General features: G+C 36.3%; 53 protein-coding genes and 1 tRNA gene (1 of these 54 running past the window's edge). 21 read left to right on the top strand and 33 right to left on the bottom strand.

The window, feature by feature from the left end:
- Positions 1-169 precede the first annotated feature (169 nt).
- Both mazG and EG344_RS07685 read left to right on the top strand, forming a co-directional pair.
- Positions 170-937: a nucleoside triphosphate pyrophosphohydrolase gene (mazG, locus tag EG344_RS07690; RefSeq protein ID WP_123908963.1), complete on the top strand. Its 768-nt coding sequence runs from the start codon at positions 170-172 to the stop codon at positions 935-937.
- Positions 938-996: 59 nt separating this feature from the next.
- Positions 997-1,875: a hypothetical protein gene (locus EG344_RS07685; RefSeq protein ID WP_123908962.1), complete on the top strand. Its 879-nt coding sequence runs from the start codon at positions 997-999 to the stop codon at positions 1,873-1,875.
- A 117-nt stretch (positions 1,876-1,992) separates the two neighbouring features.
- Here EG344_RS07685 and EG344_RS07680 read toward each other — a convergent pair whose 3' ends face one another.
- A complete protein-coding gene (locus EG344_RS07680) occupies positions 1,993-2,454 on the bottom strand; it encodes a hypothetical protein (RefSeq protein ID WP_123908961.1) in 462 nt (153 codons plus the stop codon).
- A 145-nt stretch (positions 2,455-2,599) separates the two neighbouring features.
- The gene (locus EG344_RS07675) at positions 2,600-6,316 is read right to left on the bottom strand and encodes a metallophosphoesterase (protein WP_123908960.1); all 3,717 of its coding nucleotides are present in this window, start codon (positions 6,314-6,316) and stop codon (positions 2,600-2,602) included.
- Positions 6,317-6,342: 26 nt separating this feature from the next.
- Here EG344_RS07675 and EG344_RS07670 point away from each other — a divergent pair, with 26 nt between their 5' ends.
- Entirely contained in the window at positions 6,343-7,527 is a 1,185-nt protein-coding gene (locus EG344_RS07670) for a Pycsar system effector family protein (protein ID WP_123908959.1), read from the top strand.
- 66 nt (positions 7,528-7,593) lie between these two features.
- Here the strand turns inward: EG344_RS07670 and EG344_RS07665 are convergent, their stop codons facing one another.
- The 18 genes from EG344_RS07665 to EG344_RS07585 all read right to left on the bottom strand — a co-directional run bounded on the left by EG344_RS07665 (position 7,594) and on the right by EG344_RS07585 (position 26,091).
- Positions 7,594-9,912: a GAF domain-containing protein gene (locus EG344_RS07665; protein ID WP_123908958.1), complete on the bottom strand. Its 2,319-nt coding sequence runs from the start codon at positions 9,910-9,912 to the stop codon at positions 7,594-7,596.
- A gap of 235 nt (positions 9,913-10,147) precedes the next feature.
- A complete protein-coding gene (locus tag EG344_RS07660; protein ID WP_123908957.1) occupies positions 10,148-11,527 on the bottom strand; it encodes an NADH-quinone oxidoreductase subunit N in 1,380 nt (459 codons plus the stop codon).
- Between the two features lie 151 nt (positions 11,528-11,678).
- Entirely contained in the window at positions 11,679-13,172 is a 1,494-nt protein-coding gene (locus EG344_RS07655) for a NuoM family protein (protein WP_123908956.1), read from the bottom strand.
- Positions 13,173-13,174: 2 nt separating this feature from the next.
- Entirely contained in the window at positions 13,175-15,088 is a 1,914-nt protein-coding gene (nuoL, locus tag EG344_RS07650) for an NADH-quinone oxidoreductase subunit L (RefSeq protein WP_123908955.1), read from the bottom strand.
- Between the two features lie 2 nt (positions 15,089-15,090).
- Complete coding sequence (gene nuoK / locus EG344_RS07645) at positions 15,091-15,420, bottom strand: NADH-quinone oxidoreductase subunit NuoK (RefSeq protein WP_065396642.1); 330 nt, start codon at positions 15,418-15,420, stop codon at positions 15,091-15,093.
- Between the two features lie 4 nt (positions 15,421-15,424).
- The gene (locus EG344_RS07640) at positions 15,425-15,922 is read right to left on the bottom strand and encodes an NADH-quinone oxidoreductase subunit J (RefSeq protein WP_068939958.1); all 498 of its coding nucleotides are present in this window, start codon (positions 15,920-15,922) and stop codon (positions 15,425-15,427) included.
- Entirely contained in the window at positions 15,922-16,479 is a 558-nt protein-coding gene (locus EG344_RS07635; RefSeq protein ID WP_040996950.1) for a NuoI/complex I 23 kDa subunit family protein, read from the bottom strand. Before EG344_RS07635 ends, EG344_RS07640 begins: the two co-directional genes overlap by 1 nt.
- A gap of 152 nt (positions 16,480-16,631) precedes the next feature.
- On the bottom strand, positions 16,632-17,696 hold the full coding sequence (gene nuoH / locus EG344_RS07630; RefSeq protein WP_123859051.1) for an NADH-quinone oxidoreductase subunit NuoH: 1,065 nt from the start codon (positions 17,694-17,696) through the stop codon (positions 16,632-16,634).
- Positions 17,697-17,792: 96 nt separating this feature from the next.
- A complete protein-coding gene (locus tag EG344_RS07625; RefSeq protein WP_123908954.1) occupies positions 17,793-18,791 on the bottom strand; it encodes a 2Fe-2S iron-sulfur cluster-binding protein in 999 nt (332 codons plus the stop codon).
- 41 nt (positions 18,792-18,832) lie between these two features.
- Complete coding sequence (locus EG344_RS07620; protein ID WP_123908953.1) at positions 18,833-19,705, bottom strand: hypothetical protein; 873 nt, start codon at positions 19,703-19,705, stop codon at positions 18,833-18,835.
- 5 nt (positions 19,706-19,710) lie between these two features.
- Positions 19,711-21,069, bottom strand: coding sequence for an NADH-quinone oxidoreductase subunit NuoF (nuoF, locus tag EG344_RS07615; protein ID WP_123908952.1), 1,359 nt, complete (start codon positions 21,067-21,069; stop codon positions 19,711-19,713).
- Between the two features lie 96 nt (positions 21,070-21,165).
- Positions 21,166-21,675 (bottom strand): complex I 24 kDa subunit family protein, encoded by a 510-nt coding sequence (nuoE, locus tag EG344_RS07610; RefSeq protein ID WP_048508762.1) that lies wholly within the window; start codon positions 21,673-21,675, stop codon positions 21,166-21,168.
- Positions 21,676-21,777: 102 nt separating this feature from the next.
- Entirely contained in the window at positions 21,778-23,001 is a 1,224-nt protein-coding gene (gene nuoD, locus EG344_RS07605; RefSeq protein ID WP_047423999.1) for an NADH dehydrogenase (quinone) subunit D, read from the bottom strand.
- A 61-nt stretch (positions 23,002-23,062) separates the two neighbouring features.
- Positions 23,063-23,557 (bottom strand): NADH-quinone oxidoreductase subunit C, encoded by a 495-nt coding sequence (locus EG344_RS07600; RefSeq protein WP_123908951.1) that lies wholly within the window; start codon positions 23,555-23,557, stop codon positions 23,063-23,065.
- Positions 23,558-23,563: 6 nt separating this feature from the next.
- The gene (locus EG344_RS07595) at positions 23,564-24,124 is read right to left on the bottom strand and encodes an NADH-quinone oxidoreductase subunit B (RefSeq protein ID WP_002983540.1); all 561 of its coding nucleotides are present in this window, start codon (positions 24,122-24,124) and stop codon (positions 23,564-23,566) included.
- 101 nt (positions 24,125-24,225) lie between these two features.
- The gene (locus EG344_RS07590; RefSeq protein ID WP_123908950.1) at positions 24,226-24,597 is read right to left on the bottom strand and encodes an NADH-quinone oxidoreductase subunit A; all 372 of its coding nucleotides are present in this window, start codon (positions 24,595-24,597) and stop codon (positions 24,226-24,228) included.
- A gap of 122 nt (positions 24,598-24,719) precedes the next feature.
- Entirely contained in the window at positions 24,720-24,896 is a 177-nt protein-coding gene (locus tag EG344_RS23840) for a hypothetical protein (RefSeq protein ID WP_164464402.1), read from the bottom strand.
- A 55-nt stretch (positions 24,897-24,951) separates the two neighbouring features.
- Entirely contained in the window at positions 24,952-26,091 is a 1,140-nt protein-coding gene (locus EG344_RS07585) for a GNAT family N-acetyltransferase (RefSeq protein WP_123908949.1), read from the bottom strand.
- A 105-nt stretch (positions 26,092-26,196) separates the two neighbouring features.
- Here EG344_RS07585 and EG344_RS07580 point away from each other — a divergent pair, with 105 nt between their 5' ends.
- Entirely contained in the window at positions 26,197-26,907 is a 711-nt protein-coding gene (locus EG344_RS07580) for a zinc metallopeptidase (RefSeq protein ID WP_123859058.1), read from the top strand.
- On the opposite strand, the gene EG344_RS07575 is transcribed toward EG344_RS07580, so the two are convergent.
- The 10 genes from EG344_RS07575 to rbfA form a co-directional block, all read right to left on the bottom strand.
- Positions 26,904-27,509 (bottom strand): IMPACT family protein, encoded by a 606-nt coding sequence (locus EG344_RS07575; protein ID WP_123908948.1) that lies wholly within the window; start codon positions 27,507-27,509, stop codon positions 26,904-26,906. The two genes, EG344_RS07580 and EG344_RS07575, sit on opposite strands and share 4 nt — an antisense overlap.
- Before the next feature lie 102 nt (positions 27,510-27,611).
- Positions 27,612-29,645 (bottom strand): YCF48-related protein, encoded by a 2,034-nt coding sequence (locus EG344_RS07570; protein ID WP_123908947.1) that lies wholly within the window; start codon positions 29,643-29,645, stop codon positions 27,612-27,614.
- Positions 29,646-29,744: 99 nt separating this feature from the next.
- A complete protein-coding gene (locus tag EG344_RS07565) occupies positions 29,745-29,930 on the bottom strand; it encodes a bacteriocin-like protein (protein WP_123908946.1) in 186 nt (61 codons plus the stop codon).
- A gap of 42 nt (positions 29,931-29,972) precedes the next feature.
- The gene (locus EG344_RS24510) at positions 29,973-30,137 is read right to left on the bottom strand and encodes a bacteriocin-like protein (protein ID WP_410493999.1); all 165 of its coding nucleotides are present in this window, start codon (positions 30,135-30,137) and stop codon (positions 29,973-29,975) included.
- A gap of 65 nt (positions 30,138-30,202) precedes the next feature.
- On the bottom strand, positions 30,203-31,228 hold the full coding sequence (gene ribD, locus EG344_RS07560) for a bifunctional diaminohydroxyphosphoribosylaminopyrimidine deaminase/5-amino-6-(5-phosphoribosylamino)uracil reductase RibD (protein ID WP_123908945.1): 1,026 nt from the start codon (positions 31,226-31,228) through the stop codon (positions 30,203-30,205).
- A 63-nt stretch (positions 31,229-31,291) separates the two neighbouring features.
- Entirely contained in the window at positions 31,292-33,094 is a 1,803-nt protein-coding gene (locus EG344_RS07555; protein ID WP_123908944.1) for a DUF349 domain-containing protein, read from the bottom strand.
- Positions 33,095-33,177: 83 nt separating this feature from the next.
- Complete coding sequence (locus tag EG344_RS07550) at positions 33,178-33,906, bottom strand: shikimate dehydrogenase family protein (RefSeq protein ID WP_123908943.1); 729 nt, start codon at positions 33,904-33,906, stop codon at positions 33,178-33,180.
- A 63-nt stretch (positions 33,907-33,969) separates the two neighbouring features.
- The gene (locus EG344_RS07545) at positions 33,970-35,757 is read right to left on the bottom strand and encodes an endonuclease (RefSeq protein WP_123908942.1); all 1,788 of its coding nucleotides are present in this window, start codon (positions 35,755-35,757) and stop codon (positions 33,970-33,972) included.
- A gap of 80 nt (positions 35,758-35,837) precedes the next feature.
- A complete protein-coding gene (locus tag EG344_RS07540) occupies positions 35,838-37,043 on the bottom strand; it encodes an ABC transporter permease (protein WP_123908941.1) in 1,206 nt (401 codons plus the stop codon).
- Positions 37,044-37,046: 3 nt separating this feature from the next.
- Positions 37,047-37,406, bottom strand: coding sequence for a 30S ribosome-binding factor RbfA (rbfA, locus tag EG344_RS07535; protein ID WP_045492923.1), 360 nt, complete (start codon positions 37,404-37,406; stop codon positions 37,047-37,049).
- A gap of 93 nt (positions 37,407-37,499) precedes the next feature.
- On the opposite strand from rbfA, the gene mce reads away from it, so the two are divergent.
- From mce to EG344_RS07495, 8 genes are all read left to right on the top strand, one after another.
- Positions 37,500-37,898: a methylmalonyl-CoA epimerase gene (mce, locus tag EG344_RS07530; protein ID WP_123908940.1), complete on the top strand. Its 399-nt coding sequence runs from the start codon at positions 37,500-37,502 to the stop codon at positions 37,896-37,898.
- Between the two features lie 62 nt (positions 37,899-37,960).
- A tRNA-Ile gene (locus EG344_RS07525) sits at positions 37,961-38,034 on the top strand.
- A gap of 237 nt (positions 38,035-38,271) precedes the next feature.
- A complete protein-coding gene (locus tag EG344_RS07520; RefSeq protein ID WP_123908939.1) occupies positions 38,272-40,026 on the top strand; it encodes an alkaline phosphatase D family protein in 1,755 nt (584 codons plus the stop codon).
- Between the two features lie 351 nt (positions 40,027-40,377).
- Entirely contained in the window at positions 40,378-40,809 is a 432-nt protein-coding gene (locus EG344_RS24250) for a hypothetical protein (protein ID WP_228412882.1), read from the top strand.
- Between the two features lie 97 nt (positions 40,810-40,906).
- Positions 40,907-41,773 carry a helix-turn-helix domain-containing protein gene (locus EG344_RS07510; protein ID WP_123908938.1) on the top strand — a complete coding sequence of 289 codons (867 nt, stop codon included), beginning with the start codon at positions 40,907-40,909 and terminating at the stop codon, positions 41,771-41,773.
- 707 nt (positions 41,774-42,480) lie between these two features.
- Complete coding sequence (locus tag EG344_RS07505) at positions 42,481-43,404, top strand: alpha/beta hydrolase (RefSeq protein WP_123908937.1); 924 nt, start codon at positions 42,481-42,483, stop codon at positions 43,402-43,404.
- A 199-nt stretch (positions 43,405-43,603) separates the two neighbouring features.
- Positions 43,604-45,184, top strand: coding sequence for a Na+/H+ antiporter (locus EG344_RS07500; RefSeq protein WP_123908936.1), 1,581 nt, complete (start codon positions 43,604-43,606; stop codon positions 45,182-45,184).
- Between the two features lie 11 nt (positions 45,185-45,195).
- Positions 45,196-46,242, top strand: coding sequence for an MBL fold metallo-hydrolase (locus EG344_RS07495; protein WP_123908935.1), 1,047 nt, complete (start codon positions 45,196-45,198; stop codon positions 46,240-46,242).
- 139 nt (positions 46,243-46,381) lie between these two features.
- Here the strand turns inward: EG344_RS07495 and EG344_RS24245 are convergent, their stop codons facing one another.
- Both EG344_RS24245 and EG344_RS23835 read right to left on the bottom strand, forming a co-directional pair.
- Positions 46,382-47,242, bottom strand: a complete 861-nt coding sequence (locus EG344_RS24245) for a DUF4822 domain-containing protein (protein WP_228412881.1) — start codon at positions 47,240-47,242, stop codon at positions 46,382-46,384.
- Positions 47,243-47,355: 113 nt separating this feature from the next.
- A complete protein-coding gene (locus EG344_RS23835; protein ID WP_164464401.1) occupies positions 47,356-47,511 on the bottom strand; it encodes a hypothetical protein in 156 nt (51 codons plus the stop codon).
- A gap of 370 nt (positions 47,512-47,881) precedes the next feature.
- On the opposite strand from EG344_RS23835, the gene EG344_RS07485 reads away from it, so the two are divergent.
- The 3 genes from EG344_RS07485 to EG344_RS07475 all read left to right on the top strand — a co-directional run bounded on the left by EG344_RS07485 (position 47,882) and on the right by EG344_RS07475 (position 50,253).
- On the top strand, positions 47,882-48,601 hold the full coding sequence (locus EG344_RS07485; protein WP_123908934.1) for a DUF434 domain-containing protein: 720 nt from the start codon (positions 47,882-47,884) through the stop codon (positions 48,599-48,601).
- Entirely contained in the window at positions 48,591-49,244 is a 654-nt protein-coding gene (locus EG344_RS07480) for a hypothetical protein (RefSeq protein ID WP_228412880.1), read from the top strand. Before EG344_RS07485 ends, EG344_RS07480 begins: the two co-directional genes overlap by 11 nt.
- A 223-nt stretch (positions 49,245-49,467) precedes the next feature.
- The gene (locus EG344_RS07475) at positions 49,468-50,253 is read left to right on the top strand and encodes a TatD family hydrolase (RefSeq protein ID WP_123908933.1); all 786 of its coding nucleotides are present in this window, start codon (positions 49,468-49,470) and stop codon (positions 50,251-50,253) included.
- 83 nt (positions 50,254-50,336) lie between these two features.
- Here EG344_RS07475 and deoD read toward each other — a convergent pair whose 3' ends face one another.
- Positions 50,337-51,047: a purine-nucleoside phosphorylase gene (deoD, locus tag EG344_RS07470; protein WP_123908932.1), complete on the bottom strand. Its 711-nt coding sequence runs from the start codon at positions 51,045-51,047 to the stop codon at positions 50,337-50,339.
- Between the two features lie 303 nt (positions 51,048-51,350).
- Here deoD and EG344_RS07465 point away from each other — a divergent pair, with 303 nt between their 5' ends.
- From EG344_RS07465 to EG344_RS07440, 6 genes are all read left to right on the top strand, one after another.
- Positions 51,351-51,740, top strand: coding sequence for a VOC family protein (locus EG344_RS07465; RefSeq protein ID WP_123908931.1), 390 nt, complete (start codon positions 51,351-51,353; stop codon positions 51,738-51,740).
- 392 nt (positions 51,741-52,132) lie between these two features.
- A complete protein-coding gene (locus tag EG344_RS07460) occupies positions 52,133-52,783 on the top strand; it encodes a hypothetical protein (RefSeq protein ID WP_228412879.1) in 651 nt (216 codons plus the stop codon).
- Positions 52,780-53,913, top strand: a complete 1,134-nt coding sequence (locus EG344_RS07455) for an AAA family ATPase (RefSeq protein ID WP_123908930.1) — start codon at positions 52,780-52,782, stop codon at positions 53,911-53,913. Before EG344_RS07460 ends, EG344_RS07455 begins: the two co-directional genes overlap by 4 nt.
- A complete protein-coding gene (locus tag EG344_RS07450) occupies positions 53,886-54,629 on the top strand; it encodes a hypothetical protein (protein WP_123908929.1) in 744 nt (247 codons plus the stop codon). Before EG344_RS07455 ends, EG344_RS07450 begins: the two co-directional genes overlap by 28 nt.
- Positions 54,620-56,998, top strand: a complete 2,379-nt coding sequence (locus EG344_RS07445; RefSeq protein WP_123908928.1) for a hypothetical protein — start codon at positions 54,620-54,622, stop codon at positions 56,996-56,998. Before EG344_RS07450 ends, EG344_RS07445 begins: the two co-directional genes overlap by 10 nt.
- On the top strand, positions 56,988-57,671 hold the start of the coding sequence (locus EG344_RS07440) for an APC family permease (RefSeq protein WP_123908927.1). It continues 1,017 nt past the right edge of the window; 684 of the gene's 1,701 nt are visible here — the first part of the coding sequence; the start codon lies at positions 56,988-56,990; its stop codon lies off the right edge, out of view. The genes EG344_RS07445 and EG344_RS07440 overlap by 11 nt, the downstream gene beginning before the upstream one ends.

The following is a 57,671-nucleotide window of genomic DNA, read 5'->3' as shown; positions in this document are numbered from 1 at the left end:
CAGGAATTTTCTTGACAAGGCTTTTTTATTACCCGAAAACCTAACAGGTTTCGGAAACCTATTAGGTTTAAACCATCACGAACCCCGGATCCCGAAACTTTAATTCTTAACGTTTGTAATGGTGTCTGAATAACCCTTACCTTTGTATAAGATTGAATTTCCAATTACTATGAATACAAAACAGGAAAAATTAGAAGCTTTCGGGAGATTACTGGATATAATGGATGATTTACGTGAGAAATGCCCATGGGATCAGAAGCAGACGCTACAGTCTCTTAGACATCTTACCCTTGAAGAAACCTATGAACTTTCCGATGCTATTTTACAGGATGATTTGCAGGAGATTAAAAAAGAATTGGGAGATGTACTGCTTCATCTGGTTTTTTATTCTAAAATAGGATCAGAAAAAGAAAGTTTTGATATTGCCGATGTAATTAATTCCCTTAATGAAAAACTAATTTTCCGTCATCCTCATATCTATGGAGATACTGAAGTGAAGGATGAAGAGGAAGTGAAGCAGAATTGGGAGAAATTAAAACTAAAAGAAGGAAACAAATCTATTTTAGGAGGTGTTCCGAAAAGTCTTCCAAGCTTAGTAAAAGCGTATAGAATTCAGGATAAAGTAAAAGGGATTGGTTTTGAATTTCATGACGCGGAAGATGCCTGGAAAAAGGTAGATGAAGAGATTCAGGAATTCCATGCGGAAACAGATGTAGAGAAAAAAGAGCAGGAGTTGGGAGATGTATTTTTTTCGTTAATTAACTATGCAAGAATTTCAGGAATCAATCCGGATTCTGCACTGGAAAAGACCAATATTAAATTTATTTCAAGATTCCAGAAGATGGAAGGTCTGGCCGAAGAACAGGACTTAAAACTTGCAGATATGTCTTTGGAAGAAATGGATGTTCTTTGGGAAAAGGCCAAACAGTTATCATAAATTCGAGGTTGGAACAATTAATGCTACCTATATTCAGTTAAAAAAAATAAAAAATACATATGCTACGTTTTCTTATACTTCCTGCCATATTTCTATTGAGCTGCAATCCAAAAGCACAGAATTCACCTGCTCAGAGTAGCGATCTGAAACCACAATTTTCTTTACCTAAAAAATTAAAGGAAGTTTCCGGTATTACGCTGTCTAAGGATAAAAAAACAATCTGGGTAATAGAAGACAGAGGAAATAAAAATGCGGTATATGGGCTTAGTGATCGTGGACAAATGATGGCTAAAGTTCCGGTTGAAAATGCTGAAAACACAGACTGGGAAGATATTATATCCGATGCCCAGGGAAATATCTATATCGGTGACTTTGGCAATAATGATAATGACCGAAAGGATCTGGCAATTTTAAAAACAGATCTGAAAGATATTACTCAAACCACTACAAAAGTTGTTCAAACGACTAAGTTTCACTATGAAGGGCAAACAGAATTTCCACCCAAAAAATCCAACCTTCTGTATGACTGTGAAGCTTTTGTAGAGATGGACGGCAATTTCTATCTTTTCACGAAGAACAGAAGCAAAGGTTTTGACGGAACATTTCTTGTATTTAAGGTTCCTAATAAAGAAGGGAACTTTGAGGCCAAACTGATTGGGAAATTAAAGCTACAGGGCGGATATAATGATGCGGCTATTACTTCAGCAACCATCAACAGTACCAAGGATAAAATTGTTCTGCTAACGCACAAAAATGTGCATGTTCTTACAGGATTTAATGCTGATGATTTCAGTGGTGTAAAGATCAATAAGATTCCTTTACATCATAATTCACAGAAGGAAGCGATTGTATTTCTTAATGATCAGACTTTAGTGATTGCAGATGAAAAAGGGAAAGATGAAGGCGGGAATGTATATCAGTTTTCTCTTAAACCATAATCTAAGTACAGCAATATTAATGATGTGAAAGTCTATTGCAGTATTTTCACAGCAAAATAATACATCAACTAAAAACCACAGATCATTCTGTGGTTTTTATATGTAATAGTAAAGCTTTTATTCTTTTTTAGAAGGGCGGATTTTACGGTACAATGCCTCTAATTCTTTGGGAGGGTTGCCCGAATCAAAATTGGCAGAATTATAGGTAGTTCCGTTACTTGTTATCATAATATTAGCTATCATAGCCTGGTCAGAATGTCGTCCTGTAGTAGGAGACTGTAATGTTGATATTTTGGATAAATCAATAGCAGCAGCCTGCTGTGCGATATATTCCCATTCGGAAGGAGATAGAGGAGAGGTATTTTCCTCCCCATTAAAAGAGGTGGTTTTAGACTTAGGAGTGAGGGTGATCGTTGTTTGAAAACCTCTGGTTTGTTCTGTTAATTCTACTTTTTCAATTTTTGCCTGTTGTGTGTTTACAGTTAAATTTTTTTCAATGTTTCCATTTTTGCTTTGGTTCTGACAATGAATACTTGATAAAACTAAAATAATATTAAATGAAATAATGAGTGTCTTCATTGGAGGTGCTTTTTTAATGATTATGTATTTTGTGATTTGCTGATGAGCTAAAATATAAAAACGATATGTAATGCTAAACTATTATGTATGTTAAAAAAATAAAACTCAGGGATTTCCCTGAGTTTTTTATTGATTCATATTTTATTTAAAATTTCATTCCTATCCCGGCAGAAATTCGGCCGCCATCTGAGCCATAGAAATAATTGAGTCTGGCAGACATCATTTCCACAATGCTTAGCCAGACACCAGCGCCTACAGACTGATGCCATTTTCTGGAATATTCACCGTCATTCCATACACGGCCGATATCATACCCAACAAGAATTCCCAGATTGGCAGGAACAATATTGTTTCTGATTCTTCCAAAATCCCAACGGATCTCCGAATTATTGGTAAAATATGATCTTCCAGAGAATCTTTCATTTCTGAACGCTCTCATTCTATTATTACCTCCGATGGCTGCAGCCTGATAGAACTCAAAACTATCATTGTTGATCCACATGGCATTGCTGGCATTGGCAAATACGAAAATTCCCTTTTTATCAATTCTGTGGTCAATAGCGAATCTTCCTTTTACCGTCAGGAAATTTCTGTTGAAATTGGAAAAAGTAGCTTTCCAGTCGGCATTCAGCATCAATTCCATTCCCAGGGTTGGAAAAGCGGGATTGTCTGCATTTTTATAACTGAAAGTATAATTAGCCCCTAAGAATTGTTGGCTGTCAAATACTTCAGGCCTTACATCCGGGGAAGTGTTGATAAAACGCCCGTCTTTTCTCTGTACTTTATTATCTTCAAAAGTAAGCTGGAGTTGATGGTTAAAGTTCATCCAGCCTTTCTTTGAGATGGAAGGAGCAACATTAAACTTAGAAATTCTTGCCCTGTTGTATTCTCTTTCCGTATTTTCTTTATCATAAGGACTGTCGTTGGAAAGCCCAAAGAAGTTCTGGGAAAACCTCGGAGTGGTATATGCTGCATCAATATTAAAATCCCATCCTGAAATTGCCTTCTTGAAAATTCCTTTATAAATAAGGCTGAACCCTGCAGTAGCAGTATAAAAGTTGGCTTTTAAACTATGCTTTTGGGTAAAGGGATCACGGATGAAATTATTCATCGTATAATTAGCTAAAACACCAATAATAACCCCGTCATCAGGGTTATAATCAATATTCGGATATCCTGCGAAAGCATTGTACTTCGGATGCTTGTAATTATAAGTATTTATTTCATAATCATCCGCAATATTTTTAGTAGCATTTCCTGCATTATAAGTGTTTTTTTGAGACTCGAAGTCGTAGATCTTTACTTTCCTTCCGTCTGCCACATTATATACATCATGATTATATCCACCAATTAGCCTGATGTTCATTTTGGGACGCCCTTTTCCTACTACTTCATAAATATCATCATCTTCTAACCCGTAGATCCAAAGTTCTTTTGTTTTTGAATCATGATAAGTCTTTTCAAAAACCAGTTCGTTTTTATCTTTGTGTTTACCTAATTTATATTGTTGTACAAGAACAGAATGACCATTTTTGGTAATCACAAATTTATCAGGTCCTATAGTTCCGGCCAAAGGAACTTTTTCCTGTAGTACATTGTAATACTCGGATGCGTATGTCTGTAATTTTGTTTTTCTTATTTTCAGTTTTCGCTGAATATCAGCGATGGTCTCATCCTGAACTTCTTTAGGAAGATTGTGGAAGGCATCATCAATATCAGCGTCTGTTAAATGTTCCTGGATATATTTAGCCTGGGCTTCCCATTCTTCCTGGGTAGCACCTTTTAAAAAGACAAGATCCATTGGATAAGGTTCCATAGCCAGCCATTTCACACTGCTGATATCTTCCGTGAAGGTTTTCATGTGACGGATGGCCGGAACATTCATAATAATTTTAAAGGCCGCGCCGTCATATTTACTGAAAGCCTGATCTCTATCCTTTGGAATCGGTTTATAGATAATTTTATCTCCTTCTTCATATTGTGCCCATTTCCATTGATCTGAATGTCTGTCCCAGTCACCAATCAGCATATCAAACAACCTTGCTCTGATGTAAGACTCTTTGTCTACAGAATATTTGTAATTCTTGGTTAAGTTTTTCAGGACATCATCAGTAGAAACGATATCTTTTGCATGATTAAGGTAAGCCAGTGTCTTAGGGTCTGAAGAAAAACGTTCCTCAATCATATACATTTCATCCCCGTAGTTTTGATTATACTTTCCTAAAGCCTGTTGCTTGGGAATATAATATAACTTAGGATTGCTATGGAAAATATTCAGTTTTTCTGACATATTTCCTATGGTAAAGGGTGTGAAAGGATGGTTGGTAGTATAAAAGTCTAAAAGAAACTTCTCCGGAAAGCTATTGGTAAGTTCTTCACTCAAAGTACTCCTTGTGAAAGCCATATTATTAAGAAACCTAACCGCGCTTTTTTTCACTCCACGCATTACAAATTCCTGCCCGTCATTTGCTTTTAGTCTTAAGCTGTTGGATTGGTTTCCGCCTCCTTCTCTGAATGGGGTATAACCACCATCCAGCTCTGAAAGATTGGCTGTAGGGGCTTCAATAGACATCCCGTAGTATTTTCTGTAATGATCTCCCCAAAGCCATCGGTAGAACCCTCCTTTCTGCGTAAGCGGTACCGGATAGATGGTTGAAGACACTGTAGCCGGGAATGTATTGGGAAAATTATTCACAAATACATCTGGTTTGGATATGACAGATATTTGTGACAATTTCTGCAGCTTAGCATCCTTTGTGGAAAAAAACTCCACATCGGTACTCTGATCTTTTCTGATATTGAGGACAGCGAAGCCACTTCCCCCGTATGAAAAGTCTGTTTTTTCAGTAATGGTAGATGGATTTGTTTTGGAACCTGCACCACTGATGATCTGTCGTATGTTTCCCTCTTCATGATATTGTAAGTTGTGATCGTGACCGGAAACGAAGATCACATTTTCTTTATCCTGAACTATACTCTTCAGCCTGTTGGCTAGTTCTGCATAATGTTGATTGTTTATATCCGCAGGACTTATCCCCGAAGAGCTTCTGAGTATATTGATGGCGCTGGCAACTCCGGGAACCGGGATTTTACTGTTAAGAGGAAAAAGGTGCGATTTTGCCGAATGAAACCCTGCATGGGTTCCGCTGCTTATGATGGGATGATGTAAAGCTATAATGATTCTTTTACCCTGATTTTTGATGATAAGATCTTTAAATTCGGTATAAAAATCTTCACGGGTTTTGATGGTACAGCCTTTATTAATCCCAGGATAGTTATCCCAGTTTGTAATAGCCCATTCCGTATCAATGGCGATCAGTTTAATATCTTTGGTAATGCTGATATCATCAATAGGACATCCGTTTTTGGGTAAAAATGCTTTTTTATCATCGAAGTATTTTTTCACCAATGATTCCTGAGCATTTAATCCACTTAAACCACTGTACCAATCATGATTTCCAGGGATGACAAGGGTTTTTCCTTTAAAATTTTTAGTAATGGTAAACTGATCCTCTAGTTTTTGTTTTGCTAAAGCATAGCCTTTATCCGATTCTTTAGGCATTCCGTTGGGATAGATATTATCTCCGAGAAAGATAAGCATTGAATTACTGTCTGCAGAATCAAGTTTGTTTTTAAGTAAATTCAGTGTTTTTTGTGCCTGAGGTTCATCTGCGTTTCCGGCATCTCCAATCAGGAAAAGTTTAAAATCATTTTCAGATTTTATTTCAGAATCTTTTACTTCAAATAAGTTTTTGCCTTTTTGTACGTTATATGTTGCGCAGGAATACATGACTCCGGCGGACATTACTGTTCTCAGAACAATAGAAGTATTTTTTAGATGAGTTTTAAAGGATAAATTCATAAATTTACAATAACAAAAATTCAGGAATGAGCATTCTAGACAAAGCTAAAAATTATGTTGAAATCTTATTCAAAGATAAGTTATCTTCAGTATATTTTTATCATAATTTTATTCATACTGCCTATACGGTCAATAAGGCTGAGGAGATTATGAAGCATACCCCTGTTTCTGAAGAAGATCAGGAAAAAGTACTTGTGGCCTTGTGGTTTCATGATACGGGATATATAGAATGTGCCATGAATCATGAAGAAAGGGGAGTGGAGATCATGAAAAACTTTCTTCACCAGGAAAATTATCCGGAAAGCTATATTGCAGATGTGGAGAAATTGATTTTAGCGACTAAAATTACCTATGTACCTCAGAATTTATTGGAAAAAATTGTAAAAGATGCTGATTTCAGTCATTTTGCAGGTCATGACTATAATGATATTTCTGATGCTTTAAGAAAGGAATGGGAACTTACCAATGTAAGATGTTTTTCCAATGAAGAATGGAATGCCGGAAATCTTGATATGCTTAAAAACAAGCATACTTATTATACGGATTATGCCCAGGAAAATTGGGAACCTTTAAAAAAGAAAAATATCAAGAAGATTGAAAAGAAGCTGGAAAAAGAAGATGAAAAGAAAGCCAGCGCGGATAATAAAGATAATAAATCTGACAACAAAAAAGATAAAGAAAAGTCTGACAGAAGTGTAGATACTTTATTTAGAGTAACGCTGAACAATCATACAAGGTTAAGTGATATTGCAGACAGTAAGGCTAATATCCTACTTTCTGTTAATGCGATCATTATTTCAGTATGCCTTTCTGTGTTGGTTCCAAAATTGGATGCGCCTAAAAACTCTCATCTGATCCTTCCGAGTTTTATTTTATTGTTATCTAGTGTACTGACAATTATATTTGCGATCCTTTCTACAAAACCGAATGTAACAAAAACTACATTTACCTCTCAGGATATTGCCAATAGAAAAGTAAATCTGTTATTCTTTGGAAACTTCCAACAGATGCTTTTTGACGATTATCATAACGCGATGAGAGATCTGATCAAAGACAGGGATTATATTTATGATTCTATGGTAAAAGACCTGTATTATTTGGGGAAAGTTCTTGACAGAAAGTATAAGCTTTTATCTATAACTTATAAAATCTTTATGGCTGGGATTATTATTTCTGTGCTATCTTTTGGATTTGCATTCCTTAGTCTGTAAAAAATATAAATAACGATATTCAGCCAATTTTAATATTGGTGATTTTTTTATGAAGTAATAAAGTTATTATTTTTCAGACTCATTCTGACTGATTGAAACCCTGAGTGCCAGCAACCCTGTAATTCCCTGGAGATCCTCTACTTTTAGAAACTCCACATCATGTTCCAGAATACCTTTTTTCTGGAGTTTAGTAACATATTCCAGGTATTCTTTCTGGTTTTCCATACCGAAATAGACAATGGTAATCTTTCCGGGAGCTGTAATTCGTTCTGACGAATCTTTTACATGAGCTTTATCCAGACGTTTTTTAATGATCTCGTAGTAAGAATTATAGGCTCCGTCTACATCGAAACGTTTTTCATCCATTCTGAAACGGATGTCTATTTTTTCATTATACACAAAGATCAAAGATGCTATATCCAGTGGAATAGGAAGGTCTTTTTTAAAGGACTGAAACTCAATCTCCATCTTGCAAATGGTTTTCAATTGCGAGTATCTCAGTTTATGAACTACTTTTGAAGTATAATGAAGATCGGGAGAAATAGATTGCCCAATATAGAGGTTATGCTCTACACCATCAGATTTAAATCTTTCATAGTAATGCGGAAAAATTTCCTGTGCTTTGATCTGGCTTTCATCCAGCATATCTGCAAGTTTTCTGTTGACAAGCGTAATAGAATCATCCAAATTTTTTCTATGGCTGTAAAACAGATCTGTTTGGGCCAGTACCTGAGAAAAATAATCCTGAATTTTAGCCTTCACTGGTCTAGGGGTTCTCACCTCTAATTTTCCTTGTAAAAAAGGATGAATTTCCTCTCTCAATACTCTTTGGAAGCGTTGTTCTGTATCGGCTTTTATTTCATTATTTAATTCATTTTCAAATACATCCAATGCCAATATGAATTTTTCAGAATCAGAATTGGTGAGAGTGAATATATCATTAAGCCATTCAATCTGATGGTTGAGGTCTTTAAGCATCAGGTTAAAACGTTTTTCAGATGACGAACGGATATCTGATACTCCAAACAAGGGAGTCAGATTTTTGAATGATATTTCCTTTAAAGTATGTATTTTTTTCCCAAGAGAAGCGGTAAAATATTTCTCTGCTTCATTTCTGAATTTCCATACCACACTATCGTGAATGGTCGTATATTCTCGCTGTATAATGGCTTCTATCTGATAATTTTTTTCAAAATAGAATCTGCTGAGAGAGAACAGGACCATATCGGTAAAAAACTCAAGTTTTTTGAGTTTTAAACCATTGAAACTGCCGGCGATAGGAGAAGTAAACTCCATAATAGCAAGAAGTTCATTATCTTTCATGATAGGAATGACCATGAAGCTGTTGACATTATTATCCTTTAAAATAGTAAAGGACGGAAGCTGCCTGACATTCTCATCCAGATTATCCACATTGGAAACTACAATGGATTTTGAATTGTGGCTTAAATTGTTAAAAGTCGTTTTACGGGTTTCTTCGTCAAATGTATTGATCCAGAAATCCAGAATATGATTGGTGAGCAGGCTTTCATAAATCGGAAGTTTATCAAGCTTCTGTTCTTTTTTGTTAAAGGTCATCAGCCCGAAACTGAGCTCCGGGACGTCAAAATAGGATTTGAAAATTTCTGTCAGATTCTCATTCGGATTTAAATTTTCAGGATCAATTTCGATCATGCTTGATTTAAGATCAGAAAGGGCTACTTCAGAGGTACAGTCTACCAACGAGATGATGGTAAAACCTTTCAATATCCAGGATTGCGATGGAAAATATTTCTTCCACAATTTAAAATCATCCAGATTTTCCAGCAGCATATCCATGATTTCATCGGATGGTATTTTAGCATCCTCTGTAGGATAAATTTCTGTAAAATCTGAATTCACCGTTATCTTGTAGTGTTTCATGATTCCCAGTTTATTCGGGATATCATAATAGAACGGGATGGTGCTTCTGATATCTTTTTTAAAATAGCTCTGAAGAATCAGGCAGCAACAAAACACATAAAATTCGTTGTCACTGATATTTCTAAGTTCAATTTCAAAATCTTTTCCTGCATCTTTAAGAATATCCTTAAATCTCTCCGTATAGTTGAACGTAATATTGGAAAGAGGGATACTTGCTGCTTTTATTTCATTTCGGGTAAGTCCTGTAGGGAAAAGATCGGTGAGCAGTGATCTGATAAGGTCTTCATTTTTTTCCAGAATACTTATATCCTGAAAGCCTTCTTTAAGTTCTTGAAAATTCCGGGTTTGCTCGATCAGGGATTCTGCATAGTTTGCCCTGTATTCCAGACGGTCATTATACCGGATATGTTCCAGTACATCCAAATATTTTTTGAACGAGATATAAACCTGAAATGGAGAGTCTTTTTTGTAAAGATTAGCCAAGAGCTGAAATTTAAAGTAAAGTTATGAAAAAAAGACTATTTATAAATATGCTTTGTATTAGTGAAAATAATATTTTGTAGCTGTTTTATTCTATTTTTTTGAATGAATTCCTAAAAATAGATCTTCTATTGTTAGATTCTGTATTTCTTTTTGAAAATATGAATGTACCAGCAAAATTTTAATAAAAAAAGCACAACTGAAAAGTTGTGCTTTTTTATATTTTAAAATTCAGATCTTACAGTCCGAACATTTTTGCAAACAGATCCGGGAAAATACCCAGGATAATAATAGCTACAATTACAAATACTGCAACAATATTGTAAGTAAGTGTTACTTTCTCTGATGACTTGAATGTTGATTCTTTAAAGAAGAACATGGCGATGATCAATCTTAAATAGTAAGCGATCGATAGGGCAGACCCTAAAACTGCTACCAATACTAAGAAAGCTGCACCGTTCATTGCCTGAGAGAATAAAGCAAATTTCCCCATGAAACCAGCTGTTAACGGAACCCCTGCCATTGAAAGCATAGAGATCGCTGCAGCTGTTGCCAATAAAGGTTCTGTTTTTGCCAATCCTTTGAAAGCTCCGAAAGAAGTTTCTCTTTTTAATTTCTCTACCCAGATCAGACACATGAAAACTCCTACTGTAGATAAAGCATAAGCGAATAAATAGAATGCTAAGTTATAAGTAGAAAGACTTGTCATTCCAAAGAATACCAATCCGATGTATCCTGCGTGAGAAACTGAAGAGTAGGCTAACATTCTTTTTGCATTCGTCTGAGCAAGACCCATAACGTTTGCTAATAATAAAGTGATGATTAAGAATACTCCCAAAACATTGATCCATTCATGAGTAACTCCGGCAAAACCGATCGTCATCAATCTGAACAGTGCAAAGAATCCGGAGATTTTTACTACACTCGCCATGAATGCTGTAATCAATGAAGGTGATCCTGCATATACATCAGGGCTCCACATATGGAAAGGAGCTAATGCTACTTTAAATGCCAATGCACAAAGGATAAGCAATACTCCTAAGATGAACATTACGTTCCCTGTATTCGCTACTCCAAAGTCGTGAATTTTATATAGATCAAAACTTCCTGCACTTCCGTAGATGAACGCAATTCCGAAAAGTAGGAAACCTGTTGCGAATGCACCCATTAGGAAATACTTGATTGAAGCTTCATTTGATCTTAGATCAGTTTTGTTAGCACCTGCCATTACATATAATGGAATAGAAAGGATTTCAACACCTAAGAACATGGTTACCAGGTTCTGGTATCCGAAAAGTACAATTCCTCCACATAATGCAAATAACATCAATGCATATAATTCTGATTGGTGGCTTCTGTGGTTGCTGAATGCAAAACCTCCCAAGAAGAATAACAATAAGGTTGTTACAATGGATAATTTAGTGAATAATGCAGTATTGGCACTGTATTCATACATATGCTTGTAATGATCGAAGAACGAACACTCAGGCATAAAGCTTACATACAATGCGATGATTAAACCCAAAATCCCAATGTATCTTGCGAATTTTCCTTGTTCGAAAACTCCTGAAAATAACGCAATAACTGCCGTTAGGAAAACAATAATTAAAACACTCATAATATAGATTTGAGATGTGAGATTTAAAGTTTAAAGTTCAAGGTTTAGAGTGTAAAGTTCCAGGTTCAAAATTTCCCGTCTCTTATCTCTTCGTCTTTATCTTTATGCTCTCTAATCTCTTATTTTTTTAATTTTTAAATCTTTTAATTTTTTAGTTAGCCATCGCTGTGTAGATAAACTTCACTGAACTACTCACCATATCGATTACCGGTTGTGGGAAAATACCAAGTAAGATCACAAAAACCGCTAAACTAGCCAATACAGAGAATTCTACAGCAGATAAATCCTTTGCTGTGCTTAGCACTTCTGCATTTCCTTCTCCAAACATTGCTTTTCCATAGAATCTCAATAAGTACACTGCACAAAGAATTATCGTAAGACCAGCAATTACAGCTGCTGTTCCATTGAAATCATATACTGCTTTTAACAGGATAAATTCTCCGATGAATCCATTCGTCAATGGAACTCCCATTGAACCTAATATAATAATCAGGAATAAAACAGCAAACTTAGGTGCTACTTTAGCCAAACCACCCATTTGTCTGATGTCTCTTGATTTAAATCTCTTGTATAAAATATCACAACAGTAGAATAAACCTACTACATTGATACCGTGAGCGAAAGTTTGTACCAATGCTCCTTCAGCACCTTCAACGTTGAAAGTTCCTCTTAAAGTAACTACTGCTGAAGCGAAGATACCAGCTACCATCAATCCTACGTGAGAGAAAGATGAATAAGCGATGATTCTCTTCATATCCGTTTGGATAATAGCGATCAATGCTCCATGTACAATTCCAACGATCGCAAGGATAATTACAATCTGTCCTGAAATTCCGGCAATCGGAAGTGGAGTGATTGGAAGTAAATAACGCATTACACCGTACACTGCCATTTTAAGCATGATACCGGATAATAACATCGATCCTTGAGTAGGAGAGTAGGTATAGGTATCAGGCTGCCATGTATGGAAAGGGAATACTGGTAATTTCACTGCAAAAGCAAAGAAGATAAACCAGAATACCACAGTCTGTTGTGTTTCGTTCAGTTGTGCATTGTATAGATCAGTTAAAGCGAATGATGCAGAGTGGTTGTACACATAGATCAATCCGGCTAACATAAATAAAGATCCCACGAATGTATATACGAAGAATTTCGTAGTGAATTCAAACCTTTTATTCTCTTGTCCCCAAAGTCCGGCAATAAACCAAATTGGAATCAAAGTAACTTCCCAGAAAATGTAGAACAATAATCCGTCTAAAGAAGTAAATACTCCTACAAGACCGAATTGCATCAACAGAATCAATCCATAGAATGTATTTCTGTAGTTTACACTTTCATTGAAAGATGATAAAATGATAATTGGCGCTAAAATGTTAGTCAGCAATAAAAGAAGCATACTCATCCCATCGATACCGAAGTGAAGAGAACTCTTCATAAACTGTGACCAAGGATAATTGATCTCGTGCTGCAATACGCTGTCTACTGTCGGAGTAAAATCAAAATCCGAAAGTATATAAAACGTAAGAAGCATTTGAACCAATGCAATTCCCAGTGCCAAATATTTGCTGGAATTACTCTTCCACGCAAAAACTAATCCCGAACCTACTAGAGGTAATAGTAATAATGTTAATAATAAACAAGACATTATTATTGTAATAAAAAGTTAACAATTAATATAATTCCCACAGCTAAAGACATGATAAGAATATACGTCTCTACATTTCCGTTTTGTACACGCTTCATAGCTTTTCCGCTGTCTTCAGCACCATCACCTACAAAGTTTACAAAACGGTCTAAGATCCCCTTATCAAACATCTTTCCTCCGCGTCCTAATCCTTCAACAGTTTTTACAATCAATGCGTTGTAAAGTTCGTCTACATATAATTTCTTAGCAGAAAGCTTTTCCCATCCGGTATAGCTCTCTTCTGCCACAGCCATTTTTTTCTTTTTCACATAGGTATTTCTTACGATAAACCATACAGAGAAGAACATTAATACTGTTGCTGCTAATAAGATCATTTCAGTGTTGAAAGGTACTCCTGAAAGAGTAGCTTCCATTTGGCTGTAGCTTTGTTCCGTAAGAACAGGCTTTAACCATTCCATCAGTTTAGCATAGTGTCCGTGACCGATGAAGTGTGGCAGGTTGATGAAACCTCCGATTACAGAAAGGATAGCCAATACGATCAATGGTAATGTCATATTAGATGGGCTTTCGTGTAAGTGATGTTTTTGCTCTTCAGTACCTCTGAATTCTCCGTGGAAAGTCAGATAGTATAGTCTGAACATATACGTTGCAGTCATTGCCGCTAAAACAAATAAAATTACCCAATACATTGGATTTTTAGCGAAAGCTGCTACTAGAATTTCGTCTTTAGAGATCATCCCTGATAATAAAGGGAAACCTGAAATGGCTAATGTCCCGATAAGGAAGGTAGCGTGCGTAAGAGGAATATATTTTTTAAGACCTCCCATGAAACGCATATCCTGCTCGTTGCTCATTGCGTGGATTACAGAACCTGCACCTAAGAATAACAAAGCTTTAAAGAAAGCGTGCGTCATTACGTGGAACATGGCTGTTGTATAAGCACCAAGACCTAAAGCGATGAACATGAATCCAAGTTGTGAAACAGTAGAGTATGCCAATACTTTTTTGATGTCGTTCTGACGTAGTGCATAGAATCCTGCTAAAGCTGCAGTTAAGAATCCGATGAATAAAATTCCTCCTTGTACCGTTGGAGCTAAAGTAAATAAGAAGTTAGATCTTACTACTAAATAGATACCCGCCGTTACCATCGTTGCCGCGTGAATTAATGCAGAAACAGGAGTTGGTCCAGCCATCGCGTCTGGTAACCAAGTATATAATGGAACCTGAGCAGATTTACCGGTAGCACCGATGAATAAACTCGCTGTGATAAAGATAATCACTGTTCCGTCTAATTCAAATTTTGAAGCGTTTTCTGCTACAGAAAGATAATCTACAGCATTGGTCTGAGAAGCGATCATGAAGATACCGATCAATAACGCAAGGTCACCAATTCTGTTCATGATGAAAGCTTTTCTTGCCGCTTTACCATATTCTTCGTTAGTGTACCAGAATCCGATCAACAGGTAAGAACAAAGACCTACACCTTCCCATCCAATGAATAAGATAAGGTAGTTGCTTCCCATTACTAAAAGTAACATTGAGAAAATAAAAAGGTTCAGATAAGTAAAGAACTTATAGAATCCTTTGTCATGACTCATATATCCGATAGAGTATAAGTGGATCAGTGAACCGATACCCGTGATGATCATGACCATCATTAAAGATAGCTGATCGATTTGGAATCCAAAATTGATTTGAATACCATTAACTCTAAACCATTCAAAAGCTTTTACGATTACGGGCTGGCTTTCAGAATTAAAATTCATGAAAAGACTTACAGCAATACAGAATGATCCGAAAACCATCGCAGTTGCCAAAGAACCCACCACTATTTTTGGAAGATTTTTTCCGAATAAACCGTTTATAAGAAACCCTAAAAGTGGTAAAAGTACTATTGCATATACTAAATTCTCCATTCTTATCCTCTTAATTTATTAAATATACTCACATCTACAGAACGGGTATTTCTATACAGCATAGCAATAATTGCCAGACCTACCGCTACTTCCGCAGCAGCAACCACCATAATGAAGAACACTAAAAGCTGTCCGTCTCCGTTGCCTTTATATGCTGAAAAAGCAGCCAATAAAAGGTTTACAGAATTAAGCATAAGCTCTACACAGCCTAGAATCACAATAGCATTTTTTCTAAGCAATACGCCCATCACTCCTAAGCAGAACAATACTGAACAAAGGATAATGAAGTAGTCCAAAGGGATGCTTTGTATAAATGTATTTACTTCTCCCATAATTTTATAAATCTTTTTTACCGATTAATACCGCACCTACAATACCTGCTAAAATCAGGATAGAAGCAAGCTCAAACGGTAAAACATATTCATTAAACAAAAGTCTACCCAGATTTTTAGTAAGACCAACACCTCTGTCTACATTCTCTACCACAATATGGTTTTGCTGAACGCCTCTGAATACTCCTAAAACTCCTACTAAAAGAAGACCTGCAGTAAAAACTCCAATAAATTTTAAAGTATTACCCTTCTTACTTTCGTCTGCTTTATTAAGGTTAAGCATCATTAGAATGTAAAGGAAAAGTACCATAATAGCACCTGCGTACACTATAATCTGGATAATTGCTAAGAATTGAGCATTCAAAAGAATGTACATTCCGGCAATTGAAAACATCGTAACAATTAATGACAAAATAGCATATAAAGGATTTTTTGCAAACACGAAGTATACCGCACTTGACACTGCTAAAAACGCCACCAAGAAAAATAAAAACTGATCCATTATTTTACCGCATTTTTTTGTTTCTCGGATTGTCTTGTCGTAATGTCAATCCTTTCATTTATTTTTTCAACTAATTTATCTTTTCCGTAAATGAAAGAACCTCTGTTGGTTTCTACGTCTACCAATCTGTCAGTAAGATAAATCGCAGATTTAGGACAAGCCTCTTCACACATCCCACAGAAAATACATCTTAGCATATTGATTTCATATACTGAAGCATATTTTTCTTCTCTGTAAAGTCCTTTTTCCTCTTTAGTTCTTTCAGCAGCAGTCATCGTAATGGCTTCTGCAGGACAAGCTACCGCACAAAGTCCACAAGCTGTACATCTTTCTCTGCCTTCCTCGTCTCTTTTCAAAACGTGCTGACCTCTCCAGATAGTCGTTCTTGGCTTCTGTACTTCCGGATACGAATATACTGCGGGAGCACCCTTTATCACGGTTCTTACAGCATGCTTAAATGTAATCCCCATCCCTGTAAAGATCGCAGGAAGGTAGATTTTTTCAGCAAGGGTCATTTCTTTATTGGAAACAACTTTTGATCTGTTTGTAAGTTTCATTTAATTATAGATATTAGATGTTAGACACCAGATTTTAGACTAATCTTGTCTGCTATCTTAATTATTTAATATTGATGATTGAATATGATAGGCTAAAGATAAAACTTTGATTTCATTATCAAATTTTCAAATCAGCTCATTTTCAAATTTTCTTAGTTTGCAAATGCTAAAATTACAGCTCCTGTAATTAATAGGTTTACCAATGCCATCGGGATTAATGTTTTCCATCCTAAGTGCATTAACTGGTCATATCTGAATCTTGGAAGCGTCCATCTGATCCACATGAAGATCAAAATTCCGATGACAGTTTTCGTTAAGAATGCTACGATACTTAAGATTCCTGCAACGTTTTCTCCCCAGTTCTGAGTTACCCACTCAATCCCAGGATAGTTATAACCTCCGAAGAAAAGAACCACCATAAAAGCATTAGAAATAAACATATTCACGTATTCCCCGAACATATATAAACCTAACTTCATGGAAGAATATTCTGTAGAGTATCCTGTTACCAATTCAGATTCACACTCGGGTAAATCGAACGGGTGTCTATTTGTTTCTGCTAAAGCTGCTACAAAAAATACAAGGAAAGCAACCGGTTGGTAGAAAATATTCCAGTTCATTCCGGAAACCCAAGGAATAATTCCCCATAGTTTTCCGTGAGTCTGGTTTTCTGTGATTACTTTTAAGTCTAAGCTTCCAGCCATCATAATAATAGAAAGAAGCGCTAATCCCATGGCCAATTCATAAGAAATCATCTGAGAAGAAGCACGGATAGCACCTAGTAATGAGTATTTGTTGTTCGAAGCCCAACCTCCGATCATGATTCCGTAAACCCCAATGGAAGCCATTCCGATGATGAAAAGTACACCAACGTCAATGTTAGCTACCTGAAGATCAAAAGAAGTACCTGCAATATTTAAACTTTTACCCCAAGGAATAACGGCTCCTGTGATTAATGAAATAAACATTACTAAAGCCGGTCCCAATACGAAAAGGAATTTTTCAGCATTGGCAGGCGTAAAATCTTCTTTAAAGAAGAATTTTCCACCGTCAGCAAGAGGTTGCAGTAATCCGAAAGGTCCTGCTCTGTTAGGACCAATTCTATCCTGCATGATAGAGGCTACTTTTCTTTCTGCCCAGGTAGAGTAGGCTGCAATCGTTAACGATAGCAGGAAAAGTGCTAGTACAAGTATAAGTTTAAATGTAAGTAAATCCATTTTTGTTTTAAAGATTTTTAGATGTGAGATGTCAGATACTAGATATGAGATTAAGTCTGATGTCTTGTGTCTGAGATCTAATTGTCTTTATTAAAATTATTTTTCGTCTTTTTCACTGATTTCCTTAGCACCAGGATTATCAATCATTATCAATTCGTCTTTTGGCTTCTGGTAATGATTCAGTGAAATTACAGAGTGTCTGTCGATATGTCTAGGACCTTCGATATTCCAGTCTGATAATGCTTTTCTTTCGAAACGGCATGTATCACAGATGAACTCTTCAACTTCGCCCCACTGGTCTTTTCTTGCAGTTACTCTTACGATTTCATCACCCTTCATCCAAACTACAGTTTTTCCAGAACACTTATCACATTTACAAGAAGCGTTCATTGGTTTTGTAAACCATACTCTGCTGGCAAAACGGGATGTTCTGTCTGTTAATGCTCCTACAGGACAAACGTCAATAACGTTTCCGATGAAGTCATTGTCTAAAGCTTTATTTAAGTAAGTAGAAATTTCAGCATGATCTCCTCTGAAAAGAATACCGTGCTCTCTTTCACCTGTTAATTGGTTAGCAGCTAATACACATCTTGCACAAAGAATACAACGGTTCATGTTCAGTTTGATGTGCGGACCAAGATCATCAGCTTCGTAAGTATTTCTTTCGAATTCTGTTCTTGTCTCAAGGTTTCCATGCTCATATCCAAGATCCTGAAGATGACATTCACCAGCTTGATCACAAACAGGGCAGTCTAGCGGGTGATTGACCAATAAAAATTCGGTAACCGCTTTTCTTCCTTCCTGAGCTTTCTCAGAAGTAAGGTTTTTAACTTCCATACCGTCCATTACATTCGTTCTGCAGCTTGCTACCAATTTCGGCATAGGACGTGGATCTGCTTCAGATCCTTTAGAAACTTCTACAAGACACGTTCTGCATCTTCCTCCACTGGTTTCTAATTTGCTGTAGTAACACATAGCGGGAGGTACAGATTTACCACCGATTTGTCTAGCCGCTTCCAAAATAGAAGTACCAGGCAAAACTTCAGCAGTCTGTCCGTCTATCGTTATTTTGAATTTTTTAACTTCTTCGCTCATATTGTATGCTTTAAGCTTTATGCATTAAGCAATAGGCTTTGTTATTTATATTTCTTTGTATTAAATGTATATCCAATTCCAGCCATCAACTGTCCGAAAACAAAATCCTGCTGTGCTTTGTCTGGCTTGTTATTCAATGTAGTTTTAATATCCCACATATTGATGTAACCTGCTTTTCCTTCTACTCTTACCATCACATGGTTCCAAAGTACTAAATTAAGACTGGCTCTTACATCAGTTCCCATACCTGCAACGTGAAAACGGTCACTTCTTTCATTTCCAAAAAGCTTTACATTACTTTTGGGGAACATAAATCCGATACCGGCTCCATACGACCAAACCAAATCAACATTTTTCTTGTTAATAAGACTTTGGTATTTTTCAAGACCTAAATTTTCATAGTTAAGTCCGTCTGTGTGTTCAAAAGTAAGGAACTTCTCATCTGCAAGGTTTACTTGCCCGTTCTGTACCATGGCTGCATATTCAGGATCTGAAATATGCCCTTTAAAGTTAACGGTTTGATCCTGGTCCATCACATATTTCATGTGGTCAATTCCTAAAACAAGCGCTAAATTATCTTTAATAAAATATCCTATTCTGAAATTATACTGCGTTACAGTAAACCAACTTGGATCAAAATAAACAAGACCAAATTTGGTAGGTCTATCCTGAGCGGTTACATTATTCAGTTGAAAATCATATCCATTTCCTTTAAAACGAATATCAGAATTACTGAATGCTGCTCTGTTCCATCCATAAAAAGCGAACATCTGACCTTTTTTGCTTAAAGGTTCCGGTTTCTTAGAAACAGGAGTTTTAAACAAGTCTGCATTATTTTCTACAAGTAAAGAATCTTTTTTCTGTCCGAAAACAAAACTCGACATCATTAAGCCGACAACCAATAACTTTTTCATTTTACCTACGCATTCTTTTCAACTGCTGGGATAGGATCTGCATAATGTGCCAATCCATAATTTTGGGTCTGAGATAACTCAGGATTTTTCACATGCCACTCAAATTCATCTCTGAAGTGACGGATTGCTGCTGCAACAGGCCAAGCTGCTGCATCTCCCAATGGACAGATTGTATTTCCTTCGATTTTTCTCTGGATATCCCAAAGTAGATCGATATCTTCCATTTTTCCTTCTCCTTTTTCAATTTTCTTTAAGATTTTATGCATCCATCCTGTTCCTTCACGGCAAGGTGTACATTGTCCACAACTTTCATGGTGATAAAATCTTGCTAAAGTCATTGTGTGATCTACGATACACTGATCTTCATCCAACACGATGAAACCTCCTGAACCCATCATTGTTCCGGTAGCAAAACCACCATCAGCTAATGATTCATAGTTCATATATCTTGGCTCTCCGTTTACTGTTCTCAACAATAAGTTAGCAGGAACGATAGGAACAGAGCTTCCTCCAGGAATACAAGCCTTTAATCTTTTTCCGTCTTTAATACCACCGCAATATTCATCAGAGTAGATGAACTCTTCTACGGTAATGGTCATGTCAATTTCGTATACCCCTGGTTTGTTGATGTTTCCACAAGCAGAAATCAATTTCGTACCTGTAGATCTTCCTACACCGATTTTAGCATACTCAGCACCTGTAATATCAATGATTGGAACAATTGCTGCAATAGACTCAACGTTATTTACCACCGTTGGTCTTTCCCAAAGACCTTTTACAGCCGGGAATGGTGGTTTTAATCTTGGGTTACCTCTTTTTCCTTCAAGGGATTCAAGCAATGCAGTTTCTTCACCGCAAATATAAGCTCCACCACCTCTCTGTACATAGATTTCAAGATCGAAACCAGTTCCTAAAATATTTTTACCTAAAAATCCTGCTGCTTTAGCTTCTTCAATAGCTTCTTCAAGGATATCCGGGATCCATGAATACTCTCCACGGATATAGATATAAGAAACATTTGAACCTAAACAGTAAGATGAAATTAGCATTCCTTCGATCAATAGGTGAGGAAGGAACTCCATCAGATATCTGTCCTTGAATGTTCCAGGCTCAGATTCATCCGCATTTACAACAAGGTGTCTTGGAACGCCTTCCGGTTTTGCCAAAAAGCTCCATTTCATCCCTGTTGGGAATCCAGCTCCACCACGTCCTCTTAGTCCTGAAGTTTTTACTTCTTCAAGAATTTCATCAGGAGTCATCTTCAAGGCTTTTTCAGCTGCTGTGTAACCTCCCTGTTTACGGTACGTTTCAAAGTAGCGAATACCTTCTATATGTGCGTCTTTAAGTAAAAGTTTTTTACTCATTGTTTATTATGCTTTTAGCTATTGGCTTTTGGCTTCTAGCTTTTTATAATTATTAAAAAAATTAACTGATTTTAAATTCGGGATTTAAAATCTTTATTAGTCTAAAGCAAGTTGTCCCTGTCTGCAAAGATCAAGGATTTCATCTACTTTTTCTATCGTTAAATTTTCATGAAAGAACTTTCCAAGCTGTAGCATTGGTGCATATCCGCACGCTCCAAGACATTCAGCAGGTTTTAGGGTGAACATACCATCTTCAGTAGTTTCTCCATCTTTAATGTTCAGTTTCGTTCTGATATGGTCAAGGATTTTTTCGCTTCCACAAACCATACACGGTCCTGTTCTACAAACCTCCAAAACATATTTACCTACCGGTTTCATATTGAACATCGTATAGAAAGTTGCTACTTCATATACTTCGATCGGTTTGATACTTAATAGTTCGGCAACATAATCCATCACAGGAACATCTAACCATCCTCCGAATTCTTTCTGTGCCAAGTGAAGTACAGGAAGAAGAGCAGATTTCTGTCTTCCTTCAGGATATCTTGCGATAATTTTGTGTACCTGTGCTAAACTTTCCGGTTTAAAAGCTATTGTTTCGCTCATTTTATTTAATGTATTATTGTACAATGTACAATGTACTAATGACTTATTTATTTTAATCACTGCAAAATCATGAATACATTTTACAATGATACTTTTTACAATTTATGCGTCTAATTCTCCCGCAATAATATTCATACTACACATCGTTACAATAGCATCTGAAATTACAGAACCTGTAATCATTTCTGGATATGCCTGATAGTAGATGAAACATGGTCTTCTGAAGTGAAGTCTGTAAGGGCTTCTTCCTCCATCACTCACAAGATAGAAACCTAATTCTCCGTTTCCACCTTCTACAGCATGGTAAACTTCTCCTTTCGGTACATCAGTTTCTCCCATTACAATTTTGAAGTGGTAGATCAATGCTTCCATTTTCTGATATACATCTGCCTTTTCAGGAAGATAGAAGTCAGGAACATCCGCATGGAATGGCCCTTCTGGAAGGTTTTCGTATGCTTGTTTGATAATTTTAATGGATTCCCAGATTTCCTGTTGACGAACCATGAAACGATCGTAAGTGTCTCCTGAAGTTCCTACAGGAATAATGAAATCGAAATCTTCGTATGATGAATAAGGCTGTGCAACTCTCACGTCGTAATCTACTCCTGCTGCACGTAGGTTTGGACCAGTGAAACCGTAGCTTAATGCTCTTTCGGCAGAAATTGCTCCTGTACCGATGGTTCTGTCCATGAAAATTCTGTTTCTCTCTAATAGCGTACAGAATTCTTTGAATCTTGGTGGGAAAGTCTTTAAGAAGTCTTGTAATAACTCATGAAACTTAGGAGTGAAATCTCTTTCGAATCCTCCGATTCTTCCCATATTCGTAGTCATCCTTGCCCCACAGATTTGCTCATACATATCATAAATACGTTCTCTTTCGATGAACATATAGGTAAGACCTGTAATTGCTCCTGAGTCCATCCCGGTTACCCCATTACAGATCAGGTGGTCACCGATTCTTGCCAGTTCCATTAGGATAACACGCATATAATCTACACGCTTTGGAACTTTTACACCAATCAGCTTCTCTACTGTCATATGCCAACCCAAATTGTTGATTGGAGCAGAACAGTAATTCATACGGTCGGTAAGGGTAGTGATCTGAGAATAGTTTCTTCTTTCAGAAATTTTCTCAAATGCTCTGTGGATATAGCCTACCGTTTGCTCAGCGTGAAGGATTCTTTCTCCATCCATCGTTAAGATATTCTGGAAAATCCCGTGAGTGGCAGGGTGGGTAGGTCCTAGATTCAGGGTATATAATTGTCCGTCAATCTGTTCCTTACTTTCGTACTGGTTTAGTATATTAGATAATGAGTTATCTTTCATAATGATTGCTTTTAGCTATTTGCTTCTGGCTATTGGCTAGCCGCCATTGGCCATTCGCTTTTTATCTTCCGAACATATTATCGTCCTTGTCGGTTCTTGTACCGTCTTCAAGTCGATATTCCTTCAACATTGGGTGGTATCCAAGATCTTCCATATTCAGAATAGGTCTAAGATCCGGGTGTCCTTTAAATTTAATCCCATAAAAATCAAACGTTTCTCTTTCCATCCAGTTGGCACCGGCATATAATTCTGTAAGAGAATCCACTTCAATATTTTCTCTGGACATAAAGATTTTTAGGCGTAATCTGAAGTTAGCCATCATATTATGTAAATGATACACAACACCTATTTCCTTCTCTGGGAATTCAGGATAATGGATTCCACAGATATCTGTAAGGAAATTAAATTCCAGTGATGAATCTTTAAGATAATGAATGATCTTCTTGATATCTTCTTTCTTCACTTCAATGGTCAGCATTCCATAAGGTTCTGAACTTGAAATAACAGATTCCGGAAATTCTCTGGTGATTGCTTCTAATACAAATTCGTTTGTCATTTCCGTTTAGTTGCTTATGTTGTAAGAATCTAATAATTTCTGATACTCAGGCATATCTCTTCTTCTGATGCTTTCACTTTCTGCAAGAGCCTGTACCTGCATTACTCCTTCAATGATTTGTTCTGGTCTTGGAGGGCATCCAGGAACGTAAACGTCTACCGGAATAATTTTATCAATTCCCTGAAGTACAGAGTAAGTATCAAAAATACCCCCACTAGAAGCACAAGCTCCAACTGCCACTACCCATTTTGGCTCAGCCATCTGAGTATATACTTCTTTAAGAACTGGTCCTAATTTCTTGGATATAGTTCCACAAACCATCAGCATATCTGCTTGTCTTGGAGAGAAAGAGTTTCTTTCCATTCCAAATCTTGAAGCATCATAAGTAGGGTTCAGGGTAGCCATAAACTCAATACCACAACAAGAGGTAGCAAATGGCAATGGCCAAAGTGAAAACTTTCTTGCCATCCCGATTACACTGCTCAGTTTTGTTGCGAAAAACCCTTCTCCTTCATAGCCTTCGGGAGCAGGTGCATCTGTTCTTATTACTGGTTTTTTATCTGACATTTTAGTAAATATTTAAAGATTAAAATATTTAAAGATTAAAAAAATAAGACCTTCACAATCTTTAAATTACTTAAATAAATTCAATCTTTTAATGTTGAAATTTATTTATCCCAATCTAACGCACCGCGTTTCCAAACATAGAAAAACGCCATGAAGAAGATTGCTACGAATGTAAGCACTGCTAAGAATCCTTCCATACCGAATTCTCTGAAGTTTACCGCATAAGGATAAAAGAATACGATTTCAATATCGAATAGTACAAACAATACCGCAGTCAGGAAGTACTTGATAGAAAATGGTGTTCTTGCGTTTCCTTCACTAGGAACTCCACATTCCCAGCTTTGGTTTTTTACAGAGTCTCCTTTTTTCTGCTTAGGACCTAAGAAATGTGCTCCAAGTAAAGAAACAGCTACAAATCCTACTGCTACACCAGCCTGGATAAGGATTGGAATATAACTTTCAGGTAAATTCATTTTTGCATTATTATCTCAATTTGCAAATTTAACGAATAAACAAGAAAGCATGAAATTTATCAGCTTAAAAGTAGGATGAAAATAGAGAAAACCTACAATTTAGAATCAATAAAAATAACGAGTTATTTCTTCATTTTTTTAAGAAGAGCGTAAGCCATAAAGGCAATATATCCAAAAAGAACACTGCCAAAAACAATGTTGATTACCGTATTCGTTCTTCCGTCTTGTGACTGAAAAAAGATATTATAAGCAATAAATCCTGCGATTAAAACAGCGAAAATGATAAGTTGTGGCTTCATGAGGTAAGAGTGTTTGAAGGTGGGAGAGTTTTAGAGTGAATGAGTGAGATTGTGCTCATTCATCATTATCATTTATCTCAAGTGAGTATGTTCTCCTTCTCTTATGGTTCACAGGGTTATAATCCTGCCATAAAAGCTGAATGTTTTTGTTTTCTTCAAGTTCGGGATTCGTTTCCAGGTATTTTACTCCCTTTTTTCTGAATATTTTCCAGATTTCTTTGAAAATGATAGAGGTTACTCCTCTTCTTTGATAATCAGGATGGATACCAATCAGATAAAAATTAGCTCTGTCATTTTTTCTGCCTGCTTTCAAAAAATGCCACCAACCAAACGGTAGTAGTTTTCCTCCGGACTTTTGCAGTGCTCGGGAGTAAGAAGGCATCGTAATCGCAAAGGAAATAAGGTGATTGTTTTCATCCACGATGCAAACAATGAAGTCTTTGTCAATAAGCTTAAAGTATTTTTCCTTGTATGTTTTACGCTGTTCGTCAGAAATAGGAGTGTAAGTGGAAAGATGTTTGTAGGTTTCATCTAGAAGATCAAACATTGGATCCACATACTGAATGATTTCTTCTTTATTGTTAAATTTTAAAACGCTCAGTTTGTATTTCTGAGAAATAAGCTCGTTGAATTTGTGGATTTTTTCTGGTAAAACTTCAGGGAAAATAATCTCAAATTCTACCCATTCCTTTTCTTTTATCAATCCCAGTTTTTCAAGGTGTTTTGGATAGTAATCATGGTTGTAGATGCCAATCATGGTGGCCAGCTGGTCAAAACCTTTAATCAGCATTCCGGCTTTATCAAGATTGGTAAAGCCCATTGGGCCCTCGATCTTATCAATATTCTTTTCATGGGCATAATCAACCGCTTTCTGAATTAATGCCTGTGAAACTTCTTCATCATTAATGAAATCTATCCACCCAAAACGTACTTTACGGATCCCTAATTCTTTTTCCTCCTTGTGGTTGATAAGAACAGCAATTCTCCCTACAATTTTGTCATTCTTGTATGCTAAATACTGTTTCGCTTCAGAATATTTAAGTGCGGGATTTTCATCAGCATTCCAGATGTTGATTTCGTCATTGATAAAGGATGGAACATAGTACGGGTTATTTTTGTACAGATCCATAGGAAATCTTACGAATTGCTTGAGTTGACCGGGAGTTTTTACTTCAATAATTGAAACTGTTGACATGTTTTTTGAGAGTAATTTGAGGACAAATATAAATAATAATATCTTATACTTTGGCACAGTTTTTATATCATTATGCTTAAAAATTGAACACAAAATCTAAATAAAATGACGGGTTATTATATCATTATTGGTATTTCAATGCTGGTGAGCTGGTGGGTTTCGTCCAGGTTGAAATCAAAATTTGAATATTATTCCAACGTACATCTTCGAAATGGCCTTTCGGGGAAAGAAGTAGCGGAAAAAATGTTGAGAGATAACGGGATTAATGATGTTCAGGTAATATCAGTTCCCGGACAGCTAACGGACCACTATAATCCGGCAGATAAAACAGTAAACCTTTCTGAAGGGGTGTACATGCAGAGAAATGCAGCAGCGGCAGCTGTAGCGGCTCACGAATGTGGACATGCCGTACAGCACGCGGTAGGATACTCAATGTTGAACTTACGTTCAAAATTAGTTCCTGTTGTTAATATAAGTTCCAATCTGATGCAGTTTGTTCTTATTGCAGGTATTGCGATAATGGCAGCTACCAGAACAATAGAAAATCCTAATGGAAATACAGCGATTCTGGCTATTGGTGTGGCTATGTTTGCCGTAACCACTCTTTTTGCATTTGTAACGTTGCCGGTAGAGTATGACGCTAGCAACAGGGCAATGAAATGGCTTAAAGATACAGGTACTGTAACTGCTGAAGAATTTGTAGGAGTTCAGGATAGTTTAAAGTGGGCTGCAAGAACATATGTTGTAGCGGCTTTAGGGTCTTTAGCTCAACTTCTTTACTGGGGGTCTTTGCTTCTCGGTGGAAGAAGAGATTAATCATTAAATTCAAATGAAACATATTGCATCTCAGATAATTTTTCTGAGATGCTTTCTTTTTGTACCAGTTTTAATGAGGCGGTAAGGATACAATTTTCATTAGCATCAAAATTAACTACCTTGGCATCAAATTTTGAAAGCAGAGTAAAGATGGTATTCTGTTGGTTGAAGTTGAATTGGATCTCAATTTCTGTTTCCAATTCTCTTGTAATGATATTGGCTTCTTCTAAGGTGATCTTAGCAGATTCTTTATAAGCTTTTACTAAGCCGGAAACCCCAAGTTTGGTTCCTCCATAATAACGGACAGAGATAACAAGAACATTGGTTATCTCATTTGCCAGGAGCTGGTTGTAAATAGGTAACCCGGCACTTCCTGAGGGTTCTCCATCATCATTAGCACGGTAGTTTTCACCATTTAATCCCATTCTGAAAGCATAGCAGTGATGTGTTGCCTTTGGATGCTCTTCCCTGATCTTTTCCAATGCAGTTTTTAGTTCCTTTTCATTGGTAACAGGAAAAGCAAATCCGATAAACTTACTTCCTTTTTCCTTTAATAAAGTATTTTCTATGGGTTTTTCTATGGTTTTGTATTCGAACGTCATGCTGTACTCCTCTTTATTTATGCAAAAGTATTAAATGCTTTATAAACTTGCACCCTTATTAGAAAAGAAGCTGCCGGAATTCCGACAGCTTCTTCAGTATTTTTAATTTTTTATTATTTTTTGGGTGAACCATTTTCCATTGGATTCAAATTTCACAAAGTAAACTCCGGGTTTCAGTTGTGAGATATTAATTCCGTTATTCTCTTTTGTAAATGTCATTATTTTTCCCTGAGTATCATAAACCTGAACTTTATCTAAGGCTACTGGCGTTTTAAATAACACTGAAGATGTAGTAGGATTAGGATATATCTGATTATTTGGACTGTCTTTTGTTTTTTCATTTTCATTGGTTCCAAGAGCTTGATCAGGGAATTCCACAATGAAAATATCTGAAGTTGTTCCAACAGCAATAATTTTATTTTTAAAAAATTTTATGTCATTAATTGTTGCCAGGTTAGAATTAAAATAGTTAGTACTCGGAACAACAAGTTGTGATGTTAGGCCTCCGTCTGCTGTCCTGTATATGTCCCAACCAGAATCTATACGATAGCCTATAAGTTCATTAATATAATGATATTGATCATCATCTGTATTTTCGGTCCAGGTAGAACCAGCATTACTACTAATATAATGCATGTTATTATTTGTGCCTATCTGTATCTTGTTTATATTAATAATATTGATATAAGTTATTGATGTTGGTACGGTGTAAATGATATTCCAGGTTATTCCGCCGTCTGTTGTTTTATAAAGCTTTTGGTATGTTCCGGCATAGCCAATCATATCATTATAAAATTGGATTGTTTCAACCTTATCAGTTAGAGTAAAATAAGAGGTATTGGATGTTGTAAATAGGTGTATTCCATTATTGGGTGAAACATAGGGGGATGCAGTTCCTAGTAAGACATCACCATTACTTTTAAGCCAGTAAGGAGATACAAATGTGGGATGATTGATTATGTTTGAATTATCCCACGTCTTACCAAAATCTGATGTGAAAGAATGGTTTCCGTTACCAATAAGGACTCCTTTGCCATTTTCTCTTATATGTGCACCTTTGAAAGCATCCAGAGTGAAGGTTGCTTTTTTGTTGGTCCAGTTGTACCCTCCATTTTCAGTATAATATACTACACTATAGCCAGTTTGATTTCCTACGATAACTCCTTTGTCATCATTACCGAAAGATATGTTTTTCAAGTTAGATTGATATATACCGGGCACCTGGATAGTCCAGTTTGTACCATTGGTAGATTTATAAATATTAGCATCACCGCCTACCAAAATATTACCATTTACAAACCCTATAGAATAGAGACTGTTATAGGGGAAGGCGTCAATCAGTCTTTGCTGTGTCCAGGTCTGTCCCATATCTGAAGATTTTAATAACCTGTTATCTTGGCCTACGGCATACAATTTTCCAGCATTGTATTTAATATCAAACAAACGATATTGGGTATTGGTGGTTAAAGCTGTCCAGCTGTTTCCTTGGTCTGTTGTTTTGAAAATTCCACCGTTATTTCCTGTTATATAACCTTCATTATCATTAATGAAAAGGATTTTGTCAATTCCGGTTGTATTTAGAGGAGTTGGGATCCATGTTGCTCCTTGATTGGTCGTTTTATATAACGTTCCGTTCTCTCCAGATACGAATCCTATATTCGGATTGATAAAGAAAACATCATTTAAGGTTGTATTGATAGAAAGAGATACGGAGGTGAAGCTCGCTCCTCCATTTGTTGTTTTATAAATTACACCTGTACTACCACAGACAAAACCAACAGATTCATTAACAAAATACATGTTTTTCAAGAAATCACCACTTACAGGGTACGGTGTGGAGGTAGCAAAAGCATCTGTAGTTTTAAAAATCTGATAATCTTTTAAAACGAAACCTACATTATCATTAAGCATTTGAATGTCTAAGCATCCAGATCTGAAAAGTTTTCGCCACGTAATTCCGCCATCTCTGGATGAAGAGGCAGCCTTGTCTTTGTCTACAATGTATAGAGTTTGATTGGGAGTAACTTCTAAACTTTTGATTATTGAATACCCTTTTACAGGAGTTAAAAATTTCCATTCCTGAGCTTTCATAAGCGATACTAAGCTCAAGAAAAGTATGGAGAAGTATTTGTTCATTATTATTAGCTTTTTGCAAAGCTAATCATTTAATTCAGAAAAGATATAAGCCGTCAAAATTTGACGGCTTATATCTTTTCTGAATGTAAAAAATCTCTTTTAAATTCCATCTCCGCAAAGATCCATTGGAATAAGACACATATAACTTGTTGGTCCACAAAAATCCTGTGGACATTTATCTCTACATCTTGTAGGTTGGCCGTTAGGTAATATACATGTTACAAAAACAGCACTTCCCTGGATTGTTCTTAATCCGGCTCTGGATACTTTTTTTAAGTTTTTCATGCTCATATTTTTAGTTTAATTAATTTGTACGATATGCTGATATTAACATGGGAATGATCCATCTGCCCAAGGCGGTGGGCAGCTCATACTTGACGGCGTTGCACAACAGTGTTGTAATGATGGAGGGTAAAATGAACAACATTCAGGTGCTATACCTCCCTGTACTTTTTTTAAACTTTGTCTTGAAACTTTTTTTAAATTTTTCATAATAATATTTTTTTTGAATATTACTAAGGTAAATAAATTATTTCATTTCAAGGTGATAAATGGGCTTATTTTGATTTAAAAAAGGAAATGGTATTATCTCTGTAGTTTTCTGTTTTGTAAGGAAAATGCCTGAATTCTGGGGTTTCTGTCCCGTTTTCTAATTTTAGATTTTCATTTTTAATGACGATGGCTTCGTCCCAAAGACCAGCATCAATGAATTGTTGTAGTGTAAAGCGGCCTCCTTCAATAATAATAGATTGAATCTGTTCTTTATATAAAGCTCCCATCAAATCAGGCAGGAAGTTGTCTTTTTTAATTTTAATAAACTGGATATGACCTTCTGTTTCTTCTTTTACAGTATTTAAAACTATTGTTCTGGCTTCGTTGTTGTAAATCTTAAAGTCATTCGGAACTTTCAGATCAAAATCAATTAAAATACGAACAGGATGAGTTCCTTCAACGTTTCTTACAGTGAGACTTGGATTATCGGCTAAAGCTGTTTGTGTTCCTACCAGAATAGCGTGTTCATCTGCTCTAAGCTGGTGGACGAATTGGTTGACCAAAGCATTAGAAATAGCAGTTGGCTTAAAATCTTTATCTAAGAATCCATCCCCAGATTCTGCCCATTTTAGGATGATGTAAGGTCTTTTCTGTTCATGATAGGTAAAAAATCTTTTATTCAGTTCGATACATTCTTTTTCAAGAATTCCTGAAACAGCTTCTATTCCTGCATCCTGAATGATCTTTTTTCCTTTTCCATTGACCTTATCATGAGAATCCATAGCACCAATGACTACTTTTTTAAAGCCTAATTCTTTAATTTTTAAAGCACATGGAGGAGTTTTCCCATAATGAGCACAGGGTTCTAATGAAACATAAATCGTTGATTCTGGAATCAGGGTTTTATCTTCCACTGAATTGATCGCATTGATTTCTGCATGGTTTTCCCCTGCTTTGTGATGGTATCCTTCCCCAATGATTTTACCGTTGTGAACAATTACACTTCCAACAAGAGGGTTAGGATAGGTTTTGCCAAGCGCTTTTTGAGCTAGCTCAATACATCTTGAAATATATAGTTCGTCGTTATTCATATTTATAAAAAGAAAAAGCGAAGACAAATTGCTTTGCTCCGCCCTTATTTATTTTGTTAAGATTTATTCTCCGGCAATAATGCTGTGAAGATTTTGCTTTAAAGTTTCAAGATGAGCTTTCTTTTCATCAATAGTGTTGTAAGTATCTCTTAACAGAGGATTCTCTCTTGATGGTTTATTAAAGAACGAAAGGTTATTTTCAAGCTTAACGATTTCAGCTTCAAGATCAGAAATCTGATTTTTGATTTTTCTTGCCTTGTCGGTAAGCTGATTTTCAGATAATCCTTCTTCTTTCAATTCAAGTTCATTGATCTTATTGATCTTCAATTTCTCTCTTAGAGTCTTATTGAACTCAGAATTGATTGAAATTTTATCTCTTGGAACTTTTCCAATGGTATTCCACGCTGTTTTAATGGCTTCGATTTTTTCAATACTTCCTTCATCGTTGGAAACCAATTTCAATTCGTCAAGAAGAGTTTTTTTATTCTTGTAGTTTTCTTTCCAGTTATCGGTAGAAGTATTGCTCTTTTCTCTGTAATTGTTAAAGAATGCATTACAAGCGTCACGGAATTCATCCCAGATTTTATTGGTCATGCTCTTTGGAACATGCCCGATTTTTTTCCAGTCTTCCTGAAGCTTTTTGAACAATGGAACAGCGATATCCCACTCTTCGTTATTCTGATTGTCCTGAGCAGTTTGGATCAGTTTTAGTTTTTCTTCCAGATTAGCCTGCTGAGAACCTTTTAAAGATTTATAATAGTTGTTTTTTGTTGTATTAAATCCTCTAAGGGTTGTTTTGAAATCATTCCAGTTCTGGTTGGAAAGTTTTCTTGGAACACTTCCTGTTTTCAGGAAATCGGAACGAAGATCTTCAACTCTTTTGATAGCGTTCTGCCAGTAATTATGGTTAGGCGTTTCAGAAGGTTCTGAAAGTTTTTTGATTTCAGCGATAATCTGAGTCTTCTTTTCAAGATTGACAGCCTGTTCTTTTTCAATAGACGCTGAAAGTTCAGATTTTCTTTCGTGAATTTTATTGGAAATCTCTTTGAATTCTTCCCATGTTTTTTCACGGAATTCTTCTGCTACAGGTTCTGCTTCTTCTTTCCAAAGTTTATGAAGATACTGAAGTTCATTTAAAGCCTTTTGGATAACGGGTTCATTCTCCAATTCCTGAGCACGGGCAATGATATGTTGTCTTTTTTCAAGGTTGTGGCTGTATTCCTGCTCCAAAAATTCTTTATTCAGATCCAGCATTTGATAAAATTGATTCAGATGGTGGAAATAATTATTGTTAAGAATTTTGAATTCAGATTTAGCAACCTGTCCGGCTTTTGACCATTCTTCTTTGATCTCACGAATGGATTTGAAAAGATTGACTCCAGGTTCTGAATTGGTATATAGATTTTTTAATCTTTCAATAATAGTTTGACGGTGTTCCAGATTTTTCTTCTGTTCTTCTTCCTGTCCTTTTTGGAATTGATCATGCTTTTCTCTGAAAATATTGATTAAAGCAGAGAGTTTAGCTTGTGAAGGATGCTCATAACTAAAGGTTTCAGTAGCATTTCCAGCTTCTGCAAACTCGTGCTTTTTATCTTCCACTTCATCATGGATGTGATGACTTGCTTTTTCTTTTAGCTGATTGAATCTTTTGGAGTTTTCACCGGCGTTAGGCGCGTTGATGATTTTTTCCATTTCTTTCAGGGCATCAGCCAGAGAAATCTCAACATCTTCATGTTCTTCCAGGTGTTCAGCATCATCTCCATGAGGATGGGCATCATGAGAAACTGTGTTTTCCGATGTCTCCTGTGGTACTTCGTTAGGATTTTTCTTTTCTTCGTTTTCAGAAAGATTGTTTTCTGTAGTCATAGCAAATCTTTTATGTGAGTGGCGTTAATATCCTTCAAATATAGCTGTAAGGCCAATTAAAGTACTAATTTATGTTATTTTTTTTAAAAATTCCAAATTTCCCAAGCTTTTTCTGCTTGCTGTTCAAGCATATAATAACCGTTTACTGTTTTTGCTCCTTTTTCGGAAGCATTGATGATAAATTGCGTATAGTTGGGGTTGTAAATTAAATCAATAACTAAATGTTCCGGGGAAAGCGCATCAAAAGGAAAAGCCAGGCAATCTTCAACATTCGGAAAAGTACCTACCGGTGTACATTGAATAATAATTTTGTGTTCCCGTACAGTTTCCTTATCAAGGTTTTCAAAATTGATTTCCGTACTTCTAGAAATGGTTTGTGATGGAATATTATGTTTATCCAAGACATACTTTACTGCTTTTGCTGCTCCACCGTTTCCTAAGATCAAAGCTTTATCCTGCGATGATTTTTTGTGAAGAAGAAGTGTCTTTTCAAAACCGAAAGCATCCGTATTGTAACCGGTTTTTTTACCGTTTTGAATTAAAACACAGTTCACGGCACCAATTTTTTCAGCTTCATCACTTAATTCGTCAAGATAACTAATGATCTGTTCTTTATAAGGAATGGTAACATTAAAACCTAATAACTCAGGTGAGGAAAAAAGGTTTTCTACTTCATTGATTTCACTCAGGTCAAAAATATCATAGGAAAAACCTTTAAGCATAAGCTTTTGGAACTTATTTTCGAAGAATTTTTTAGAAAAGGAATAGGAAATATTTCGTCCTATCAATCCTAATTTTTTATTGGAATCCATACATCAAAATTATAAAAAAAGACCGGATAAATCCGGCCTTTAGTTTGAAATATTTTATAATAATTATTCTACAATAAATTTAGTAGAGAAATTATCTGTTTTTAAGATGTATGTTCCTTTTACTAATCCTTTAAGATTGATTTTATTTGAATTTTTAAAAGGATTGGCAATCGTTTCAATTACTTTTCCTGAAAGATCATAGATTTGAGCTTTTGAAATTTTGGTAAGGTTTTCCCCTTTTACAAACAGTTCATTGTTTCTTACCGGGTTAGGGTAGATGGTGAACTCTGCTTTGTCTTTCTTCGTTTCAGAAGTTGCCAGCGATCCGTTGTAGCAAGTCCATTTAAGATCATCTATTGCCACTCTGTTATTGTTGCTAGGGTTTACGATTTTAATAACAGCGTTTCCTGTAACATTCACATTGATTGGTGTTGTTGTTGCTGTTACGCTGTAAGGGACTGTTCCTACTAAATTATCATTGACAAAAACATTCAGGTTGCCATCTGATCCACTGAATTTAAGTTGAGTAGTTACGGTTAATGTCTGAACTCCGCCAGGTACGTTGGAGCTAGTTAGATCACCTCCTTGAATTGTTATTGCTTTACCATTAATAGTTTGGTCTGTTCTTGCAAAGGTTGCTGTCCAGCTTACATTATTGTTTGTCCATGTTCTGGTTTTATAGTCACTTGCATTTGCCGGAATATTACTAAAGTTCTCATCACCACAGTTTCCTACGTTTACGGGTCCGTCAAGGGTAGTTCCTGTTGCAATATTACTTTGTGGGGAATTATTTCCAAATGCATCTTTAGCAATTACATAGAATGAATATTGGGTAAGAGGTAATAATCCGGATACTGTAGCTGTAGTTGATGTTCCGGATACAGTAGATTTAAATGTATTATTTACATAAATATCATAACCTGTTACTCCAACATTATCTGTAGATGCAGTCCAACTTAATGAAATAGAATTTGAAGTTGGAGTGTTTGTGGCTAAATTGGTAGGTGCTGTAGGAGCTTGGTTATCAATTGCGGTAGCCCAGATTAAATCTACATAAGCGGGATTATCAATGAATGGGTTTCTATTCCCCTGGAATGTGAAGGCTGCGTTATTTCTGTTTATTTCTTCAGGAGATACAGGGTCCATTGCATTCCATGCTAAAAGTTGCTGAAGTTCCCACGCCTGCAAACCTGGAAATGAGGAGCTACCTAATATATCACCACTACTGAACGTAGAAAGCTTATCTTCATATCTTGTTACAAAATAAAAGATCATTCGGGCTACATCTCCTTTGAAAGCATCAATAGGTTCAAATACTGTTCCGCCATAGCCCGGAGAAGTTGAATTTCCTAGCTTAGAACCATTCTGTGAAGTATAAGTAGCAGATCCTACTTTACCAAAAGGATAATTAGATCTCATCCCATTTACCTTCCCATCAGTAGGACGGATAAAGTGAATATCTGCAACCATTGGTGAAGCTTGATTGAATAAACTTTGAGGAATTATATGCTCTCTGTTATAACATTTACCTTCGTTAACGTATGTTCCGCATTGGTTTGTACCTATAGTATAGTTATAAGGATCTGGTCCATTTGGATTCTCAGAGTAAATGTCTAGTACTGTACCATCGTTTTCAAAATTTGTGTTTGTATCACGATCGGTTGTGTAATAGCCTGTCCATAAGCCTCCATACCCTTTGTCTTGGTGACCTGAAGTAATAATGCCTTTCAGTGCCGTTTTAAGGGGAGCTCCCGTTAAACCGTTAGCTGCATTATAATAACCAGCAGGTGCCTGTGCAAATGCATTAATGAATGCAAAGCTTAATAGGAAAAAAGATAAAATTCGTTTCATTTTTTTAAAATTGGGGCGTAAAGGTACAAAAAAATGAAGCGTAAAAGGGTTTTTGATGTTAAATGTGTAAACTTGGTATATTAATTTTTAGTAATATACTCTTTGCTGATCTTGGAAAAGAACCAAGAGATTGTAATTCCAAATACAGATGCAGTAAGAGCAACGATAAAGTAGTTTTTTCCTACAATTTTTACCGGGAAAGGAAGCACGTCGTTGGCTCTGAAGAATTCCGTATACAACTGAAAGTAACATAATGCGGTTCCGCAAATTAAACCGGTAATCACTCCGGAAATTACAATAAGAAGTCCCGTATAGAAGTAGGTCATTCTCAGGTGACTTAAAGGAAAGCCTAATGAAATAAGAGATTTTGCCTGTTCTTTTTTATCAAGCTGTAAGATAATGATAGCTCCGGCAAGATTAAAGGTGGTGATGAAAATAACCAGTGCAAAAATCAGGTATATAAATAGCTTTTCAGTATTAATCATCTTCCAGAAAGCTGCATTTTCCTCTTCTTTTGTTTTTATTTCAATGTTTTTGCCAACAGAAGAAAGTAGATTTTGTTTCACAGCATCAGCGTTTTCCGGATTTCTTAATTTAATAACAATCTGGTAAGCTGAATGTTTTGGAAGGCTTAATAATTCCTCGGTAAGTTCGATAGGGGAGATAATATAACTGTCCAGTTGATCCTTTCCTGGGAAAACTCCGGTTACTGAAATATCTCTTTTATTGTAAATATCTTCTTCTTTACTGATGATCCCTGTTCCTGGCTTGGGCATAAATACCGTTGCATAATGATTGGAAGAATCTACCGGAATTGACAATCGGTTATCCAGACTGTTTTCCATCAATACCTCATTAGAGTATTTGAAACTTGGATAAGTTCCATAAAATACTTCCTTATTGATAGGATTTACTTTTGTATAGGCAGAGTCAACACCTCGTAAATAGGCAATGTCACCTTTTCCGTTAAAGCTGATATATACCTTTTCCTCAATAACACGGGAGTAGTTAGCAATCTCTTTATTACTGTTTAAAATTTTATTAACCTCATCCAGGTTTTTAATGGTTTTACCTGATATACTTTTTAAAGTCAGGTCAGCATGAAGATTGGAGATTAAGTCTTTGTTCAGATTTTCAAGCCCTGAGAAAACTGAAATAATAACGAACATTGCAGCCACAGCAACCGTCATGGCACCTACTGAAAGCCACGTAATAAAGGTAACAGCGGTACTGCCTTTTTTAGCCAAAAGGTATCTGGATGCTATGTAAAATGCAATATTCTTCAAGATCTATAAAACAGGATTGTCGCCTTCGCCTCTTAATTCTCTTTCCAGCTTTTCAACATCATCAAGAGCAGTATCTAAGTAAAAGTTAAGCTGTGGAATGATACGTACCTGTTTTGCCATTTTCTGGCCGATAAAGTTTCTGTATTGAGGTTTGTTTTCTTCAATTTCCTTCATTACCGCTGTACGGTGTTCTTGAGGGAAAATACTTAAATAAATTTTTGCAATACCTAAATCCGCCGTTACTTTTACATCTGAAACGGATACCAATATACTTTGTTTGCTGTCAGCAGCCTGCTTGCGGAAAAGTTCTGCGAAGTCCTCCTGAATAATCTGTGCTACTTTTCTTTGTCTGTTACTTTCCATAATTTATGCAAATTTACTACTTTTGTTTGAATTGATACTTTGAAATTCAGCGATCGTATCAAATTTACGAATTAATTATATTTATTAGTATTTATGAAGCTAGAACATATCGGTATTGCCGTAAAGTCTTTAGGAGTTTCTGACGAGCTTTTTGCTAAACTATTAGGAAAAGAATCCTACAAACAAGAAACAGTGGAAAGAGAAGGAGTGGTGACTTCTTTCTACGGAACAGGAGAAAGTAAAATCGAACTTTTGGAAGCCAGTAATCCCGAAAGTCCAATCTCAAAATTTATCGAAAAAAAAGGTGAAGGCATCCATCATCTGGCATTTGGGGTTGAAAATATCCTGGACGAAGTAAAAAGATTAAAAAAAGAAGGATTTCAATTTATCTCTGAAGAACCCAAAGAAGGTGCTGATAACAAATTAGTTGTATTCCTTCATCCTAAATCAACAAATGGTGTGCTGGTAGAACTTTGCCAAGAAAAGCAATAAAAAATTTTGTAGTGAAAGAAATTTTACTATTTTTGCAAACACAAAATTTAACCAAGTTTTGAGGTCCTATAGCTCAGTTGGTTAGAGCACCTGACTCATAATCAGGTGGTCCCTGGTTCGAGCCCAGGTGGGACCACAATAAAATCAACCACTTACATAATGTGAGTGGTTTTTTTATATTCTTATAAGAATTGATTCTTCATAATCTTGAAAAGAATTATAAAGATTTGAATTAGAATAAAAAATGAACAGTATGCTGATACTATTTTAAAAAATACTATGTTAAACATACGTTTAAAAAAACCATAAAGAATAATTAAAACTCAGTTAACAGCCTTCTTCCTCAGATCCCGTTGCTTTGCAGAAAAAAGTAATGATGGAAAATAACAATCTGCTTAACAGAAGAAGGTTTCTTAAGAATTCACTATTAGCAGCTGGAGGAATCTTTATTGCTCCTCTCATTGAAAGTTGCAGCGATCAAGACTTTACCGAAGGCGGAACGGTTCCTAATGATCTTAAAAATTCAGGTTTTGATACCGGAGTAGCCAGTTTTGATCCTACCGCAACAGGAGTTATTATATGGACAAGATATTCTGGAGGAGTAGATGCTGAAATTACATGGGAAATAAGCAAAAACAGCAATTTTTCTGAGGTTTTAAGAAGTGGAAAAGCTAGTGCTGCAACCATTAATGACTTTACTGTAGCGGTAGATGTACAAAATATTCCATCCAATACGAAATATTACTATAGATTTTATAACCTTAAAACAAAGGAAGTCAGTGTAACAGGGGAAACGATTACCTTACCTTCTAAGGCAGATTCCGTCAATGAAGTGAAAATGGCGGTGGTATCATGTTCGAATTTTCCTGCGGGACTTTTCAACGTATACGGAGCCGTTGCCAAATCTGAAGCTGATGTAGTAGTACACCTTGGCGACTATATCTACGAATATGCACCGGGAGAATATGGAACGAATCCATATACCAACCAGCTTGGAAGAGCTCATAAGCCTGCGAAAGAAATCCTAAACCTGAACGATTACAGAGAAAGATATAGACAATACAGAAGTGATAAAAACCTTCAGCTGGCCCATCAGAAAAAACCTTTTATTTGTGTATGGGACGACCACGAATTTGCAAACGATACCTATAAAGGCGGAGCAGAGAATCATCAGCCTAACGAAGGTGATTTTCAGGTAAGAAAAATGGCAGCATTTCAGGCTTACAGTGAATATATTCCGCTTAAAACAGGGAAAGATCTGAAAATCTACAGAAGCTTTACCTTCGGAAATATTGTTTCCCTTTATATGATGGATACCAGAGTGATTGCAAGAGATAAGCAACTAGAGTATTCAGATTATCTGGATAATGCAGGAAACTTCGATCAGTTGAAGTTTAAAACAGATTTTTTAAATCCAAGCAGAAAACTGATCGGGAGCGAGCAAATGGCATGGTTAGGCTCCCAGATCAATTCTGATTCTACAAAATGGAAGGTATTGGGACAGCAAATCCTGATGACCAAAATGATGGTTCCTGCAGAACTATTGATGCTATTGAATAAGATTTTAGCAGAAATAAAACAGTACGGAAGCGCACAACCGGCTACGATGCAGGCACTTCAGAATACCATTGCCCAACTGATGGTCATAAAAGGCAGATACAAAGCTCAGGATCCCACGCTTACTCCACAAGAAATAGCAAGGATAACCACCACTTTACCTTATAACCTGGATGCCTGGGACGGATATTTCATGGAAAGAGAACAGCTGTATTCTATGCTTGCGGGTAAAAATGTTGTTGTGTTGGCAGGGGATACGCATAACGCTTGGTTAGGGACATTGACTAATGCACAAGGGAAGGTTATCGGAACCGAATTAGCCTGCAGTTCCGTTTCTTCACCAGGCCTTGAAGGCTATCTCGGAATTACATCAGATCCTGGTCAGGCAAGCGCATTAGCTCAGGCATTTTCATTACTGATCGACGATCTGGAGTATGCGAATCTTTACAAAAGGGGGTATCTGCATGTTAAATTTACTTCAGGAAATTCAGTAGCAGAATGGAGGTTTGTAGATAATGTGATTTCCGACCTCTATAATGTTACTACAGAAAAAGCACATACAATTTCATAGTTTCAAAGAACATATCTTATTTTCAATTTTGTACAAAGCTATAGGCCATCCTATGGCTTTTTTATTATTATTTTTTTCCGTATCTTGAACAGATGCAAGAGGATTTTAGAAAAGAATTTTTACCATTAGCCTCCAAACCTAGCTGGGTAATCACATGGCTGATGAATATTTTCTTTGGATCAGTGTTGTTGTTTATGTTTACAGTACTTGCTGTGTTTCCTTTTTTGGTTTCGGGGAATATAAAGGTATTTGTTGTAGTAGCTGTATTATATTATCCTGTTTGGGTTATAGGTATGTATCGGTTTTTTCGTTATGTGAAAAAATCAAAAAGGTATATCCGTAACAAAAATTATGGTAGATGATAAAGGCATTCATTTTTATAAAAAAGACGAAAGCATAGATGCTATTCTTTACAATCAGTTAGGAACGTCCCTTCGTTCAGATGACTATGAGGTTTACCTGACAATGAAAAGAAAAACATGGATACTCACTGTAGGAATCAATCGTAATGAAACTAAAGTTGTATTTGACGGAACAGACATTGGAAGTACTCATTATATCAAAAATGGAAGAGCTCTGCGTGCCAGGTTCATAGAAGGAATTGTTCGCTTCAGGCCAGATTTGAAAATAGATCCGTTTGTTTTTAAGGAATTCAGTATCCATCCCGAAAAATTCACATTTGACGGAAAAAGATACCTGAAGCATGTAGGCGAAGCTGCTATCATAGCCGGTATTATAGTATTGCTGAGTTTAGGATTAATGCTCTTAGTTGTAAAAATGTAGAAATACAAACCGTAAAATGTATCCGTTTTTCCTTAATATGTATCATAAGGACACTGTTCAAAATATTTAATTTTACCCATTATTGAAAGCCTGTACAATGAGTATAAAAATATTAAATATCCCCGGATTCTGCCAATACCTGAATGTTGGCAATCTGAAAAGTGATGATCTTCACATCGTAGATTTTGAGACGCAGAATGATATCAGGCTAAAATCTGAGCCGGTAACCATTGATTTTTATCTTTTAGCTATCAAACCACCGATGGAAGTCAAGTTTGTTCCTCACCAGCTTCTGGAAGATCAGTCAGACTCTTCCTATATGTATGTGGATTGTCCGCAAAATACGTTGGAGTGGGAGATTGCTCCACCATTTTCAGGGTTATGTATTATGATGGGGGCTAAATATCTTGAGAAATATGCCAAAGATTATAGCTTTGTACATTATAACAATCATGAAGCTCTTTTCCTCACTAAAGAAGAAGAAAGTATTTTGTGGGATCTCTTCAGAAAAGCAAACCACGAATTTCAGAAAGAATATTATTCAAAAAAGGTTATCATTTCTTATGTCAACCTGATTCTTACTTACGTTAAAGATTTTTATGACCGTCAGTTTGATACCCGAAGTGAGATTTACCACAGGGTAATCGATGAGTTTTATAAAAATCTGGATCATTATTTCATCGATAATGAGAATCTCGCCGGACTCCCTTCTGTTGCTTATTTTGCACAAAAAAGTAACCTTTCACCTAATTATTTCGGAGACCTCATCAAGCACTTTACAGGCAAATCACCATTGGATCATATTCATGATTACGTTGTAAAGCTGGCAAAAGATAAACTCAAGAATACAAGCCTTTCTGTAAGTGAAATATCCTACAGTCTCGGGTTCGATTATCCCAATTATTTTGCACGGTTCTTTCGTAAGAAAACAGGACTTTCCCCAAAAGTTTTCAGGAATCAGTAAACAGTTTGAACAATATAATAAAAGGCAGCTCCGCGAGTTGTCTTTTGCTTTTTCAGGAGCTTTTCCGGCTATTCACTCATACTCCTCGCGCCAGCGCATCCCAGGCTTACCTCCCTAGCTTTCCAGTTTAGCTGCGGGGTAACCGTTACTATCCGGGCTAATGTATGCGTAATGCGTAATAAATGATGAGTAATATTAATTCTAAACCGGTGTTTTGTTTTCAATAATATCTACAAACATCTGTGTAAATCTGAGCAATCTGTGGGAAATAAAATTCTGCAATCTAATAAGGATTGTGCCTAACCACAAAAGTCACAAAAGATTTAAACACTTAAGGGATTTTAAGTTAAAAGCTTTGTGGAGAAGAAGTACACGCAAGTTTTTGAAAACCTATGATTTTCATATCCGCAATCATCTGCGAAATCTGTGCGATTTACGGGAGATAAAACTTTAGCAGGTCTGAAAATACCCAAAAACATCATCCGGCTCTAGCCAAAATTTACTATAGAAGTACCCAAAAATACAAAAAGGTAAAATGTATCTGTTTTCAGGTAATGTGTCTCCGTCTCAAGAGCGGGTCCCTTTCTACCTTTGATTTATCAAAATGAAAGAAGAATAGAGCTGAAAAAAAGTAATCAAAAAATAGGATACTCTTTTGTTCTTCCAGCTTTCATCAAAATAAATAATAACAAATAAAATACAAAGTCATGTCACAGGAAAAGATCAGTATCAAAAACACAAACGCCCAGGAAATTATCCTGTCAGCAATCATCAATTTCCCTGAAGGGTTTGATCAGAACAAAAAATACCCGGCAGTCGTAGTGTCTCATCCGGGCGGCGGAGTAAAAGAGCAGACCGCAGGTCTATATGCTAAAAAATTAGCTGAATATGGATTGATAACTATTGCGTATGATGCTTCTTATCAGGGAGAAAGTACAGGAGAACCACGCCAATTGGAAAATCCTTATATCAGAACAGAAGACATAAGTGCAGTAATTGATTACCTTACAACCTTATCTTATGTAGATGCTGATAAGATCGGAGCTATGGGAATCTGTGCAGGAGCAGGATATACAGCCAATGCAGCTATCAACGATCATAGAATTAAAGCGGTAGGAATGATAAGCGCAGTAAATATTGGATCGATGTTCAGAAACGGATGGGAAAACAATGTAAAAGATGCCGACGCACTACCTTACTTAATAGCTGGCTCTAACGCAAGAACAGCAGATGTCGGGAGTACAGAAATCCAGACGATTCCGTTAGCTCCAACGAGAGAAGAAGATGCACCCAATGAAGAATTAAGAGAAGCCTGGGAATATTATCATACAGATCGTTGTCAATATCCTACAGCACCAGGTTTTTCTACAACCAGAAGTCTGACACAGCTTACTTCTTATGATGCCTATAATAAAGCAGAGGTTTTCTTTACGCAGCCGCTGCTTGCAGTAGTGGGAAGTATAGCAGGAAGTGCCTGGATGAGTGATGATCTGCTTGAACGTGCTGCCTCTACAGACAAAAGAAAATATACTATTGAAGGAGCCAATCATATGTCTTTATATGATAGAGAAAATTATGTTAATGAAGCCGTTGATCAGTTGGTAGCATTCTTTTTGGAAAAATTAGCCTAAGAAACCTGATAAATACAGCCATACAAGAATGTATGGCTGTATTTATTTACAATAAAATGGTAATACCGGATGAAAAAAATGCATTCTTAAGCAATATACTTGAAAATTAGTTTCTACTGGAATTGAAAACTAGATAAAAAACAAATCATATTTATCAAAATTTATATAAATTAGATTCACACAATTAATTGAAAAACAAATGGTGGAGAATTTCATTTATTATCTCGGACTGGTTCTGGTCATTATTGGGTCCATTATGCTGGCCAATCGCTTAAGAGTAGCATATCCTATAATATTGGTAATTGCTGGTCTTTTGATAAGTTTTATTCCTGGATTACCACCCATAAAAATAGATCCGGAACTTATATTTATCATTTTTTTACCACCATTATTATACGAAGCGGCATTTGCCGTTTCATGGAAAGAAATCTGGAAAATGAGGCGGATCATCACCAGCTTTGCTTTTATTGTAGTGTTTCTTACAGCTATATCAGTGGCTTTTGTTGCCAATTTCTATATTCCCGGGTTTTCATTAGCATTAGGTTTTGTACTGGGAGGAATTGTTTCTCCACCGGATGCGGTGAGTGCAGGAGCTATTTTAAAGTTTGTAAAAGTTCCTAAAAATCTATCTACCGTTTTGGAAGGGGAAAGCTTATTCAATGATGCTTCCTCCCTTATTATTTTTAGATTTGCGATGGTAGCTGTTGCAACCGGACAGTTTATCTGGCAGGATGCAGTGGTAAGCTTTGGATGGATGGTTTTCGGTGGTCTGGGAATAGGGGTTGTACTGGCAGTTATTTTTCTCAAAATCGAAAAAATATTTCCTACAGATGTAAACATGGATGCTATTCTTAGTCTGGTAGCTCCTTATGTAATGTATATTGCCGCTGAGGAAGTGCATTCATCCGGAGTATTGGCCGTGGTGAGCGGCGGATTGTTTCTTTCGATCAGAAGACATGAAATCTTTAGAACCTCAGAATCAAGGCTGAAGGGTTCCAATGTATGGGAAAGTTTCGTATTTCTGATTAATGGGATTGTGTTTTTATTAATAGGGCTGGATCTTCCGGAAATTATGGTAGGGTTGGATAAAGAAGGAATAAGTCTTTCTAATGCGATTGGTTATGGGGTATTAATCACAGCAGTACTGATAATTGTACGATTTTTAGCTTCTTTTGGAGCGGTTTTCGTAACATTAATTATGCGTAATTTTATCAATGTAGCCGATAGAGATCCAGGGACGAAAGCTCCCATATTGATGAGCTGGACCGGAATGCGTGGGGTAGTTTCATTAGCCGCCGCTTTATCCATTCCTGTCGTGATGGAAAACGGGCAGCCTTTTCCCCATCGTGATCTCATACTCTTTATTACTTTTATTGTAATTTTGGCTACCCTTATTATTCAAGGGCTTACATTACCTGTGTTGATTAAAAAACTTAATTTATCTGACATAGGACGTGGATACCTGTCCGAAGAAGAATCTGAACATTATTTAAGAAAAGGAATGCGTAGGGTTGCTTTCAGATATCTTGATGAAAATTATAAAGAGCGAAGAAATGAAAATGAATATTTTAATAAGCTGATGGACCGCTGGGAGCAGGAAGATAAAGAAGGTTCCACCCATAAACTGTCGGATGAAGCCAAGGAAATTTATTTCGAAACTCTGGAACAACAGCGAATCTGGCTTCGGGAAGAAAACAGACAGAATCCGAATATTGACGAAGAATATATAAGACATTATTTAACAAGGCTGGATCTTGAAGAAGAAAGGCTGAGAATGTAAAAAATAAGGAAATGAATTTAGTAAAACAGCTCGGACAGTTTCCTGATGAAAAAAGAAAGGAATACTTCAGTACACTTCCCAATTACCTCAACGGGAAATTTCAGAATATACTTATTACTCCAGCTTTATTAGAAGGAGAAAGTATGACAAAAGCCCTCCTTAACAGTTTGTGTAAAATAGAAAATACCTCCCCAAAATCTGCCCTTCCATTTGTTGTCACAGATTTGAAAAACCTTCCCCCGGAAGAAAACGTTTTGGTATGGTTTGGACATAGTTCGTATTTTATACAAGTGGATGGAAAAAAAATCCTGGTAGACCCTGTTTTCAGTGGAAATGCCTCACCAATGCCCGGATCTATAAAAGCATTTCAAGGAGCAGATTATTATAAACCGGAACATATGCCGGATATCGACTTTTTGTTGATTTCCCACGATCATTGGGATCATCTGGATTATAAAACCGTACAGGAATTAAAAGATAAAGTAGGAAAAGTAATCTGTGGATTAGGAACAGGCCAGCATTTTGAATACTGGGGTTGGGAACCGGGGAAGATTATTGAAAAAAACTGGTGGGAAAGCATAGATCTTGCCAGTGGATTCAGAATTACCCTTACTCCGGCAAGACATTTTTCCGGCAGATTGTTGAATAGAAATATCTCTCTCTGGACTTCATTTGTTTTAAAGACTCCAACCAAAAACCTGTTTTTAGGAGGTGATAGTGGTTATGGAAATCATTTTGCTGAAATTGGTGAAAAGTATGGCCCATTTGACCTTGCAGTGATGGAATGCGGACAATACAACGAAAAATGGCCCTATATTCATACATTGCCGGATCAGCTTATAGGAGAAGTTAAAGAATTGAAAGCAAAAAACTTTATGCCGGTACATCATTCAAAGTTCAAGCTGTCTCAGCATGCATGGTTTGAGCCGGTAGAGCTGGCCGCTAAAAATGCAGAAGATAACAATCAGCCAATTACCTTACCTGTTATCGGTGAAAAAGTAGATCTGGATCAGTTGGGCAATGTAACCTGGAAAAAATGGTGGGAAGAATACTGGTAATAACCAATACCTTATCTAAATGTAAATAAAAAGCTACTGTCATACTGAATGAAGTATCTCTATTCAAAATGAAAATAGCTTACTACATAAAATTAAAACCTGCCCATATCGAGCAGGTTTTTCTTATAATAAAAAAACACTATTGAGGTTCTTTGTGAGCAGGATCATTTGTATGAATGATATCATAAAATACAGTTGGTGTGTTTGCATCAGGAGTAATTCTGTAAGTAAACGTAGTTTCGTTCAACACAAGAATCTCTACAGTACGGGTGAAAAGTACATTACCGTTAGCATCTAAAGCAACAAGTGTTCTTGTCTTCCCATCAGGAGAAATTGACCATGTTCCCTGAGATCTTAAGACATCATTTAATCCAAAAATTTTAAAAGTTCCGTTGGCTTTGAAGTAAGAATATCCTACATAACCAGCCACCGCGGAATTATCTAAAGCTACATTGGCTCCACTGTTATCTTTAGCACCTGTAGTCTTCCATGGGGTAGAAGCTAATGTAAGTTGTCCGTTTTTAGGTTCAGCATGAGGAGTTCTCGTATGGATGATGTCATAATATACAGATAGATCGGCAGCATTAGGGCGGATTCTGTATGTAAATTCATTTCTGTTTAAAACAAGAATTTCAACATCACGTGTGAAAATGGTTGTTGCATCCGGGTTTAACGCTGTAATGGTTCTCGTTTTCCCCTGAGCATCTACAGACCATGTTCCCCTTGATCTCAAAACATCAGTCAAACTGTAAATAGTAAAGTTTCCGTCCGCTTTAAAGTAAGCAAATCCTACATAACCAGCTACGCTGGCGTCTGTTAATGCTACGTTACTACCGTTTTTATCCTTAGCTCCTGTCGTTTCCCAGGGAGTAGAAGATAGAACTTGTGAGGGAGTCTGTTGTTCAATAACAATTTCGTTATCATCGCTTGAACATGAAACGAAAGAAGCAGATAAAAATATCGCTGCAGACAGATAACATAATTTTTTCAGTGTATTCATAAGGGTATTTTTAAGTCTTTGCAAACTTATCTTTATTACCTATCAAAATCTTTGTATGAAATATCTCTTTTGTTGTAAAAAATATAACCGATAAAGTGTTGAATTGATTGAAATTACCAGCTTGTCACCAATAGGTTTCTTGCTGCTTTGATACTGCATTTTTGGTATTTTGAATAGGCTAGTGCCGCCCGGCTTCTGATTTGTTCCGCTGATTCATCGTTGAGGTAACCTGTTAAGGCATCATGAAGAATATAGGCTTCAGGAGCCATCAGATTTTCTCACAATGCTTATGCTTCAAATAACTTAAGTGTCAGAAAATATATTTTAAATTTGGTAATTATATACAATTTTACACTAATGCGGTTATCTTATTACTATGACTCCGTCATTCTGAATACAGGCTGAAGGTCTGCGAACGTAGTTCAGAAGTGAAATGAAGAATCTAAGCGATATTATGATATTCTTCCTTCGTCAGAAATCGAAGATTCGACGTAGTCAATGAAAGTGATGTAAAATTGTATAGAGCCACTTTAAATTTTATCTCCCATAGATCCCACATGTTTTACATATGGTTGTAGAAAGATCTGCGTGATCAGCAAAATCTGTAGAGATTTACCTTTAAAAATTCTATTTTTGAGTATGAATAACAGAAACCGCGGAAAAAACACAGGTGATGACACTCTGTTCGGTTCAGAAAAGCAGATCAGCAAGCTGAAGCTGGCAGTTCAGGATATGCAGTATCTTTTGACAAGAGGGTATGCGGAAAAAGCCGCATCTGACCTTGTAGGAAACAGATATAGATTAAAAACACGACAGATACAGGTGATTCGTGGAGCTTCAGCATCTGATGGACAAATTCATAACAGAAGACTAAAACAATTGAATCTTTCAGATCTGAAAGATAAAACCGTATATCTTGATGGCTTCAATGTATTGATTCTGTTGGAAAGTCTGTTGTCGGAAGCCTATATTTTTGAAGGGGTGGATGGTTGTTTTCGGGATCTTTCCGGAGTGCATGGAACATATAAACGGGTAAATCAAACAGAAAGAGCAATAGGACTTGTGGCTGCATTTTTTCAAAAAGCTCAGGTTCAGAAATTGGACTGGATTTTTGATCAGCCGGTTTCCAATAGTGGAAGAATTAAGCAGATCGTTCTTGACTTTGCTGTTGAAAATCAACTTAACTGGGAAGTTGAACTACAATACAGCCCGGATAAATTTCTGGCAGAGAGTTCCGGAATCATTATTTCCTCAGATGCCTGGATTCTGGATCACTGTAAAGAATGGTTTAATCTTATTGGTTATCTCATTAAAGAAGAAAGTCTGTTCGTTAATCTGATACAATGTTATGATGAATAAGTTCGAACAATATATGGTATGGATTTCAGAGGACTGGAAGGAAAAGTATCAGGCTATTTTAGCAGAAGAGCATTTAAAAAGTTTGTCCGATAATATTCAGAAATTTCAGGATAAGAAGTTGGAGTGGAATCTCCCTTATTTTAATGAAGAAATTGAGATAAATAGGGAAGATATTTTTAACCAATTTATCAATATTATTAAGAATAACAATACGGATGAGGATAAAGCAAAACAGTTGGAAGGTATTCCATTTGAAAACTGGCTTATTGTTTTGGGACAAAGACTGACTTCTGCAAGTATTCGGGACGAAAATGCTGTTCCACCACTGACTTCTATTTTGATCGAAGCCTGCCAGGAACCTTTTAATGAAGAAATTACTATTGCCCAGCGTGCCTGGGAAAAACATACCGGAAGAATGGACGATGATTTTTGGGGTGAAGTGAAAGGAAATAACCAGCAAAAACAGGAAAAAGTAATGAAGAAAATTCACTATATCCTTGAAAATAAAACCTGGTGGAATGTTTTCTTCCACTATAAGCACGAATTTGTCTTTGAAATAAGGGAAAAAGAAGGCCACGGAATTCGTTGGAGTCATGGAGGAAAGAAACTGATTGGATTTCTTGAAAAATTCATCAATGAATAAAAAAGCTGGAAGTTATTTTTGTCTCGTAACTTCTAATAATCACATTAAAAAATAGAGGTCCACTATAAATTTTTGTAATTTCTATCTCCCAATTTCCAACTCATCTTTTTACTACGCAAAAAGATTGCGTTTCTTATAAATAATTTTGCCGTGCATTTTTCTAAAAAAAATAAGTAACCTTATTAGAAGATAGATAAAAAAGTAAAACAAAAATTTTAAACCAATGAATACATACATTGATATTGGCATTAACCTGACCAATAAACAGTTCTACAACGAACAAGAAGAAATCATTAACAGAGCTTTGGATAACGGAGTAGATTATATGATCCTCACCGGAACAAGCGTCCGTGGAAGCAAAGAATCTTCAGAAATTGCAGAGGAATATCCTGATATTTTATTTTCAACAGCAGGAATTCATCCCCATGATGCAAAGTCTTTTAATCATGAAAGCATGAATGAACTTAGAAAGCTGTTAAAGCAGGATCATGTGATTTCAGTAGGTGAGTGCGGATTAGATTTCGACCGCGATTTTTCACCAAGGTCCATGCAGGAAAAGTGCTATAAAGCTCAATTGGAACTGGCGATAGACGTTGATAAACCTCTTTTTCTTCATGAAAGATTAGCCTTTAAAAGATTTAATGAAATTACGGATGATTATCTTTCTCAATTACCGAAAGCTGTTGTACACTGCTTTACAGGAACACTTGATGAAGCCAAAACTTATCTGGACAAAGGATTTTATCTGGGATTTACCGGAGCCATCAGTGATGAGAAAAGATTTAAACATTTGGAAGAGGTGATTCGTTATGTTCCTCTGGATAGAATGATGATTGAAACCGATGCACCATTCATGCTTCCGAAGAATATGCCAAGGATGCAGAACAGAAGAAATGAACCTTCCTTTTTGCCCTATGTGGCGCAAACTATTGCCCATTTGAAGAAGATCAGCATTGCTGAAGTAGCAGATAAAACTACAGAAACTGCCAGAAAATTTTTCAGACTATAAAAAAGAGCTCTACTGATTCAGTAAAGCTCTTTTTAATTATAGTGTTGAAAGGGTAACCAGCAAATTTGCCTTTTATCCTTTTCTTATAAACTCTTGATTGCAGACTCCAGTGCTAGTTCCATCATTGGCTTCAAGGCAGTTTCTCTTTCGTCAGCAGAAATTTTCTCATGAGTTGGGATAATATCAGTTACGGTAAGAATCGTAGCTGCATTTTTACCTAAGTGCTGAGCATTTGCAAACAATCCGAAAGCTTCCATTTCTACAGCAGGACAGTTATATCTTGTAGCAATTTCAGGAGTGTTTGGATCTTTTCTGTAGAAAATATCACTACTGTGGATATTGATCGCTTTAGCATCTATAGATAACTCTTTAGAAGTTTCATTGATTGTATTGAAGATATTTCCTTGGTGAGGAAGGATGTCTCCTTCAATTCCCCATGCATATTTAGCATAGGTACTTTCGCTGGCAGCATTTTCAATATTTAAAATATCAAAAAGCTTAAGGTCTGTATTGTAAGCTCCACAAGTTCCGATTCTGATGATCGTGTCTACCTCATATTCTGTAAATAACTCAAAAGAATAGATCCCGATACTTGGGAATCCCATTCCACTAGCTCCTACAGTGATTTCTTTACCTTTGTAAAGACCTGTATAATAAAAGATACCTCTGGTTTTGCTTACCAGTTTTGCATTTTCTAAATAATTTTCAGCAATATACTGTGCACGAAGCGGATCCCCCGGCTGCAATACTACTTTAGCAATTTCTCCTTTTTTAGCACTGATGTGAATACTCATAATTTAATTTTGAATGGCACAAAGATAATAACTTTTATATTGACCTCATCATTATGAGAATTGAAATGAGACAGGTGTTTTATAAGAATGTAATAGGTAAATAGTTGTATATAAGTGTTTTGTTTATTGCTTTCGAACACAAGTCTTAGTGTTTTTATTTTTTAGTCTGTTTTAAAAAAATGCACACCTTGAAATGAAAAAATAAAACAGGTAAATACAGAACAAAGATAGAATAACAGAGAGCAGATATAGCCTGGCTGTTCAGCTTACTTTTGCGAGAGTAATCATATTAAAATTAAAAAAATGAAAATAGAACATATTGCTGTTTGGGTAAAAGACCTTGAAAAGACCAGAGCATTTTATGAAAAATATTTTGAAGCGGTATCCAATGAAAAATATTGTAATCCGGTCAAAAAATTTCAATCTTATTTTCTCAGTTTTGAGAATGGGTGCCGTCTTGAAATTATGACCAGGCCGGATCTTTCAGCAAGTGAAAACTCCTATGAATCCCAACAGTTTGGAATCATTCATTTGGCGTTCTCCGCAGGAAGCAAAGAAAAAGTAAATGAGCTTACAGAAACCTTAAGAAAAGACGGTTATACCATTGCTGGTGAACCCAGAACAACAGGTGATGGATATTATGAAAGCGTCATTATCGATCCTGAAAATAACATCATTGAAATAGTAGCCTAACCTGTCATTGCGACGAAGCAATCTCTTACTTTTGATAGAACCTCTTTGTTGGAAAACGTAAAGAGGTTTTGAATAGTATTATACCTATTTTAAGGCCCAAGAAAATCAACAATTTTCAGCAATTAGACCGTTATAATGCCACGAATTCACGAATAAAATCATTCGTGAATTCGTGGTTACAAATATATGTATCGCAGATAAAATACTTTTGCCTTAAGGCATGGAAAAAGGAAAAAACTTTCCTCTGCATTTTCCAACATCAACAGATTTTTAAAAGTAAAGCTCGTACTTTCATGTCCACAAAAAGTGTTTTTTTTCATCGTCGCCATAATTTAATAGTAATCCTTTCTTTAAAAATTTTATTCTCAACGAAATAATTCTATTTTTGTTAGATGATGGAAACCAAATCACCATTTTTAGATACCATATTTTTGCTGAGGAAGAATGAATGTATCACTCTTTTTTCCAATATCCAGACCATTTCCCTAAAAGAGGAAGAGGAAGCAGAAGTGTATTTAGAAGCAGAATTTGAAAAAGAAAGACTGGAGTTTCTGTCCGATCAGATAATCTGTAATAAAACAACCGCTGTTTGGGCGGCAAAAGTGCTGTATCATAGTGCACAATTGTATCTGATAAGGGAAAAGACAGCCAATAACCTTGAAAGTCTTGTTCCAAAGTTTAAGGGGACAAGAGATATTCCTTCCATTTTATCTGCCGATTTATCATTAAGGTTTCTCCCTGATGTGATGATGGCTCTGCATGCATTAGATCCCGAAGATCCACTTATTAAAATACTTGAAGATATTCTGACAGAATTTCATTATTCAGCCATAGGGTATGATCTTGATCTGAAGCAAGTAAACTGGGAAGAAGAACTGAAAGATAAAACGTACCGGAAATTATATCTGGAAAGAATTGTAGAAAAAAAAGATTACAAACTAGCGGAAATTCCGTTCATTAATACACTGCTAATTGCAGAATTTGGAATGTATAAGGATGCATTCTGGAGAGAATTAAAAATTATAACTGAAGAAAATCAATGATGCAGCATATTAATAAACTCAATACGGTTCTCAACTACGTAAAAGATACTTTCGTAGGGAAAAATGATGTGGTGGACCTGCTGGGAATCTGCCTTTTGGCAAGAGAAAATGCTTTTTTATATGGTCCTCCCGGAACTGCAAAATCAGCCATAGTAAGAACATTGGCAAAAACAGTAAAAGACGGAAAGAATTTTGAATACCTATTAACCCGTTTCACAGAGCCGAATGAAATATTCGGTCCTTTTGATATCAGAAAATTAAAAGAAGGAGAACTTCTCACCAATACAGAAGGAATGATGCCGGAAGCCTCGATGGTGTTCCTGGATGAGATCTTCAACGCTAATTCTGCTATTTTGAATTCACTTTTGATGGCTCTTAACGAAAAGATCTTCAAAAGAGGAAAAGAAACAAAGCGTTTACCTGCTTTAATGTTTGTAGGAGCAAGTAACGCTCTTCCGGAAGATGAAGCTTTGAATGCGTTATTTGATCGTTTCCTGATTAGAATCAATGTTGATTATGTCAACCCGGAGCTTCTACAACAGGTACTTTTAGCAGGAAGAAAACTGGAAAACGAAGAAGAAACAGAAGTTCCGGAAATTCATGCTAATGAGATCAGAGAACTTCAGAACCTGTGTAAAAAGATAGATTTAAAACCTATCTATGAAGTATATCTGAATACCATTATGAGCTTACGAAATACCGGAATTGCCATTTCAGACCGTAGAGCTGTCAAACTTCAGAACCTCATCGCAGCAAGTGCTTTGATTTGTGGAAGAAGTGAAGCCGTTCTTTCGGATCTATGGGTTTTAAAACATATCTGGGATACAGAAGAGCAGATTGAAATTCTGGAAGGGATCATTAACAGAACCATTGAGAAAGACGATCATCCGCATTCCCATCCTCAAGCCATGCAGAATAAAACTCCTAACCCGGAAGAAGTAATGAAGGATGTAAAAATATTGGTTGATAAATGGAATCAGGGATCGCTAAGCTTTGAAGAGCAAAACGTAATCAAAGATAAACTGAGATACCTTCAGACACGCTGTGACTGGATCAGAAACCCTGAACAAAAGCAATACATTCAGCAAGAAATTGAAAGCTTATGGCAGAAAATTCTTCAGACGATATAAAAGAATTCTGGGCAGAACTACCCCGTACCGATGAAGATTATCTAGGCTCTATACGAGACTGGAAGAACGTTCATGTTGCAACGGATGATGAAATTATATGGCTTAAAGGTTTTACTGAGGAACAGACATTGGCTTCAGAACTTCATCAGCTGCCTAACTTTTTGCTGTACGAACTCCGGGATGGGCTTTTATTTAAAAAAGAAGCATTGGTTCCCCGTAAAAAGATGAGAACAGGATTGCTTTGGACACCAATTGATAAAGCATTACGCCTTACTTTTCCTGCCTCTAATCAAAACTATTTCGGAATTAGCGAAAAAGTCCATATCAGGTTAAAGAAAAGTGATGAAGAACATCCGGTCATTGCTCTGATAAGCATCATTACAGAGATCAAAGAGAGTATTGTGACACTGCCAAAATTCAGACTGGAAAAAATAGACTGGACTGTAATGGAAGATAAAGCTCTTTTTTTAGGAACTCCGTTATTAAGTCTGCCGGGAAAAACATATTGGACAAAAGACGGACATCTTTTGCCTTCCGGTTTTGATTTTGAGTTTAAAAATCTTAGCAAATTCTTACAGCAGAAATATAATAAAGAGTCAGACGGATGGCTTTTATGGGATGAGAATGGAAATTATCTTTCCATAAAGAAAGCTGATTTTCAACCCTTGTCTGTAAGCTCATTTCGTCTTACTGAAAAATCAAGAGAATGGAATTAAAGGCCTATTTTCAGTCCTATGAAAATTATTTCTGGGAATGGAAAACTGATGAAGATGTTCCCGGAGATTCCGGATATAATGACAATAACCTCCTCTCCATTCCTGGAGTAGGGGCTATCGCTTACAGACCTTATATTATTGAGATTCTTAAAGAACTTCAGCCGCAGGGATGGCCACCATTCGGTGCTTTACTGATGGTTTTATATGCAATGCAGGAAGGTTATACAGACTTTGCGGGTCCTTTAAGATATACTGCAGATTTTTACAGCATGGGGAACTTTGATTTCAATGCTGAAAGAGAGATCGAATTTCTTGAAAAAATAAAAGCGCTTCCCAGGCTTTACAAACAGAAACAAAACAAAATTGTACTGCTACAGACCTTATTTAAAGATAGTCACAACAGAATATCTTCCTTACAGGCTGAAGCTCATTTAAGAATTTATTATAAAAGGCCCCAAGAACTGGCTGTAAGTGCAGAAAAACAGCATGCAGGACCATCAGTTTTGAATAAGGACCTGACAGCAATAGATCTCAACCAAAAATTTCCCACCGTACAATCAATCATTGATGCTATGAAAGGGTTAATTGAAGAACCTGAATTGAATGATGAGGTTGTAGAAGAAGATGCTACTGCAGATACAAATAAAGACTTTATCAGAGAATTGATTAATGAGCCGAAAACATTCCAGATAGGAAGCCTGATTAAAAGGATCTGGAGCGGACTGAAAATTCCAATGAGACACCTTTCTCCGGGAGAACAGCCTATAGGAGGAATTTCCGATATGACCAATAAAGGAGATTTTCATAGAATGCTTTTGTCAGAATTTGCCAATGATGAAGATATATTCATGAACCGTGTGGCCAATAGTGAAGCTCTATATATTCAAAGAGAAATACCGCCTGAAGAAAATATTTTTGAAAGAATTATTCTGATTGATACTTCCCTCAGAAACTGGGGAACCCCGAAAGTATTGGCGTTTGCATCAGCTATTGCGATCATCAAGCATCCCAAAGCGCATTCTGAATGTAAAGTGATGGCATTGGGGCAGGCTGCAATCCCTATTTCTTTGAATAAAGTGGAAGCTGTAATTGAAAATCTTAATCAGGTCAGCCCGGTATTGGAGGTTTCAGAAGCATTGGATAAGTTTTTTAAGGACGAGTATCCCCAAAAAGATATCGAAGTATTTTTCATTACCCATCAGGAAAATTTTGAAGATGAAAAAATCCAGAGAGTAGTCAATCAGAATAGAGACAGACTTAAGTTTTTGGTGGCTACCACTTCAGATGGAGAAATTAATTTTTATAAACATCATAAAGGAGTACGGAAACATATCCAGAAAATAAGACTTCCCCTTCATGAATTGTGGGCCAATCCGCCGCAGCAAAAAAGAGCAGAAAGTAATTCAAATGGAAAGAAAACTGATCTTCCATTGAATTATCCGATCCTGTTTCCGACACCGGTTAATAAGATTGCCCAGTTTTTATACGAAGGAGAGTTTTTTATTCTGAGTTCAAAAAAACAATTGTTGAAAACTTATCTTTCCGATAATTATTACGATAGACATTCCTATGATTATTATAAAACCTATCATGGTTGTGAAGTAATGATTGAAGATATTTCTGTAAAGCCAACCGGGCAGTTTGCTCTGGCAAAAAATAAGCAGCAGCATTTTATCCTCTGTCAATATCAGCCTTCCAGAAAATTAGTATCTAAACTTAATGTAAATACAAGAGAATATTCTGAGATCAATGTCACCGGATTGAATATTCCTGAAGACTATGAACTGATCTATTTTGGGAAAAGCTTCTATCTTCACCATTTTAACAATCCTTTACTTTATAAAATAAATATTGAAGGAAATACCTCTGTAGAGCCTCTTGATAACAAGTACGATGATATAGATAAAAACACCACAAAAGTAAATACGGAAGTAGCCAAGTTAAACCGGAGTGGATTAAAAATTATTGGTAATTTTAATAAAATCGGTATTAATGCCCATGATAATCTGGTTTTTTCAGGATTTGAAATCAGTAGTGTATATGAAAATACCCTGAATCTTTATAAAAACAGATATGATATTAAGGTTTTTGCGGAACAGAATAAAAATAAATACACTTTTCCTGACGGAAGCGAGGTTATTGCAGATTCCCGAGGAATGTTGACCTTCAGGAGCAGCAACAAAGGAATTGAAGAGTTTTATATCCCTACCACAGCCTATGGCTTCCTGGCTCTGGCTACCTATACAGAGTTTGGCGGATCAGAATACTATCTTCCGGAACATACTTTATTAAAGGTGAGAACCATGGACGAGATGTATAATCAATATGTAAAGCCGTTTATAGAACAGATCTTGGATTATGGAGCTTAGAATAAAACCTTTCCCGAAAAATGTATACCCTAAAAAAGGACTTTTGATAAAAGGTTCTTCACCTTTGGTATGGCTTCAGGAGATGGAAAATTTAGGAATCAGGCTGGACGGAATAAAATCTTACGCTGTTCCGACTAATAGTCCCAACGTGTTGTATGGATGTTTTCTTATATTTCATGATAATGCTCCGCAGGAAATTGGAAGGAACGCTTACTTCCAACAGGTAGATAACAAACTTTTTATTCCGGAGAATACAACATTTTACCCCAAGATTAATCCGGAAGACTGGAGTACGATAGATTCAGATTTTCTCATAATGCATCCTGATTTTGGGTTGGTAAAATTATCAGAACAGGTGGATTGGATTGAATTGATTCAGGAGGCAGGGAAAATAGAAACCAATATCAGAAAACCTTTGAACGGTGTTAAAATTCCTCAAACCATAGAAAGCTATACGGTGGAAATGGATGATGAAAAAATGCTCGAAGCATTGCAGAAACCCCAGACCGAGGAAGAATGGATGAACAGCCTGCCGTTTGACCTGAAAAAAGTAATGGCCGGAAATAAAAAAGAAATTGAAAAATACTTAAAATACATAGAAAAATACCCAGAAAGAGCTATCGAGTTGGGGGTTCCATTGGATATTCTGGGAACCTCCAGAGGAGATGGGTTT

Source organism: Chryseobacterium sp. G0162, from assembly GCF_003815715.1.
Taxonomy (GTDB): domain Bacteria; phylum Bacteroidota; class Bacteroidia; order Flavobacteriales; family Weeksellaceae; genus Chryseobacterium.
The sequence above is the reverse complement of the archived record's forward strand: the minus strand, read 5'-3'. Positions and strand labels throughout refer to the sequence as shown.

Coding starts and splice junctions, on each gene's coding strand:
- mazG (WP_123908963.1), top strand. CDS start 170: ATGAATACAAAACAGGAAAAATTAGAAGCTTTCGGGAGATTACTGGAT.
- EG344_RS07685 (WP_123908962.1), top strand. CDS start 997: ATGCTACGTTTTCTTATACTTCCTGCCATATTTCTATTGAGCTGCAAT.
- EG344_RS07680 (WP_123908961.1), bottom strand. CDS start 2,454: ATGAAGACACTCATTATTTCATTTAATATTATTTTAGTTTTATCAAGT.
- EG344_RS07675 (WP_123908960.1), bottom strand. CDS start 6,316: ATGAATTTATCCTTTAAAACTCATCTAAAAAATACTTCTATTGTTCTG.
- EG344_RS07670 (WP_123908959.1), top strand. CDS start 6,343: ATGAGCATTCTAGACAAAGCTAAAAATTATGTTGAAATCTTATTCAAA.
- EG344_RS07660 (WP_123908957.1), bottom strand. CDS start 11,527: ATGAGTGTTTTAATTATTGTTTTCCTAACGGCAGTTATTGCGTTATTT.
- EG344_RS07655 (WP_123908956.1), bottom strand. CDS start 13,172: ATGTCTTGTTTATTATTAACATTATTACTATTACCTCTAGTAGGTTCG.
- nuoL (WP_123908955.1), bottom strand. CDS start 15,088: ATGGAGAATTTAGTATATGCAATAGTACTTTTACCACTTTTAGGGTTT.
- nuoK (WP_065396642.1), bottom strand. CDS start 15,420: ATGGGAGAAGTAAATACATTTATACAAAGCATCCCTTTGGACTACTTC.
- EG344_RS07640 (WP_068939958.1), bottom strand. CDS start 15,922: ATGGATCAGTTTTTATTTTTCTTGGTGGCGTTTTTAGCAGTGTCAAGT.
- EG344_RS07635 (WP_040996950.1), bottom strand. CDS start 16,479: ATGAAACTTACAAACAGATCAAAAGTTGTTTCCAATAAAGAAATGACC.
- nuoH (WP_123859051.1), bottom strand. CDS start 17,696: ATGGATTTACTTACATTTAAACTTATACTTGTACTAGCACTTTTCCTG.
- EG344_RS07625 (WP_123908954.1), bottom strand. CDS start 18,791: ATGAGCGAAGAAGTTAAAAAATTCAAAATAACGATAGACGGACAGACT.
- EG344_RS07620 (WP_123908953.1), bottom strand. CDS start 19,705: ATGAAAAAGTTATTGGTTGTCGGCTTAATGATGTCGAGTTTTGTTTTC.
- nuoF (WP_123908952.1), bottom strand. CDS start 21,069: ATGAGTAAAAAACTTTTACTTAAAGACGCACATATAGAAGGTATTCGC.
- nuoE (WP_048508762.1), bottom strand. CDS start 21,675: ATGAGCGAAACAATAGCTTTTAAACCGGAAAGTTTAGCACAGGTACAC.
- nuoD (WP_047423999.1), bottom strand. CDS start 23,001: ATGAAAGATAACTCATTATCTAATATACTAAACCAGTACGAAAGTAAG.
- EG344_RS07600 (WP_123908951.1), bottom strand. CDS start 23,557: ATGACAAACGAATTTGTATTAGAAGCAATCACCAGAGAATTTCCGGAA.
- EG344_RS07595 (WP_002983540.1), bottom strand. CDS start 24,124: ATGTCAGATAAAAAACCAGTAATAAGAACAGATGCACCTGCTCCCGAA.
- EG344_RS07590 (WP_123908950.1), bottom strand. CDS start 24,597: ATGAATTTACCTGAAAGTTATATTCCAATCCTTATCCAGGCTGGTGTA.
- EG344_RS23840 (WP_164464402.1), bottom strand. CDS start 24,896: ATGAAGCCACAACTTATCATTTTCGCTGTTTTAATCGCAGGATTTATT.
- EG344_RS07585 (WP_123908949.1), bottom strand. CDS start 26,091: ATGTCAACAGTTTCAATTATTGAAGTAAAAACTCCCGGTCAACTCAAG.
- EG344_RS07580 (WP_123859058.1), top strand. CDS start 26,197: ATGACGGGTTATTATATCATTATTGGTATTTCAATGCTGGTGAGCTGG.
- EG344_RS07575 (WP_123908948.1), bottom strand. CDS start 27,509: ATGACGTTCGAATACAAAACCATAGAAAAACCCATAGAAAATACTTTA.
- EG344_RS07570 (WP_123908947.1), bottom strand. CDS start 29,645: ATGAACAAATACTTCTCCATACTTTTCTTGAGCTTAGTATCGCTTATG.
- EG344_RS07565 (WP_123908946.1), bottom strand. CDS start 29,930: ATGAAAAACTTAAAAAAAGTATCCAGAGCCGGATTAAGAACAATCCAG.
- EG344_RS24510 (WP_410493999.1), bottom strand. CDS start 30,137: ATGAAAAATTTAAAAAAAGTTTCAAGACAAAGTTTAAAAAAAGTACAG.
- ribD (WP_123908945.1), bottom strand. CDS start 31,228: ATGAATAACGACGAACTATATATTTCAAGATGTATTGAGCTAGCTCAA.
- EG344_RS07555 (WP_123908944.1), bottom strand. CDS start 33,094: ATGACTACAGAAAACAATCTTTCTGAAAACGAAGAAAAGAAAAATCCT.
- EG344_RS07550 (WP_123908943.1), bottom strand. CDS start 33,906: ATGGATTCCAATAAAAAATTAGGATTGATAGGACGAAATATTTCCTAT.
- EG344_RS07545 (WP_123908942.1), bottom strand. CDS start 35,757: ATGAAACGAATTTTATCTTTTTTCCTATTAAGCTTTGCATTCATTAAT.
- rbfA (WP_045492923.1), bottom strand. CDS start 37,406: ATGGAAAGTAACAGACAAAGAAAAGTAGCACAGATTATTCAGGAGGAC.
- mce (WP_123908940.1), top strand. CDS start 37,500: ATGAAGCTAGAACATATCGGTATTGCCGTAAAGTCTTTAGGAGTTTCT.
- EG344_RS07520 (WP_123908939.1), top strand. CDS start 38,272: ATGATGGAAAATAACAATCTGCTTAACAGAAGAAGGTTTCTTAAGAAT.
- EG344_RS24250 (WP_228412882.1), top strand. CDS start 40,378: ATGGTAGATGATAAAGGCATTCATTTTTATAAAAAAGACGAAAGCATA.
- EG344_RS07510 (WP_123908938.1), top strand. CDS start 40,907: ATGAGTATAAAAATATTAAATATCCCCGGATTCTGCCAATACCTGAAT.
- EG344_RS07505 (WP_123908937.1), top strand. CDS start 42,481: ATGTCACAGGAAAAGATCAGTATCAAAAACACAAACGCCCAGGAAATT.
- EG344_RS07500 (WP_123908936.1), top strand. CDS start 43,604: ATGGTGGAGAATTTCATTTATTATCTCGGACTGGTTCTGGTCATTATT.
- EG344_RS07495 (WP_123908935.1), top strand. CDS start 45,196: ATGAATTTAGTAAAACAGCTCGGACAGTTTCCTGATGAAAAAAGAAAG.
- EG344_RS24245 (WP_228412881.1), bottom strand. CDS start 47,242: ATGAATACACTGAAAAAATTATGTTATCTGTCTGCAGCGATATTTTTA.
- EG344_RS23835 (WP_164464401.1), bottom strand. CDS start 47,511: ATGGCTCCTGAAGCCTATATTCTTCATGATGCCTTAACAGGTTACCTC.
- EG344_RS07485 (WP_123908934.1), top strand. CDS start 47,882: ATGAATAACAGAAACCGCGGAAAAAACACAGGTGATGACACTCTGTTC.
- EG344_RS07480 (WP_228412880.1), top strand. CDS start 48,591: ATGATGAATAAGTTCGAACAATATATGGTATGGATTTCAGAGGACTGG.
- EG344_RS07475 (WP_123908933.1), top strand. CDS start 49,468: ATGAATACATACATTGATATTGGCATTAACCTGACCAATAAACAGTTC.
- deoD (WP_123908932.1), bottom strand. CDS start 51,047: ATGAGTATTCACATCAGTGCTAAAAAAGGAGAAATTGCTAAAGTAGTA.
- EG344_RS07465 (WP_123908931.1), top strand. CDS start 51,351: ATGAAAATAGAACATATTGCTGTTTGGGTAAAAGACCTTGAAAAGACC.
- EG344_RS07460 (WP_228412879.1), top strand. CDS start 52,133: ATGATGGAAACCAAATCACCATTTTTAGATACCATATTTTTGCTGAGG.
- EG344_RS07455 (WP_123908930.1), top strand. CDS start 52,780: ATGATGCAGCATATTAATAAACTCAATACGGTTCTCAACTACGTAAAA.
- EG344_RS07450 (WP_123908929.1), top strand. CDS start 53,886: ATGGCAGAAAATTCTTCAGACGATATAAAAGAATTCTGGGCAGAACTA.
- EG344_RS07445 (WP_123908928.1), top strand. CDS start 54,620: ATGGAATTAAAGGCCTATTTTCAGTCCTATGAAAATTATTTCTGGGAA.